50 protein-coding genes, 1 pseudogene and 1 riboswitch (1 of these 52 only partly in view) are annotated in these 57,525 nt (G+C 72.3%); of the genes and pseudogenes, 22 read left to right on the top strand and 29 right to left on the bottom strand.

The window, feature by feature from the left end; all coding sequences use genetic code 11:
- The 13 genes from AB0I06_RS27995 to AB0I06_RS27935 form a co-directional block, all read left to right on the top strand.
- On the top strand, positions 1-781 hold the 3' portion of the coding sequence (locus AB0I06_RS27995; protein ID WP_363121603.1) for a sugar ABC transporter permease. It extends 155 nt beyond the left edge of the window; the window shows 781 of its 936 coding nt (coding positions 156-936); its start codon lies beyond the left edge, outside the window; its stop codon occupies positions 779-781.
- A gap of 35 nt (positions 782-816) precedes the next feature.
- Positions 817-1,674, top strand: coding sequence for a carbohydrate ABC transporter permease (locus AB0I06_RS27990; RefSeq protein ID WP_363121657.1), 858 nt, complete (start codon positions 817-819; stop codon positions 1,672-1,674).
- Positions 1,671-2,957, top strand: coding sequence for a pectate lyase (locus tag AB0I06_RS27985; RefSeq protein ID WP_363121602.1), 1,287 nt, complete (start codon positions 1,671-1,673; stop codon positions 2,955-2,957). Before AB0I06_RS27990 ends, AB0I06_RS27985 begins: the two co-directional genes overlap by 4 nt.
- Positions 2,958-2,977: 20 nt before the next feature.
- Positions 2,978-4,141: a Gfo/Idh/MocA family oxidoreductase gene (locus AB0I06_RS27980; protein ID WP_363121601.1), complete on the top strand. Its 1,164-nt coding sequence runs from the start codon at positions 2,978-2,980 to the stop codon at positions 4,139-4,141.
- Positions 4,138-4,983, top strand: a complete 846-nt coding sequence (locus AB0I06_RS27975) for a PmoA family protein (protein WP_363121600.1) — start codon at positions 4,138-4,140, stop codon at positions 4,981-4,983. Before AB0I06_RS27980 ends, AB0I06_RS27975 begins: the two co-directional genes overlap by 4 nt.
- Positions 4,980-6,497 carry a family 43 glycosylhydrolase gene (locus AB0I06_RS27970; RefSeq protein ID WP_363121599.1) on the top strand — a complete coding sequence of 506 codons (1,518 nt, stop codon included), beginning with the start codon at positions 4,980-4,982 and terminating at the stop codon, positions 6,495-6,497. The genes AB0I06_RS27975 and AB0I06_RS27970 overlap by 4 nt, the downstream gene beginning before the upstream one ends.
- A 41-nt stretch (positions 6,498-6,538) precedes the next feature.
- Positions 6,539-8,524: a pectinesterase family protein gene (locus AB0I06_RS27965; protein ID WP_363121598.1), complete on the top strand. Its 1,986-nt coding sequence runs from the start codon at positions 6,539-6,541 to the stop codon at positions 8,522-8,524.
- Positions 8,525-8,573: 49 nt separating this feature from the next.
- Positions 8,574-9,920 (top strand): sugar ABC transporter substrate-binding protein, encoded by a 1,347-nt coding sequence (locus tag AB0I06_RS27960; RefSeq protein ID WP_363121597.1) that lies wholly within the window; start codon positions 8,574-8,576, stop codon positions 9,918-9,920.
- A 144-nt stretch (positions 9,921-10,064) separates the two neighbouring features.
- The gene (locus AB0I06_RS27955; RefSeq protein WP_363121596.1) at positions 10,065-10,862 is read left to right on the top strand and encodes a rhamnogalacturonan acetylesterase; all 798 of its coding nucleotides are present in this window, start codon (positions 10,065-10,067) and stop codon (positions 10,860-10,862) included.
- A 32-nt stretch (positions 10,863-10,894) separates the two neighbouring features.
- Positions 10,895-12,229 (top strand): polysaccharide lyase family 1 protein, encoded by a 1,335-nt coding sequence (locus AB0I06_RS27950; RefSeq protein WP_363121595.1) that lies wholly within the window; start codon positions 10,895-10,897, stop codon positions 12,227-12,229.
- A gap of 112 nt (positions 12,230-12,341) precedes the next feature.
- On the top strand, positions 12,342-13,460 hold the full coding sequence (locus tag AB0I06_RS27945) for a pectinesterase family protein (RefSeq protein ID WP_363121594.1): 1,119 nt from the start codon (positions 12,342-12,344) through the stop codon (positions 13,458-13,460).
- Positions 13,453-13,608, top strand: coding sequence for a hypothetical protein (locus AB0I06_RS27940; RefSeq protein ID WP_363121593.1), 156 nt, complete (start codon positions 13,453-13,455; stop codon positions 13,606-13,608). Before AB0I06_RS27945 ends, AB0I06_RS27940 begins: the two co-directional genes overlap by 8 nt.
- Entirely contained in the window at positions 13,595-14,752 is a 1,158-nt protein-coding gene (locus AB0I06_RS27935; protein WP_363121592.1) for a dienelactone hydrolase family protein, read from the top strand. The genes AB0I06_RS27940 and AB0I06_RS27935 overlap by 14 nt, the downstream gene beginning before the upstream one ends.
- A gap of 3 nt (positions 14,753-14,755) precedes the next feature.
- On the opposite strand, the gene AB0I06_RS27930 is transcribed toward AB0I06_RS27935, so the two are convergent.
- The gene (locus tag AB0I06_RS27930) at positions 14,756-16,972 is read right to left on the bottom strand and encodes a family 43 glycosylhydrolase (protein ID WP_363121591.1); all 2,217 of its coding nucleotides are present in this window, start codon (positions 16,970-16,972) and stop codon (positions 14,756-14,758) included.
- Positions 16,973-17,216: 244 nt separating this feature from the next.
- Here AB0I06_RS27930 and AB0I06_RS27925 point away from each other — a divergent pair, with 244 nt between their 5' ends.
- Positions 17,217-18,371, top strand: coding sequence for a right-handed parallel beta-helix repeat-containing protein (locus AB0I06_RS27925; RefSeq protein WP_363121590.1), 1,155 nt, complete (start codon positions 17,217-17,219; stop codon positions 18,369-18,371).
- 221 nt (positions 18,372-18,592) lie between these two features.
- Here the strand turns inward: AB0I06_RS27925 and AB0I06_RS27920 are convergent, their stop codons facing one another.
- From AB0I06_RS27920 to AB0I06_RS27910, 3 genes are all read right to left on the bottom strand, one after another.
- On the bottom strand, positions 18,593-19,426 hold the full coding sequence (locus AB0I06_RS27920) for a pectate lyase (RefSeq protein WP_363121589.1): 834 nt from the start codon (positions 19,424-19,426) through the stop codon (positions 18,593-18,595).
- A gap of 97 nt (positions 19,427-19,523) precedes the next feature.
- Entirely contained in the window at positions 19,524-20,366 is an 843-nt protein-coding gene (locus AB0I06_RS27915) for a hypothetical protein (protein ID WP_363121588.1), read from the bottom strand.
- Positions 20,363-20,962: a SigE family RNA polymerase sigma factor gene (locus AB0I06_RS27910; RefSeq protein ID WP_363121587.1), complete on the bottom strand. Its 600-nt coding sequence runs from the start codon at positions 20,960-20,962 to the stop codon at positions 20,363-20,365. The genes AB0I06_RS27915 and AB0I06_RS27910 overlap by 4 nt, the downstream gene beginning before the upstream one ends.
- Before the next feature lie 270 nt (positions 20,963-21,232).
- On the opposite strand from AB0I06_RS27910, the gene AB0I06_RS27905 reads away from it, so the two are divergent.
- Positions 21,233-22,690 (top strand): NCS2 family permease, encoded by a 1,458-nt coding sequence (locus AB0I06_RS27905; protein ID WP_363121586.1) that lies wholly within the window; start codon positions 21,233-21,235, stop codon positions 22,688-22,690.
- Positions 22,691-22,783: 93 nt separating this feature from the next.
- Here AB0I06_RS27905 and AB0I06_RS27900 read toward each other — a convergent pair whose 3' ends face one another.
- The 6 genes from AB0I06_RS27900 to AB0I06_RS27875 form a co-directional block, all read right to left on the bottom strand.
- Complete coding sequence (locus AB0I06_RS27900; protein WP_363121585.1) at positions 22,784-24,241, bottom strand: penicillin-binding transpeptidase domain-containing protein; 1,458 nt, start codon at positions 24,239-24,241, stop codon at positions 22,784-22,786.
- A 76-nt stretch (positions 24,242-24,317) separates the two neighbouring features.
- The gene (locus AB0I06_RS27895) at positions 24,318-24,980 is read right to left on the bottom strand and encodes a response regulator transcription factor (RefSeq protein ID WP_363121584.1); all 663 of its coding nucleotides are present in this window, start codon (positions 24,978-24,980) and stop codon (positions 24,318-24,320) included.
- The gene (locus AB0I06_RS27890; protein ID WP_363121583.1) at positions 24,977-26,230 is read right to left on the bottom strand and encodes a histidine kinase; all 1,254 of its coding nucleotides are present in this window, start codon (positions 26,228-26,230) and stop codon (positions 24,977-24,979) included. The genes AB0I06_RS27895 and AB0I06_RS27890 overlap by 4 nt, the downstream gene beginning before the upstream one ends.
- The gene (locus tag AB0I06_RS27885) at positions 26,227-27,213 is read right to left on the bottom strand and encodes a hypothetical protein (protein ID WP_363121582.1); all 987 of its coding nucleotides are present in this window, start codon (positions 27,211-27,213) and stop codon (positions 26,227-26,229) included. Before AB0I06_RS27885 ends, AB0I06_RS27890 begins: the two co-directional genes overlap by 4 nt.
- A gap of 88 nt (positions 27,214-27,301) precedes the next feature.
- The gene (locus AB0I06_RS27880; protein ID WP_363121581.1) at positions 27,302-27,775 is read right to left on the bottom strand and encodes a GNAT family N-acetyltransferase; all 474 of its coding nucleotides are present in this window, start codon (positions 27,773-27,775) and stop codon (positions 27,302-27,304) included.
- Between the two features lie 3 nt (positions 27,776-27,778).
- Positions 27,779-28,552, bottom strand: a complete 774-nt coding sequence (locus tag AB0I06_RS27875; protein WP_031109054.1) for an IclR family transcriptional regulator — start codon at positions 28,550-28,552, stop codon at positions 27,779-27,781.
- Positions 28,553-28,684: 132 nt separating this feature from the next.
- Here AB0I06_RS27875 and AB0I06_RS27870 point away from each other — a divergent pair, with 132 nt between their 5' ends.
- The 5 genes from AB0I06_RS27870 (at position 28,685) to AB0I06_RS27850 (ending at position 33,406) form a co-directional block, all read left to right on the top strand.
- Positions 28,685-30,214: an aldehyde dehydrogenase (NADP(+)) gene (locus tag AB0I06_RS27870; RefSeq protein ID WP_363121580.1), complete on the top strand. Its 1,530-nt coding sequence runs from the start codon at positions 28,685-28,687 to the stop codon at positions 30,212-30,214.
- Positions 30,215-30,312: 98 nt separating this feature from the next.
- A complete protein-coding gene (locus AB0I06_RS27865) occupies positions 30,313-30,921 on the top strand; it encodes a DUF1349 domain-containing protein (protein ID WP_363121579.1) in 609 nt (202 codons plus the stop codon).
- Positions 30,922-30,969: 48 nt separating this feature from the next.
- Positions 30,970-31,464 (top strand): GNAT family N-acetyltransferase, encoded by a 495-nt coding sequence (locus tag AB0I06_RS27860; protein ID WP_363121578.1) that lies wholly within the window; start codon positions 30,970-30,972, stop codon positions 31,462-31,464.
- A gap of 73 nt (positions 31,465-31,537) precedes the next feature.
- Entirely contained in the window at positions 31,538-32,257 is a 720-nt protein-coding gene (locus tag AB0I06_RS27855) for a DsbA family oxidoreductase (protein WP_363121577.1), read from the top strand.
- A gap of 96 nt (positions 32,258-32,353) precedes the next feature.
- Positions 32,354-33,406, top strand: coding sequence for an aminotransferase class V-fold PLP-dependent enzyme (locus AB0I06_RS27850; RefSeq protein WP_363121576.1), 1,053 nt, complete (start codon positions 32,354-32,356; stop codon positions 33,404-33,406).
- A 64-nt stretch (positions 33,407-33,470) separates the two neighbouring features.
- On the opposite strand, the gene thpD is transcribed toward AB0I06_RS27850, so the two are convergent.
- From thpD to AB0I06_RS27820, 6 genes are all read right to left on the bottom strand, one after another.
- On the bottom strand, positions 33,471-34,382 hold the full coding sequence (gene thpD, locus AB0I06_RS27845) for an ectoine hydroxylase (RefSeq protein WP_363121575.1): 912 nt from the start codon (positions 34,380-34,382) through the stop codon (positions 33,471-33,473).
- Between the two features lie 7 nt (positions 34,383-34,389).
- Entirely contained in the window at positions 34,390-34,788 is a 399-nt protein-coding gene (locus tag AB0I06_RS27840; RefSeq protein ID WP_363121574.1) for an ectoine synthase, read from the bottom strand.
- Positions 34,789-34,827: 39 nt separating this feature from the next.
- A complete protein-coding gene (gene ectB / locus AB0I06_RS27835; RefSeq protein WP_363121573.1) occupies positions 34,828-36,099 on the bottom strand; it encodes a diaminobutyrate--2-oxoglutarate transaminase in 1,272 nt (423 codons plus the stop codon).
- 55 nt (positions 36,100-36,154) lie between these two features.
- Positions 36,155-36,661 carry a diaminobutyrate acetyltransferase gene (ectA, locus tag AB0I06_RS27830; protein WP_363121572.1) on the bottom strand — a complete coding sequence of 169 codons (507 nt, stop codon included), beginning with the start codon at positions 36,659-36,661 and terminating at the stop codon, positions 36,155-36,157.
- 339 nt (positions 36,662-37,000) lie between these two features.
- Complete coding sequence (locus AB0I06_RS27825; RefSeq protein WP_363121571.1) at positions 37,001-37,537, bottom strand: DinB family protein; 537 nt, start codon at positions 37,535-37,537, stop codon at positions 37,001-37,003.
- 57 nt (positions 37,538-37,594) lie between these two features.
- The gene (locus tag AB0I06_RS27820) at positions 37,595-38,695 is read right to left on the bottom strand and encodes an aminotransferase class V-fold PLP-dependent enzyme (RefSeq protein ID WP_363121570.1); all 1,101 of its coding nucleotides are present in this window, start codon (positions 38,693-38,695) and stop codon (positions 37,595-37,597) included.
- A gap of 135 nt (positions 38,696-38,830) precedes the next feature.
- On the opposite strand from AB0I06_RS27820, the gene AB0I06_RS27815 reads away from it, so the two are divergent.
- Complete coding sequence (locus tag AB0I06_RS27815; protein ID WP_363121569.1) at positions 38,831-39,922, top strand: amidohydrolase family protein; 1,092 nt, start codon at positions 38,831-38,833, stop codon at positions 39,920-39,922.
- Between the two features lie 56 nt (positions 39,923-39,978).
- A pseudogene (locus AB0I06_RS27810) lies at positions 39,979-40,092 on the top strand (LAETG motif-containing sortase-dependent surface protein); the annotation flags it as partial.
- A gap of 7 nt (positions 40,093-40,099) precedes the next feature.
- On the opposite strand, the gene cobC reads toward AB0I06_RS27810, so the two are convergent.
- From cobC to AB0I06_RS27745, 13 genes are read right to left on the bottom strand one after another with little or no spacing between them, the layout of a single operon-like run.
- Entirely contained in the window at positions 40,100-41,155 is a 1,056-nt protein-coding gene (cobC, locus tag AB0I06_RS27805; protein WP_363121568.1) for an Rv2231c family pyridoxal phosphate-dependent protein CobC, read from the bottom strand.
- On the bottom strand, positions 41,145-42,074 hold the full coding sequence (locus AB0I06_RS27800) for a sirohydrochlorin chelatase (RefSeq protein ID WP_363121567.1): 930 nt from the start codon (positions 42,072-42,074) through the stop codon (positions 41,145-41,147). The genes cobC and AB0I06_RS27800 overlap by 11 nt, the downstream gene beginning before the upstream one ends.
- Positions 42,071-42,658, bottom strand: coding sequence for a precorrin-8X methylmutase (locus AB0I06_RS27795; RefSeq protein WP_363121566.1), 588 nt, complete (start codon positions 42,656-42,658; stop codon positions 42,071-42,073). Before AB0I06_RS27795 ends, AB0I06_RS27800 begins: the two co-directional genes overlap by 4 nt.
- Positions 42,655-44,346 (bottom strand): precorrin-3B C(17)-methyltransferase, encoded by a 1,692-nt coding sequence (gene cobJ / locus AB0I06_RS27790; protein WP_363121565.1) that lies wholly within the window; start codon positions 44,344-44,346, stop codon positions 42,655-42,657. The genes AB0I06_RS27795 and cobJ overlap by 4 nt, the downstream gene beginning before the upstream one ends.
- Positions 44,343-45,581: a precorrin-6y C5,15-methyltransferase (decarboxylating) subunit CbiE gene (gene cbiE / locus AB0I06_RS27785; protein WP_363121564.1), complete on the bottom strand. Its 1,239-nt coding sequence runs from the start codon at positions 45,579-45,581 to the stop codon at positions 44,343-44,345. The genes cobJ and cbiE overlap by 4 nt, the downstream gene beginning before the upstream one ends.
- Entirely contained in the window at positions 45,578-46,396 is an 819-nt protein-coding gene (cobM, locus tag AB0I06_RS27780) for a precorrin-4 C(11)-methyltransferase (protein ID WP_363121563.1), read from the bottom strand. Before cobM ends, cbiE begins: the two co-directional genes overlap by 4 nt.
- A gap of 29 nt (positions 46,397-46,425) precedes the next feature.
- Positions 46,426-47,157, bottom strand: a complete 732-nt coding sequence (gene cobI / locus AB0I06_RS27775) for a precorrin-2 C(20)-methyltransferase (protein ID WP_363121562.1) — start codon at positions 47,155-47,157, stop codon at positions 46,426-46,428.
- Complete coding sequence (locus AB0I06_RS27770) at positions 47,154-48,563, bottom strand: cobyrinate a,c-diamide synthase (protein WP_363121561.1); 1,410 nt, start codon at positions 48,561-48,563, stop codon at positions 47,154-47,156. Before AB0I06_RS27770 ends, cobI begins: the two co-directional genes overlap by 4 nt.
- A complete protein-coding gene (gene cobO / locus AB0I06_RS27765; RefSeq protein WP_363121560.1) occupies positions 48,560-49,159 on the bottom strand; it encodes a cob(I)yrinic acid a,c-diamide adenosyltransferase in 600 nt (199 codons plus the stop codon). Before cobO ends, AB0I06_RS27770 begins: the two co-directional genes overlap by 4 nt.
- On the bottom strand, positions 49,159-51,156 hold the full coding sequence (locus AB0I06_RS27760) for a putative cobaltochelatase (protein WP_363121559.1): 1,998 nt from the start codon (positions 51,154-51,156) through the stop codon (positions 49,159-49,161). Before AB0I06_RS27760 ends, cobO begins: the two co-directional genes overlap by 1 nt.
- Positions 51,153-54,809: a cobaltochelatase subunit CobN gene (gene cobN / locus AB0I06_RS27755; protein WP_363121558.1), complete on the bottom strand. Its 3,657-nt coding sequence runs from the start codon at positions 54,807-54,809 to the stop codon at positions 51,153-51,155. Before cobN ends, AB0I06_RS27760 begins: the two co-directional genes overlap by 4 nt.
- A complete protein-coding gene (locus tag AB0I06_RS27750) occupies positions 54,806-56,314 on the bottom strand; it encodes a cobyric acid synthase (RefSeq protein WP_363121557.1) in 1,509 nt (502 codons plus the stop codon). The genes cobN and AB0I06_RS27750 overlap by 4 nt, the downstream gene beginning before the upstream one ends.
- A 1-nt stretch (position 56,315) precedes the next feature.
- Positions 56,316-57,269 (bottom strand): cobalamin biosynthesis protein, encoded by a 954-nt coding sequence (locus tag AB0I06_RS27745; protein ID WP_363121556.1) that lies wholly within the window; start codon positions 57,267-57,269, stop codon positions 56,316-56,318.
- A 122-nt stretch (positions 57,270-57,391) separates the two neighbouring features.
- A riboswitch (cobalamin riboswitch) is annotated at positions 57,392-57,465 on the bottom strand.
- Positions 57,466-57,525: the final 60 nt, after the last annotated feature.

Here is a 57,525-nt window from a genome sequence, read left to right as displayed (position 1 = left end):
CAGCCTGCAGCACTACAACCCCACCAAGCCGTGGCGCAACGGCTACGCGGGCTTCGACAACTTCGTCCACGCCTTCACCGAGGACCCCGTCTTCTGGGACACGCTGGTCTTCAGCGCCAAGTGGGTCGTCGTCGAGGTCGGTCTCCAGCTGCTGTTCGGCCTCGCGCTCGCCCTGATCGTCAACCAGACCTTCGTGGGCCGGGGGCTGGGCCGCGCCCTGGTCTTCTCCCCGTGGGCCGTCTCCGGCGTGCTGACCTCCGCGATCTGGGTGCTGCTCTACAACTCCCAGACCGGCATCACCCGTTACCTCGCCGACATGGGCATCGGCTCCTACGGCACGAGCTGGCTGTCGGACACCTCGACGGTGTTCCCGGCGGCGATCGTGGCCGACCTGTGGCGCGGTGTGCCCTTCTTCGCGATCCTCATCCTCGCCGACCTCCAGTCCGTCTCCAAGGACCTCTACGAGGCAGCCGAGGTCGACGGCGCCAGCCGCCTCAAGCAGTTCTGGCACATCACGCTGCCCCACCTGAAGGACGCCATCATCCTGTCGACGCTGCTGCGCGCGGTGTGGGAGTTCAACAACGTCGACCTGCTCTACACCCTGACCGGCGGCGGACCCGCGGGCGAGACGACCACGCTGCCGCTGTACATCGCCAACACATCCGTCGACGCCCACAACTTCGGCTACGCGTCGGCCCTGACCACGGTGGCGTTCGTGATCCTGCTGTTCTGCTCGATGGTCTACCTGCGGCTGAGCAAGTTCGGAGGGGAGGGCAAGTGAGCGTCAAGGAAGCCACCAAGACCGCGCCCGTCCCGGTGCGCGACACCCCCGAACCGCCGCGCCCCGCCAAGGGCCACCGCACCTGGGACGAGGCACCCCGCTGGCAGATCTACCTGCCCCTGGGCATCTACCTGCTCTTCACCCTCGTCCCCTTCTACTGGATCCTGCTGTTCTCGCTGCGCCCGGCCGGCTCGACCTCGCTCGTGCCCTGGCCCATGACCTTCGACCACTTCGAGAAGGTCTGGACGGAGCGCAGCTTCGGCACCTACTTCACCAACAGCGTGCTCGTCGGCGTCGCCACCCTGATCATGACGACGCTCGTCGCGCTGGCCGGCGGTTACGCCCTCGCCCGGTTCGACTTCAAGGTCAAGCGGCTGTTCATGCTGGGCATGCTGTGTTCCCAGTTCGTGCCGGGCGCGCTGCTGCTGGTCCCGCTGTTCGAGATCTTCGCCGAGCTGAAGATGATCAACTCGCTCGGCAGCGTCATCCTCGCCGAGACGGTCTTCCAGCTGCCGCTGTCGATGATCCTCATCAGCAACTTCATCAAGAACGTGCCGCCTTCCCTGGAGGAGGCGGCCTGGGTCGACGGCTGCAACCGCCTGACGGCCTTTCGCATCGTCGTGCTGCCGCTGCTGCGGCCCGGTCTGATCGCTGTGGGTTCGTTCGCCTTCGTCCACTCCTGGAACCACTTCCTGTTCGCCCTGATGTTCCTCAACAACCCGGACAAGCAGACGATCCCCGTCGGCCTCAACTCCCTGATGAGCGCCGACAGCGTCGACCTGGGCGCGCTCGCCGCGGGCGGCATCATCGCGGCCGTCCCGGTCGTGATCGTGTTCGCCTTCATCCAGAAGTGGCTGATCACCGGGTTCAGCGCGGGGGCGGTGAAGGGATGAGGGGCAGACAACTGGCCGTCACCGCAGGGCTGCTGGGCGTGCTGTGCGTGCCCGCGCACGCCGAGGCCCGGGACATCGGCCGCGACACCCTTCCCGCACACGACGGCTGGGCCGCCGAGGGAGCGGGCACCACCGGAGGCGCGGCCGCAGACGCCGGCCACGTGTACACGGTCACCGACCGGGCCGAACTCGTCCGCGCCCTCGACGGCGGCAGCGACACCCCGAAGATCATCAAGATCGCCGGGACGATCGACGCCAACACCGACGACGACGGCGACCGGCTGGACTGCGCCGACTACGCCACCGGCGGCTACGGCCTGAAGAAGTACCTCGCCGCCTACGACCCCCGCACCTGGGGCTCCGCCAAACCCAGCGGCCCTCAGGAGGAGGCCCGTCAGGCCTCCGCCGCGCGGCAGGCCGAGCGGATCGTGCTGCCGGTCGGCTCGAACACCACCATCGTCGGCCTCGGCGACTCGGCCGTCCTGAAGGGCGCGAGCCTCCGGATCCAAGACGCGGACAACGTCATCGTCCGCAACCTCGACCTGCGCGACGCCTACGACTGCTTCCCCGTCTGGCAGCCGAACACGGGCGGCCTCGGCGACTGGAAGACCGCGTACGACAACATCTGGCTGACCGGCGCCACCCATGTGTGGGTGGACCACGTGACCCTGAGCGACAAGGGCCACCCGGACGCGAAGGAACCCACCCACTTCGCCCGCAACTACCTGCGCCACGACGGTCTGCTGGACATCACGAACGGCTCCGACCTGGTCACCGTCTCCTGGAGCCGGTTCACCGGCCACGACAAGGCGATGCTCATCGGCAGCGGCGACACCGCCACCGGCGACCGCGGCAAGCTCCGCGTCACCCTGCACCACAACGCCTTCGAATCCGTCGTCCAGCGCGCCCCGCGCGTCCGCTTCGGCCAGGTGCACGTCTACAACAACCGGTACGACATCCCCGGCGACGACTACCGCTACTCCCTCGGCGTCTCCACCGAGTCGAGGATGTACGCGCAGAACAACGCCTTCCACGCGCCCGGCCACGTGGAGGTCGCCGACCTGGTCAAGAGCTGGAACGGCAGCGCCCTGCACCAGAGCGGCACGCTCTTCAACGGCTTCCCCGTCGACCTGCTCGCGATCCACAACGCCTACAACTCGGGCAGCGAGCGCGATCTGACGGCCGACGTCGGCTGGACGCCCACCCTGCACGGGCCGATCGACAGCGCCCGGGAGGCCGACCGGGCGGTGGCCCGCGGCGCGGGGGCCGGGAGGATTCCGTGACCGGACGCATGATCGACGCCATGAACGCATCCCCGACCACGCCCCTGCCCGTCGTCCTCGCCGGCGCCCGCGGCCACGGCCGCTGGCACCTGGACAACATCCGCCGTCTCCAGAAGGACGGCCTCGTCAAGCTCGCCGGGATCTGCGAGCTGACACCGCTGACCGAGGAGGAACTGGGCGGCCTCGGCGCTCCCGAGCAGTCCGCCGACTTCGGCGCCCTGCTGGACGCCACCGGCGCCCGGGTCGCGGTGATCTGCACACCGATTCCCACCCACACCGACCTGGCGCTCACGGCGGCCGAACGCGGCGTGCACCTCCTGCTGGAGAAGCCGCCCGCCCCCTCCTACGCCGAGTTCCGCCGGATGGCCGACGGGGTCGCCGCGGCCGGTGTGGTCTGCCAGATCGGCTTCCAGTCACTGGGCTCGCACGCCCTGCCCGCCATCCGCGAACTGGTGCGGGAAGGTGCGATCGGACACCTGGTCGGACTCGGCGGCGCCGGTGCCTGGGTACGCGACGAGGACTACTTCCGCCGGGCGCCCTGGGCGGGCAGGCGGCGGCTGAACGGCGTCGACGTGATCGACGGGGCCCTGACCAACCCCCTCGCCCACGCCGTCGCCACCGCCCTCGCCCTGGGCGGCACGACCCGCGCCGAGGACGTCACCGGCATCGAGACCGAGCTGCTGCGCGCCAACGCCATCGAGTCCGACGACACCTCCTGCGTCCGTGTCACCACCGCGCAGGGCCACCCGGTCACCGTCGCCGCGACCCTGTGCGCCGAGCAGGCGGACGAGCCGTACGTGCTGGTGCACGGCAGCAGCGGCCGGATCACCTTCTGGTACAAGCAGGACCGCGTGCTGCTCCAGCGCGCGGGACACGGCCCGCAGGAATCCGAGCACGGCCGCACCGACCTGCTCGAGAACCTCGTCGACCACCTCACCACCGGGGCGGACCTGCTGGTCCCGCCGGACGAGACCGGCGCCTTCATGAAGGTCGTCGAGGCCGTCCGCACCGCTCCCGACCCGGCACCGCTGCCGGACACCGCCTGGCACCGCGTCCCCGGCGAGAACCGCCGGGTCGTGCCCGGCATCGACGGACTCGTCGCCGCGTCCGCCGACACCCTCTCCCTCTACTCCGAGCTCGGCGCCCCCTGGGCGCACCTGTCGAACGAGGTGAGCACCCGATGACCAGCAACGACACCGCGGTCCTGCGCGTCGCGGGCCGGCCGGTCGGCCGGTACGTCACCCGGCCCGAACTGCCGGCCCGGCTCTGTCCGCGCCCCTACCTGCACCCCGTCACCACCCTGGCCGGCACGGCCGTCACCGAGCTCGCCCCGGCCGACCACGCACACCACCTCGGCGTCGGTGTCGCCGTTCCCGACGTCGAGGGGTTCAACTTCTGGGGCGGACGCACCTACGTCCGCGACCAGGGCCCGACCGAGCTCGACAACCACGGCGCGCAGCGGCACGTCGCCTTCCAGCTGCGCGACCCCGACGGCTTCGTCGAGGAACTGCGCTGGATGGCCGCGGGCGGCGAGCTGCTGCGCGAGCGCCGCACGGTCGCCGCCACCGAACTCACCGACCAGGCCTGGGCCCTGGACCTGACCTTCTCCCTCACCAACGTCACCGGGGACCCGCTGTCGATCGGCAGCCCCGCGACCAACGGGCGCCCGGGCGCGGCCTACGGCGGGTTCTTCTGGCGGGCCCGCAAGGAGTCCGCCGCGCCGGAGGTCTTCACGGCCCGGGCCGACGGCGAGGAGAAGGTCCACGGCCGCCCCGCCGACTGGCTCGCGCTGCGGGGCGGCACCTGGACGCTGGTCTTCGCCGGCGCCACCGAACAGACCCGGCGCGACCCGTGGTTCGTGCGCACGCGGGAGTACCCGGGCGTCGGGTCCTCCCTGGCACACGACGAGCGGGTGCCGATCCCGCCGGGCGGGACCGTGGTGCGCCGGGTGGTCACCGTCGTCGCCGACGGCCGTCTCGACCGGGACGCCGCGGCGGCCCTCGTCCGCAAGGCGGTGAGCCCGTGACCCCCGAGTCCAGTGAGACCTACCGCAACCCGGTCCTCGACGCCGACTGGTCCGACCCGGACGTCGTCCGCGTCGGCGACGACTTCTACCTGACCGCCTCCAGCTTCGGCCGCGTCCCCGGCCTGCCGCTGCTGCACTCCCGGGACCTGGTCAACTGGACCCTGGTCGGACACGCCCTCGAACGCCTCGAACCGGCCGCCGAGTTCGACAGGCCCCGGCACGACTGCGGGGTGTGGGCTCCCTCGCTGCGGTATCACGACGAACGCTTCTGGATCTTCTGGGGCGATCCCGACCAGGGCGTCTTCCAGGTCAACGCCCCGCGGATCCGGGGTCCCTGGACCCGTCCGCACCTGCTGAAGGCGGGCCAGGGCCTGATCGACCCCTGCCCCCTGTGGGACGAGGAGACCGGGGAGGCCTACCTGGTCCACGCGTGGGCCAAGTCCCGCTCCGGCGTCAAGAACCGCCTCACCGGGCACCGGATGAGCCCAGACGGCACCGAGGTCCTCGACGAGGGCAAGGTGATCGTCGACGCCGACCGCATACCCGGCTGGTTCACCCTGGAGGGCCCCAAGCTCTACCGGCACGACGGCTGGTTCTGGATCTTCGCCCCGGCCGGGGGCGTGGAGACCGGCTGGCAGGGCGTCTTCCGCTCACGCGGCTTCTTCGGGCCGTACGAGGAGCGGATCGTCCTGGAGCAGAAGGACACCGACGTCAACGGGCCCCACCAGGGCGGCTGGGTGCGCACTCCGTCCGGCGAGGACTGGTTCCTGCACTTCCAGCAGCGCGGCCCCTACGGCCGGGTCGTGCACCTCCAGCCCATGAGCTGGGACCCGGACGACTGGCCGGTGCTCGGGGACGACGGCGCCCCCGTGGCCGTGCACCGGCGGCCGGACCTGCCGCCCCAGCCGCCCGCCGCGCCCGCCACCGACGACGACTTCCCCGGTGGACGGTACGGCCGCCAGTGGCAGTGGACGGCCAACCCGCGGCCCGGCTGGGCCACCCAGCACTCCGGTGACGGACTGCGGCTGACCTGCGTCCGCTCGGCCGACACGCACGACCTGCGCAAACTCCCGAACCTCCTCACCCAGCGGCTGCCCGGTGTCCCGTCCGCCGTCGAGGTGGAGCTGCGCCTGCACAGTGAGGAGCCGGGGGCGCGGGCCGGACTCGCCGTGCTCGGGGACGCGTTCGGCTGGATCGGCCTCCAGCGCGGGGCGGACGGCACGGTCCACCTCGTGCACCGGTTCGCCGAGGGGGTCGCCGAGCGGGAGCGTGACGCGGCGCACCCGCGCCCGGCGCCCGAGGGGCGGGTCAGGCTCCGCGTCGAGCTGGGCGCCGGGGCCCGCTGCCGCTTCTCCTACGACCTCGGCGACGGGCCGGGCCCCTCGGGTCCCGTGTTCGCCGCCACCCCCTGGCGCTGGGTCGGCGCCCTGCTCGGCCTGTTCGCCCTCGCGCCCGTCGGGTCGGGACACGCGGGTGCCGCCACGTTCACGCACTTCCGGATCACCGACCTGTAACCACCGCATCCGTACGCCCATCACGCCTGTTGGGAGCCGCAATGACGCACTTCCGTAGCAAGCGCTTACCCAGACCGGGTGCCGCCCTGGCCGCCGTGGCGGGCCTGGTCGCCGCCCTGGGACTGGGCGCGACCGGGGAGGCGGGGGCAGCCGAACCCGCCCGTGCCACAACCTCCGCGGCGGCGGCCGCCCGCTGGACGGACCAGGCCCACGGCTTCGCCTCGCTGGCCGGAGGCACCACGGGCGGTGCCGGCGGCAAGGTCGTCACGGTCACCGACCAGGCCTCGCTGGCGAAGTACGCGGCCGCCGAGGAGCCGTACGTCATCCGGGTGGCGGGGTCGGTCGCCGTCGAGCCCTTCGGCTCGGACATCGTCGTCGCCTCCGACAAGACGATCATCGGCGTCGGCGACACCGGCGAGATCGTCCACGGCGAACTGCACCTCGAACCCGGCACGCACAACGTCATCATCCGCAACCTGACGATCCGCGACTCCTACGTCGAAGGCGACTGGGACGGCAAGACCTCCGACTTCGACGCCATTCAGATGGACGCCGTCCACCACGTCTGGATCGACCACAACCGCTTCACCCACATGGGCGACGGCCTGCTCGACATCCGCAAGGACAGTCAGTACGTGACCGTCTCCTACAACCGGTTCAGCAACCACAACAAGGCGTTCGGCATCGGCTGGACGTCCAACGTCCAGACGCAGATCACCATCGACCACAACTGGTTCACCGGCACGAAGCAGCGCAATCCCTCGGCGGACAACTGCGCCTACGCACACCTCTACAACAACTACGTCTCGGCGCAGGTGGCCGACGGCGACCCCGTGTGGACGTACGGGAACTGGTCCCGGGGCCGCACCAAAATGGTCATCGAGAACGGTTACTACGACCGGGTCCAGCACCCCTACCAGGCCGACGCCACCGCCGAGCTGGTGGAGCGGGGATCGATCCTGAGGCGGACGAGCGGGCGGACCGACGAGTGGGGTGCCGCCTTCGACCCGCGGGACTTCTACGACTACCGGCTCGACCCCGCCCGGGCCGTGCCCGCCCTGGTGAAGAAGTACTCCGGTCCGCAGCGCCGGATCGGCGTGACCCTCGACGTCCCGGGCGCCTACCCGACCGTGCAGGCCGCCGTGGACGCCGTGCCCGACGGCAACGACGTGCCGGTGACGATCGCGGTCGCGCCGGGCACCTACCGGGAGAAGGTGTTCATCCCGGCGGCCAAGCCGAAGATCGTGCTCCAGGGGACCGGACGCGACCGCTCCGACACCGTCGTCGTCCACAACACCCCGGCCGAGTACGGCGGTTCCACGGGCAGCGCCACCGTGCGGATCGCCGCGAACGACGTCACCGCACGCAACCTCACCTTCAGCAACGACTTCGACGAGGCCGCGGTCGAGCTGAAGGGCGAGCAGGCCCTCGCCATGAAGACGACCGGCGACCGGATCGTCTTCGAGAACACCGCCTTCCTGGGAAACCAGGACACCCTGATGACCGACAGCCCCAAGCTGAACGTGATCAGCCGGGTGTACGTCCGCGACTCCTACATCGAGGGCGACGTCGACTTCGTCTACGGGCGGGCGACGACCGTGATCGAGCGGTCCGTGATCAAGGCACTGAGCCGCGGGTCGACGACCAACAACGGGTGGATCACCGCCGCTTCGACGTGGACGGGCAACCCCTACGGGTTCCTGATCACCCGCTCGAAGATCGTGAGCGACGCGCCGGAGGCGAGCTTCCACCTCGGCAGGCCCTGGCACCCGGGCGGCGAGCCGAACGCGGTGGGCCAGGTACTGATCCGCGACACCGAGCTGCCCGCCGCGATCAAGGCCACGCCGTGGACCGACATGAGTGGCTTCTCCTGGAAGGACGCGCGCTTCACGGAGTACCGCAACCACGGTCCGGGATCCGCTGTCACCCAGGACCGGCCGCAGATGAGCGACGAGGACGCGAAGACGCACACCGTCACCGCCTACCTCAAGGGCAGCGACAACTGGGCGCCCCACGCACGCCACTGACCCCCCACGACTTCATATCTCCGTCTGATCCAGAAGAGAGAACCGACCCATGAAGAGCAGCATCCGCAGAAGCAGGCGTGCGGCCACGGCCGTCGCCCTGGGCTCCGTCCTCGCCCTGACCGCGACCGCCTGTGGCGACGACGGCAGCGGCGCCGGGGGCGACAAGGGCGCCGAGGGCAGCGGCAAGGGCAAGATCGTCTTCTGGGACAACAACGGCGGTGTCCGCACGGACATCTGGAAGCAGATCATCGCCGACTTCGAGAAGGCGAACCCGTCCGTCAAGGTCGAGTACGTCGGTATCTCCGCCACCGAGTACCAGTCCAAGGTCGACACCGCGATCCAGGGCGGCGGCCTGCCGGACGTCGGCGGTGTCGGCGCGGCGATGGCCGCCGGGTTCGCCGCCCAGAACGCGCTGGACCCGCTGGACGGCCGGCTCGGCAAGTCCGCGCTCAAGGACAAGCTCAACAAGGGCATGGTCGAGTCGCTGAAGTCCGCCGGCGGCGGCGACGCGCTGTACTCGATCCCGACCTCCGCGAACAACGGCACCCTCTACTACCGCACCGACCTGTTCCAGAAGGCCGGCCTGGACGCGCCCACCACCTGGGACACGTTCTACGCCGCCGCCGAGAAGCTCACCGACGCCAAGAAGAACGAGTTCGGCTACACCATCCGCGGCGGCGCCGGCTCCATCGCACAGGCACTGGACGCGATGTACGGGCAGTCCGGCATCACGTCCTTCTGGGACGCCGGCGGCAAGAAGACCACGCTGAACAACCCGAAGAACGTCGAGGCACTGGAGAAGTACGCCGCCCTGTACAAGAAGTACACGCCGGCCGCCGACCTCAACAACGACTTCACCAAGATGGTCGCGCAGTGGGACTCCGGCACCATCGGGATGCTCAACCACAACCTGGGCTCCTACCAGGACCACGTGAAGGCGCTCGGCCCCGACAAGTTCCGCGGCATACCGCAGCCCACCGGCCCCCGCGGCAAGCGCGTGCAGGTCTCCAACCCGGTCGACGGCCTCGGCCTGTTCAAGAGCTCCAAGAACAAGGAGGCCGCCTGGAAGTTCATCGAGTTCGCCGCCTCGCACGAGTCCAACTCCAAGTGGAACGAGTCGGCCGGCGCCATCCCGTCCAACACCGACGCGGCCAAGGACGCCTGGATCTCCAAGGCCGAGCCGACCAAGCTCGCCGCCGAGGCCCTCAACGACGGCTCCACCACCATCGTCCAGCTCCCGTACTACCTGCCGGACTGGAACACCATCTCCAAGGCCGACAACGAGCCCGCTTTCCAGAAGGTCCTGCTCGGTGACATGAGCGCCAAGGAGTTCCTGGACAAGATGGCCGACCAGCTGAACGAGGCCCAGGCGGAGTGGGACCAGCAGAAGGGCTGAGCCGGCCGGTCAGGTCCGGGACGGCCTGTGGGCAGCAGGCCGTCCCGGACGGGCCGCACCCCGGCGGCACCCCGTCACCGCAGGCCGCGCACCTGCGGGACACACCCCCGCGCCCCTGAAAGCCCATGGACAGAAGGGTTTGTCGTGTCACTGAGCCGTAGACAAGTCACCGCGGCCGCTGCCGCCGCCGTTCCTCTCGCCTTCGCCACGACCGGTACCGCCCAGGCCACCGGCCGCCGCGCCCGGACCCTGTACATCGCCGGTGACTCCACCGCCGCCCAGAAGTACGCCGACGCGGCGCCCGAGACCGGGTGGGGGATGGCGCTCGCGTTCTTCCTCCACAAGGACCGGCCGGTCGCCAACCACGCCGTCAACGGCCGCAGTTCCAAGAGCTTCATCGACGAGGGACGACTCGGTGTCGTCCTGCGGCAGATCCAGCCGGGTGACGTCCTGCTCATCCAGTTCGGTCACAACGACGAGAAGACGGAGGACCCCACGCGGTACACCGAGCCCTGGTCGACCTACCAGGACTACCTGCGGCAGTACATCGACGGGGCCCGGGCACGCGGGGCGCGGCCCGTGCTCGCCACGTCCGTCGAGCGGCGCAAGTTCGACGCCGCGGGCAAGGCGTTGCCGACGCACCGCGACTACCCGGCGGCGATGCGGGCGCTCGCCAAGGAGGAGCAGGTGACGCTGCTCGACATCCAGGCGCTGTCGATCGCGCTGTGGCAGCGGCTGGGGGTCGAGGAGACGAAGAAGTACTTCAACTGGACCGCGACCGAGCAGGACAACACGCACTTCAACCCGCCCGGCGCGATCGCCGTCGCGCGGCTCGTCGCGCGGGAACTGCTGCGCACCCGGGTGCTCGCGCCGGGCGAGGTGCGCCGGCTGGACGACACCATTCCCGAGTCCTGGATCACCTGGCCGAAGGCCACCGCGTAGCACCCCCCGTCCTCGAAAAGGAGATCCGCATCATGAACGCATCTGGATGGCATGAGCATGCCATAGTGAAGAGAGCCGCCGCCCTCGCCGGCTGCACCGCGCTGGTGCTGTCCCTCACCGCGACCGCGACCGCCACCGCCGCCGGGGCCGACTCCCGTGATCCCGCCCGGCAGACACTCGGCGCCGGAGACGGCTGGGGGGCCCACGGCACCGGGACCACCGGCGGTGCCGCCGCCGACGCCGCACGCGTGTACACCGTGACCACCTGGGCCCAGTTCAAGGCCGCCCTCGCCGCGGAAGGCAGCGCGCCGAGGATCATCAAGGTGAAGGGGACCATCGACGCGGTCTCCGAAGGGTGCGACGCCTTCGCCGTTCCCGGCTACGACTTCGACGCCTACCTGAAGAAGTACGCGCCCGAGACGTGGGGGCTCGACAAGGACCTGAGCCAGGAGCCCGCCGACAGCCCCGAGGGACTGCGCCGCGCCTCCGCCGACAACCAGGACCGGGCCATCAAGGCCGCCGTGCCCGCCGACACCACCATCATCGGAGTCGGGAAGAACGCGGGCTTCAAGGGCGCCAGCCTCCAGATCAAGGGCGTCGACAACGTCATCGTCCGCAACCTCACCTTCGAGAGCCCCCTCGACTGCTTCCCGCAGTGGGACCCGACCGACACCTCCAACGGAGCCTGGAACTCCGAGTACGACACCGCCGTCGTCTACGGCTCCACCCACGTCTGGATGGACCACAACACCTTCACCGACGGCAGCCACCCCGACAGCGAGGCACCGACGTACTTCGGCGCGCTGTACCAGCAGCACGACGGTGAGCTGGACATCGTCCGGGGATCCGACTACGTCACCGCCTCGTGGAACGTGTTCGCCGACCACGACAAGACGCTCATGATCGGCAACAGCGACAGCGAGTCGACGGCCGCTGGCGACCGCGGCAAGCTCAAGGTGACGCTCCACCACAACCTGTTCCGGAAGGTGGTCGAGCGCGCCCCGCGTGTCCGCTTCGGGCAGGTCGACGCCTACAACAACCACTTCGTGGCCGGCCAGGACTACGTCTACAGCTTCGGCATCGGCAAGGAGTCCCGGCTCGTCGCCGAGCACAACGCCTTCACGCTGCCGAAGGGGATCAGCCCGGCGAAGATCCTCAAGAAGTGGATGGAGGCCCCGGTCACCGCCACCGACAACTACGTCAACGGCAAGAAGACCGACCTGATCGCCGTGCACAACGCGGAGATCCCCGAGGAGACCCTCCAGTCGGGCGCCGGCTGGACGCCCGCCCTGCGCACCAAGGTGGACCCGGGGAAGGCCGTCCCCGCGATCGTCGACCACCGCGCGGGCGCCGGCCGTATCTGCTGACGTCCCCGAGACCGGCCGGGACGGGCGCCCGCCACGAGGTGCGCCCGTCCCGGCCTCCCGACCGACCACCCCTGCCCGCCCGAGCCGCACCGTGAAGCGAAGGGACAGCCGCATGTCCGCGCACGTCCACCGTTCCCTCTCCCGCAGGGGATTCCTCGTCGCGAGTGCCGGGGCGGCCCCCGCTCTCGCCCTCGCGCCGGCCCCCGCTCGGGCCGCCGGGCGGCCCCGCCCGTTCGGCCGGTACGGTTCACCGGCCGCCCGTCTCGGCGCGAAGACGCTGTACGTCGATGCGCGCGGCCGGGGCGACCACACCTCCGTGCGTGCCGCCGTCGCGGCCGCCACCGGCAGCGGCTGGACGCTCGTCCTCGCCCCCGGCACCTACCGCGAGACGGTCGCCGTCGACCGCGACCGCACGCGGATGACGTGGATCGGGGCGAGCCGGGACCCCCGGGACGTCGTCGTCGTGTACGACAACGCGGCCGGGACCCCCAAGCCCGGCGGCGGCACCTACGGCACCACCGGCTCCGCCACCACCACCGTCCAGGCCGACGGCTTCACCGCCCGCTGGATCACGTTCGCCAACGACTGGCTGCGCGCCGACCATCCCGGGACCACCGGCACCCAGGCCGTCGCCCTCAAGGTCCAGGGCGACCGGTCCGCCTTCCACCACTGCCGGTTCCTCGGCCACCAGGACACCCTGTACGCCGACTCGACGGCCCTGGGCACCTTCGCCCGCCAGTACTTCGGCCACTGCTACGCCGAGGGCGACGTCGACTTCGTCTTCGGCCGGGCGACCGCCGTCTTCGACCGGTGCCACTTCCGCACGCTGTCCCGGACCGACCTGGCCGGCCCCCCGTACGGCTTCGTCTTCGCACCGTCGACCGCCGGTGCCAATCCGCTCGGCTACCTGGTGACCCGGAGCACCGTCAGCAGCGAGGCGCCCGACGGCTACTACAAGCTGGCCCGGCCCTGGGTGCCCAGCTCCGATCCCACCGCCCGCCCCATGCTCACCGTCCGCGACACCCGGCTCGGCCCGGGCATCGACGCGGTCGCACCCTACGCCAGCATGTCGGACGCGTACCCGTGGCAGGCCCAGCGCTTCGCGGAGTACCGGAACACCGGGCCGGGCGCGGCCGTCACGGTCCCCGCCAACCGGCCCCAACTCACCCCCGCCCAGGCCCGGTCGCACACCCGGCAGACCTACCTCGGCGACTGGCGGCCGTATGCGTAGGACCGCCGTGCTCCTCCTCGGCCTCGGTGACGACGTCGGCTGGCACCCCGCCGACCGGTACGCCTACCGTGCCCTGGCCTCCCCGGCGGCGGTCGAGCGGTACGTACTGCGGCACGCCGGAGCCGGGAGGCCGTATGGACGCCCATGAAGCCGTGCGACGACGGGCGTTCGTGGTCGGCGCGGGGACCGCGCTGCCGGCCGGGGGAGCGGCGGGCGGGGCGGAGGCGGCCGTGGTGGACGGACCACTGCCCGGCTTCCACCCCGCCCTGAAGGACGCCCTCACCTTCCCGCTCGCCTGGGGCCGGTCCCCGATCCGCGACGTCCGTGCCTGGCGGCGGGCCGCCCGGGCCACCGTCGAGGAGCACCTCCTCGTCGAACGGCAGGACGGGACGCCGTACGCGCCGCAGTTCACCGGCCGATCCCGTACGCGCGACTACACGCGCGAACTCGTGACCGTCTCCCTCACCCGCTACGAACGGGTCCGCGGCGCCCTGCTCACCCCGCACGGCCGCGGGCCCTTCCCCGCGGTGCTGCTCCTGCACGACCACGGCGCCCGGTTCGACATCGGCAAGGAGAAGCTCGTCCGGCCCTGGTACGACGAAACGCGGCTCGCGTCCGCCAGGTCCTGGGCGGACACGTACTTCAGCGGGCGGTTCGTCGGGGACGAGCTGGCCCGGCGCGGCCATGTGGTGCTGTGCCTGGACGCCCTGGGCTGGGGCGACCGGGGCCCGCTCGCCTACGACCAGCAGCAGGCCCTGGCGTCCAACCTCTTCCACCTGGGCTCCTCGCTCGCCGGGCTCATGACGAGGGAGGACCAGCGGGCCGCCGCCTTCCTGGCCGGACTGGACCGGGTGGACGCCCGGCGGGTCGCGGCCGTCGGCTTCTCCATGGGCGCCTACCGCGCCTGGCAGACCGCCGCCCTCAGCGACCACGTCGCGGCCGCCGCGAGCGTCTGCTGGATGACCGGGCTGAAGGAGATGATGGTGCCCGGGAACAACACGCTGCGCGGGCAGTCGGCGTACTGCATGCTCCACCCCGGGCTCGCCCGGCACCTCGACATCCCCGATGTGGCGAGCATCGCCGCACCCAAGCCGATGCTGTTCTTCCACGGCGGCCTCGACACGCTCTTCCCGGCCGAGGGCGTGCGGGTCGCGTACGACAGGCTGCGTGCCGTCTGGCGCGCGCACCACGCGGAGGAGCGGATCACGACGAAGACGTGGCCGGAGTTCGGCCACGTCTTCAACGACGCGATGCAGGACGAGGTCGTCAGCTGGCTCGACGACGTCCTGTGAGACTCACCGCCGCACCGGCTTGATGCCCTCCAGGGTCGGTACCACCGGCTTGATCGTTCCGTCGGCCGCGAACTCCATGCGGTCGATGGTCGTTTCGCGGTGCATGCCGTCACCGCCCGGCAGGCCGGGTCCGTTGAGGGCGAACCGGTGGTAGACCATGTACCAGTCGTCGGTGCCGGGGGCGTTGACCACCGAGTGGTGACCGGTGCCGAGGATGCCGTACTCGGGCCGCTTCTGAAGGATCGTCCCGCGCTTGGTCCACGGGCCGAGCGGGGACGGTCCCGTCGCGTAGGCCACGTGGTAGTTCTCGCTGCGGGTGTCGTCCTCCGACCACATGAAGTAGTACGTGCCCTTCCGCTTGATCACGAAGGAGCCCTCGCGGAAGTTCGCCGGGGTGATGTCCCGCACCTTCGAGGCGTCGTACGACACCATGTCGTCGTTGAGCGGCACCACGTACCCGCGGCCGTTGCCCCAGTACAGGTAGGCCTGGCCGTCGTCGTCCGTGAAGACCGCCGGGTCGATCATCTGGCCCGGCAGCGATCCGCCCTTGGCGACCAGGGGCTTGCCGAGCGCGTCCTTGAACGGGCCCGCGGGGGAGTCGGCGACCGCCACGCCGATCTGCTGCTCGGCGCAGAAGTAGAAGTAGTACCTGCCGTTCCGTTCGGCGATCGCGGGAGCCCAGGCGTTCTTGTCGGCCCAGGTCACGTCCGGCCCGAGGTCGAGGATGACACCGTGGCCCTTCCAGTGGACCAGGTCCTTCGAGGAGTACGCCGTGAACTTCGTGCCGCTCCAGCCCTGGAAGCCGTCCGTCGTCGGGTAGATCCAGTAACGGCCGTTCAGGTAGTGCACGTCGGGGTCGGCGTTCAGGCCCGGCAGGAGCGGGCTGCGGGTGCGGACCGCCTCGACCGTCCAGGCGCGCTTCGTGCCGTCGGCGGCCGTCACGGTGTACGTCTGCGGCGTGCGGAAGTCGCGGCGGGTGCCGGACTTCGGGCTCAGCGTGGCGCCCTCACCCACCCACAGCTTCGGGGCGAGGCCCCGCAGATCGGCGTCCGGCTTCATCGGCAGGACGACCTTCGAGGCGCTGTCCGTGACGATCGCGTAGCCCTTCTGGTGCTTCGCCGTCGCGTCCACGACCGAGGTGGGAGTCGACGGGTAGGCGGCCAGCAGGCGGTCGTACTCCTTCTGCGTCACCGGAAGCACCGTGCCGTGCCGGGGGCTCGCCGGGAGCTGGTAGTCCGTGGAGGGGGTCCACTTGCCGGAGGCGAGGTCGGTGGTCTCGAACGGGACGTAGCCCCGGCCGCCGTACTCGTCGATGAACAGGTACCACTTCTTCTCGGTGTTCGACTTGAACACCGTCGGGCCCTCACCGCGGTCCATCGCGCCCTTGCCGATGCAGTCGGCCACGAAGTCGTACTTCGTCGAGGTCAGGGAGGTGGACTTCTCCCCGGTGATGAACTTCGAGCAGGGGCTGGAGGAGCCGGGGTCGCGCTCGTCCTTGGTGTAGCGGTAGTACTCGTCCTTGTACTTCACCACCGTCGAGTCGATCACCGAATAACCCGGGTCGTTCCAGACCTTCGGCTCGCTGAAGGTGCGGAAGTCCTTCGTCGTGGCGTACAGCATCTTGTTGTACGTGTTGCCCTTGTGGTCCGGGTCGTCGTCGGCGTACAGCTTCGACGCCCAGAAGACGACGTACGCGTCGAGCTCGTCGTCCCAGTAGGCCTCCGGAGCCCAGGTGTTGCCGGCGCTGTCCGGGGAGACCTTCACCAGGCGCTGGTCGGTCCAGTGGACCAGGTCGGTGGACTCCCAGACCATGATCGACTTGCTGCCGTGCCGCTGCACCTGGTCCCAGCTGCCGCTGGAGTTCTTGTACATCCGCAGGTCGGTGGCGATCAGGTAGAACTTGTCGCCCTCGGGGGAGCGGATGACGAACGGGTCGCGCAGGCCCTTCTCGCCGGTCGTGGACGTCAGCACGGGCTTGCCGGCGTTCAGCTCCCGCCAGTGCAGCGGGTCGTTGCCGCGGCTGAGGGCATAGCGGATCTGCTCGCCGTCGGCGGTGCCCTCGCCGGTGAAGTAGGCGAAGAGATAGCCGGCGTACTTGCTGTGCTTCACGGGTGGGGCTCCGGGGTCTGCGGTGCTGGGCGGTGCCGTGAGGAGGGTCAGGAAAAGGCCGGTCAGGGCCAGAAGGGGAAGCAGGAGCGTGCGGGCGATGCGGGGGCGCATGACACTTCCTGTCGGAGTGTGGGGGATTCTGTTGGATGGCGGCCCTCGGAGTTTCACCGGAGGGACGCGAGGCGTCAACGGGTGCGCGTGAGGCCGGAGTCACCGAAACTTTCGGAACCCCGGGGTGCTCACACCCGGCGGCGGCAACCCTTCCCGGTGCGGCGGCGACTGGTGGACGGGAACGGGCCGGAGCGGGCCCCTTCGAACCGTTTCCGTCCCCGATCCCCCAGGAAAGGAACGCTCCGTGCTGCCGAGCACCGGACGCCGCCGCAGGACCCGCACGTTCTCCGTCGCCGCCGCCGTGGCCTGTGCCGCGGGGGCCGGCGGCGTGTATCTCGGGCTGTCGAGCGGCGGCGCGCAGGCCGCCTCGACGACGGTCACCGTCTCCACCACGGCCCAGCTCACCGAGGCCGTGAGGAACGCCGGCGCCGGTACGGTGATCGAGGTCCGCGGCGGCACCTACCGTCCGGCCGCCACCCTCGAGTCCACGGCGAACGGCACACGGTCCGCACCCATCACGCTGCGGGCACACGACGGTGAGAAGGTGCGGATCGACGGCTCCAGGCTGCCCGCCGGCTCCTGGCTGGCCGGGATACACGGCGACCACTGGATCGTGCGGGACCTCGCCTTCGTCAACTCCCCGGCCCAGGGTTTCGTCGCCACGTCCTCGGTGGGCGGGGTGTTCGAGAACCTGGTCACCGCGGACAACGGCGGCTCCGGCTTCACCCTGCGCGGCGACGGCACCACCGGCAACCTCGTGCGGAACCTGGACAGCCACGGCAACCACGACCCGGCCGGTCACGGCCGCAACGCCGACGGCATCACCGTCACGTTCGGCTCCGGGACCGGCAACCGGATCACCGGAGCCCGGCTCCACGGCAATTCCGGCGACGGCCTGGACCTGTGGCAGTTCTCCTCACCGGTCACCGTCGACCACTCCTGGGCCTTCGGCAACGGTGGGAACCGCCGGAGCGACGCGACCCTGCAGGGCGACGGCAACGGCTTCGCACTCGGCGGCGGTGGGGCGTCCGTCGCCCATGTCGTCACCCGCAACGCCGCCTGGGGCAACCGGCTGCACGGCTTCACCGGGAACGCCAACACAGGAGCCGTCGCCCTGCGCCGCAACACCGCCTACGGCAACGCCGGGAAGGGCTTCTCCTTCCCGGCCGGCCGGGCCCGTCTGGCCGGGAACCTCGCCGCCGGTGACAGGGACGGGGCCGTGACGCTCGGCTCCGTCGCGCTCTCCACCGGCAACTCCTGGGACAGGGGCGTCGCCACCCCGCCCTTCAGGTCGACGGACGCGGCCGGCGCGTACGCGGCGCGCCGGGCGGACGGGTCCCTGCCCGCGACGACGTTCCTGACGACCGGATCCACAACCCTCGGCACGACGATGGACTGAGGGCGCGCCGCGGGGAACCGCGGACACGGCGACGCCCCCGCCGGTGCGAAACGGCGGGGGCGTCCTGCCGACCGGTCGAGGGGGGCTCGACCGGTACCGACCGGCCGACCGGAGGGGGGCTCCGGAAGGCCGAGGCGCCGGGACGTCCGACTGGGGGGCCGGACACCCGGCATCCGGCCGGGCCCAAGGGGGGACGAGGGCCGGCCGGAGTCACTGGGGGCTTACTGGTAACTGATGTCCGACGCCTGGAACTTGCAGGTCTTGCCGTCCGGACCGGGCGGCGTCAGCTCCTTGGGCTCCTTGCCCGTGTTGTTGCCCTCGAAGCGGACACACGTCTTGATCTTCTTCTTGCTGTCGCCGTGGATGCGGATCTTCGACAGCGTCGCCGTGTCGCCGTAGTTGGCGTTCACACCGACGATCGAGTTCATCGGTGCCGTCACGTCGATGTCGCTGAGCACGATCGTGCGCTTGTACTGCGTCTTGCAGTTGCCGCAGGAGCGGACCAGCTTGCCGGCGTTCTGCACCTGGAAGCCCGACACGTTCAGCGTGCCGGCGCCGTTGAACTGGAGCACCTTGTCGTCGGCGTTCTTCGCGCCGCCCCCGATCACCTTGTACACCGCGGACGGGGACTTGCCCTTGAAGCTGGCCGCGTCCTCGCCGACGTCCGTCCACCACACGTTCTGGAGCGTGCAACTGCCCTTGCAGTGCACGCCGTCCGCGGCCGGGGTGCCGATGACGACGTTCTTGAGGACCGCGCCGTCGGCCAGCTCGAAGAGCGGGTCCTGGCCCTCGTCCTGGCTGCCGCCGCTGAGCGCGCCGGTGCCGTAGAACATCTTCATGCCGCCGTCGCGCACACCGGAGACCGGGATGGTCTTCGAGACGGGGGTCTTGCCCGTGTCCGCGGGCCAGGAGGACGCGGCGCCCGCCGTCGACAGCATCGACGTGGTGACGATCGCCGCACCGGTGATCCCGAACGCGGACACCCCGGCGATCATCGCCCGCCGCAGGGTGACCCCGCGGCGGTGGCGGACGCGCTGTTGCGCTGGTGCAGTCATGTACGGATTCCTCAGCTGGGGGGTGACTCTTGCGCCTGGTGGTCGTCACCGGTCAGGAAAGGGTTGCCGCCGGTTCGGAATTCTTTACGAGCCCCCGTCATTCGTCGTCCACGGCGGCGAAACCACCGCCCACCGACAGCTGCCGCGCACCGGCGGCGGCCGTCACCGCGTAGGTGTCCTCACCCGCGTCACGGCCGCCGCGCGCGTGAGCGAACTGACCCGCGAACACCCACTCGCCCGCCGGGACCGTACGGCCTTCCCTGAGGGTCCAGGTGTAGACGAGGAAGCCGTCCCGCTCGGCGACCGAGAGGGTGAAGTCCCCCTCGGGCAGGGAACGCCAGGCGCCGGCGTCGGAGACCCCGCCGGTCTGCGCGACCTTCAGCCGCACCGTCAGCGCGGTCAGTGGCTCACGGGTCTTGAGGGTGATGTTGCTCTGCGCCCAGAAGTCGTTGCTGTGCGGGTCGACCGACCCGTCCGACCACAGCGGACCGTCCTCGGCGCGGACGGCGGGCGACCGCTCGGGGGGCGGGGCGCTCGGCGTCCCGGACGGCGGCCGGCCGGTCTCGCGGCGCTCCTGCGGGGTGCTCGGCGCCGGCTCCTCGGGAGCCGGGGATACGGGCGCCCGGCTCGTCGCCTCCGGGGACGGCGTGGGCGTCGCGGAGGTCGCCACCTCCCGCTGCCGCGGGGCGGTCTCCTCCTTCACCGCGGACGCCACCGCGTAACCGCCCACCGCGAGGACTCCGGCGACCGCGGCCGTCGCACCGGCCACCCGCATCCAGCCGACCACCGGCGGACGCGTCGCCCGATGGCCGGAACCGGACGGAGCGGCCATGCCGCGCTCGATCCGGGCCAGCATGCGCTCCCGGTCGGGCTCATGCGTCCCGGCCGCCTCGTGCAGCCGGGTATGCAGCTCCTCGTGTACGTCGCGCCGCATGGTCATCGGTCCCTCCCTCCGCCCTCACCGGTGCGCACGCCCTCCACGGCGGGGGAGCAGCGGGGCGCCCCCACCGCCACCTGCATCCGCTGCGGCACGCCCCGTGTCCCCAGCAACCGCTGAAGTTCGGCCATCCCCTTCGAGGTCTGGCTCTTCACGGTACCCACCGACACCCCGAGCGCCAGCGCGGTGTCCTTCTCCGACAGGTCGAACGCGTGCCGCAGGACGACACACGCCCGCTTGCGGAACGGCAGCCTGCGCAACGCCTCCCGCACGTCGACCACGCCCGCGACGTCCGGGTTCTCGGTGTTCTCCTCGCGCTGCGACCAGAACAGGGCGATGCGCCGCCGCTCGCGCACCGCACTGCGGATGCGGCTCCGGGCCAGGTTGGCCACCACCCCGCGCGCGTACGCCACCGGATGGTCGGCGGCGCGCACCCGGTCCCAGCGGTGCCACAGCGCCAGCAACGCGTCCGCCGCCAGATCGTCGGCGGTGTCCGACTCTCCCGTCAGCAGATGGGCCAGACGCGACAGTTCGGCGTAGTGGCGCTCGAAGAAGGCGTGGAACTCCACGGAGGCGGCGTCGTCGACGACTGTGCCCACGGGCGACCTCTCCTCGCAGCGGCTGCGGGCGCTCCCGGCCGGGGCACCCTGTGGCTGTCATGCAGATGACATGTGATCATCCGGGGGAGACCCGGACGAGATCGGGAAGCGTAGCAGCGATCGTTGAACGGTTCGTACGGAGCTTCGAACGGTGTATGGCGGGCCGGACCTCGATTCCGTAACACGGAGAAAACCTGAACGGGGTTCAGGACGGGCACAATCCGGCCAGCATCCGCACACCGATCACCCAGGCACCGAGGAGCACGCGACATGTCCGAACCGCAGCAGGTCACCGACCGGCCACCCGTCAAGGAAGCCGGGGCGAACAGCGTGGACCGGTTCTTCCGGATCTCCGAGCGAGGTTCCACCTTCGGCCGGGAGATCCGCGGCGGCTTCGCCACCTTCTTCACGATGGCCTACATCCTTGTCCTGAATCCCATCATCCTGGGCAGCGCGAAGGACAAGTCCGGGCACCAGCTGGACGCCGTGCAACTCACCACCGCCACCGCCCTGGTGGCCGCGGTCATGACGATCATCATGGGCGTCGGCGGCAACCTGCCCCTGGCGCTGGCCGCCGGACTCGGCCTGAACGCCGTGGTCGCCTTCCAGATCGCCCCGCTGATGAGCTGGGACGACGCGATGGGCCTGATCGTCCTCGAAGGCCTGCTGATCTGCGTGCTGGTGGTGACCGGCCTGCGCGAGGCCGTCATGCACGCGATACCCCAGCCGCTCAAGCAGGCGATCAGCGTCGGCATCGGCCTGTTCATCGCCTTCATCGGCTTCGTCGACGCCGGGTTCGTCAGCCGCATCCCCGACGCCGCGAACACCACCGTGCCCGTTCAGCTGGGCGGCACCGGCACCCTGGCCGGCTGGCCGATGCTCGTCTTCTGCCTCGGCGTGCTGCTGACCATCGGACTGCTCGCCCGCAAGGTCAAGGGCGCCATCCTCATCAGCATCGTCACCATGACCGCGCTGGCGATCCTGATCAACTCGCTGGCGGACATCAAGTCCTGGGGCCTGACCACACCGTCCTGGCCGGACAAGCTCGTCGACGCCCCCGACTTCGGACTCATCGGCCACTTCGACCTGTTCGGCGCCTTCGGCGCTCCCGGTGTCGGCGTCGTCACCGTCGTCCTGCTGATCTTCACGCTGATCCTGTCCGACTTCTTCGACACCATGGGCACGGTCGTCGGCATCAGCGCCGAGGCGGGTCTGCTCGACGAGGACGGCAAGGTCCCGAACCTCGGCCGGGTGCTGCTCATCGACGGTGCCGCGGCGGTCGCCGGCGGCGCGGCCTCCGCCTCCTCCGCGACCTCCTACATCGAGTCGGCGGCCGGCGTCGGCGAGGGCTCGCGCACCGGCTTCTCCAACCTCGTCACCGGCGGCCTGTTCGGTCTGGCGCTGTTCCTGACCCCGCTGCTCACCATCGTCCCGCTCCAGGCCGCGGCCCCGGCCCTGGTCGCCGTCGGCTTCCTGATGATGACCCAGGTCAAGCACATCGACTGGGACCGCTACGACATCGCCATCCCGGCGTTCCTCACCATCGCCGTGATGCCGTTCACGTACTCCATCACCAACGGCATCGGCGCCGGTTTCCTCGCCTACGTCGTCATCAAGACCGTGCTCGGCAGGGCCAAGGAGGTCCACTGGCTGCTGTGGGGGACCTCGGCGCTGTTCCTGGTGTACTTCGCGATCGACCCCATCGAGCAGCTCCTGGGAGCGAAGTGACGCCGGGCGGGCGGTGACACGAGGACGGGCCGCACCCGGGGGGAAGGGGGCGGCCCGTCTCGTCTCTACAGACGGATTGTCGGCGGCCGAGGTTCAGTCCTTGAGCGCGGCTTGCATCATCGCCTTGGCGACCGGAGCCGCCAGGCCGTTGCCGCTGACCTCCGAGCGGGCCGCGTTCGACTGCTCGACGACGACCGCCACGGCGACCTCCTTGCCCGAGGAGTCGGACTTGCCGTACGAGGTGAACCAGGCGTACGGCACCTGGCTGTTGTTCTCGCCGTGCTGGGCCGTCCCCGTCTTGCCGCCCACGGTCGCACCAGGAACCTGGGCGTTCGTACCCGTGCCCTTGTTCACGACCGTCTGCATCGCCGACTGCAACTGCTCGGCGGTCGAGGAGCTGACGATCTCCTTCGTGCCCGCGTCGTCGTCGTAGTCCTGGAGCACATCACCGCCGCTGTCGGTGATCTGCGCGACCATGTGCGGCGAGACCAGCTTGCCGCCGTTGGCGATGGCCGCCGACACCATGGCCATCTGCAAAGGCGTGGCGGTGACGTCGAACTGGCCGATGCCCGTCAGCGCGGTCTCCGAGGGGTCCATGTCCGACGGGTACACGCTCGTGTAGGCCCGGACCGGCACGTCCTGCTTGTCGTCGTCGAAGCCGAACCTGTCGGCCATCGCCTTCACCTTGTCCTGGCCCAGGTCGACGGCCATCTTCCCGAAGACGTTGTTGCAGGAGTACTGGAGCGCCACCCGGATCGAGGCGTTCGCGCAGGGCGCGCTCGGGTTCTCGTTGTCCAGCACCTTGGACGTGCCCGGCAGCGGGTACGGGTTCGGGCTGTCGGTCTTCTGGTCCACCGACGAGTACAGCCCGTCCTCCAGCGCCGCCGCCGCCACGACCAGCTTGAACGTCGAGCCCGGGGGCAGCGGCTGGCGCAGCGCACGGTTGGTCAGGGGCTTGTCGGGGTCCGTGGTGAGCTTCTTCCAGGCCGGTCCCGCCGTGTTGGCGTCGGTCAGTGACGACGGGTCGTACGACGGCGTCGACACCACCGCGAGGATCTTCCCGGTCTTCGGGTCGATGGCGACGGCGCCGCCCTTCTTGTCGCCGAGCGCCTCGTAGGCCGCCTTCTGCACATCCGGGTCGATGGTCGTGACCACGTTGCCCGGCTCCGCGCGCTGGTTGGTGAGCGTGTCCATCACGGACTTCAGCCGGCTGTCCGTGCCGTTGAGCAGGTCGGTGTAGATGCCCTCCAGCTGGGTCGGGGCGTACGCCTGCGACGCGTATCCGGTCACCGCCGCGTACAGCGGGCCGTCCGTGTACGTCCGCTTGTACTTCAGGTCGCCCGTCTTCGTCGGCGCCGAGCCGGTGATCGACCGGCCGCCCACGATGATGTTCCCGAGCGGCGCCGAGTACGTCTCGATCGCGTTCCGCCGGTTGTCCTTGTCGTCTGCCAGCGCCCGGCCCTCGTAGAACTGCACCCAGGTCGCCCTGACCAGCAGAGCCAACACCAGGAGCAGCGCGAAGGCCGACGCGCGCCTGATCGTCTTGTTCATTCCGAACAGGAGGACGAGTCACACCGGGCGGAACGTTCCCGTCCGTCCTGGTTTCTCATCCGGCGGGGCCGGTTTCTCATCCGCCGTTCAGAAAACCCGCCTCGTACGCCGCGATCACCGCCTGCGTGCGGTCGCGGGTGCCGGTCTTCGCCAGCACCGCCGCGACGTGCGACTTCACCGTGGCCGGGCCGACCTCCATCCGGCGGGCGATCTCCGCGTTGGTCAGCCCCTGCGCCAGGTGCCCCAGCACCTCCCGCTCGCGTCCGGTGAGCTTCGCCGCCCAGGTGGGCGGTGCCGGGTGCGTACGGGCGTGCTCGCTCGCCAGGGCGCGCACGGCCGCCGGGAACAGCAGGCTGTCGGTGCGCGCGACGAGCCGGACCGCCTGCACGAGCGTGTCGGCGTCCGCCCGTTTCAGCAGGAACCCGGCGGCCCCGGCACGCAGCGCGTCGTAGACGTAGGAGTCGTTCTCGAAGGTCGTCACGACGACGATCCGGGGCGGCTCGTCCAGGGTGGCGAGGATCTGCTCGGTGGCGCGGATCCCGTCCGTTTCCGGCATCCGGACGTCCATGAGGACGACGTCCGGGCGCAGTGCCCGGACGACCGACACCGCCTCCGCGCCGGTGGCCGCCTCGCCCACCACCTCCAGGTCCGGCTCGGCGGAGAGGATGGCGCGCAGCGCGGTGCGCACCATGCGCTCGTCGTCGGCGAGGACGACACGGACGGTGTCCGGGCGGGTCATACGGGTCCTTTCATCGGCAGGCGTGCGTGCAGCCGCCAGGTGTGTGCCGTGGTCGGCCCGGCCGTCGCGGTGCCGCCCAGCAACCTGGCCCGGTCCGCGATACCGCGCAGCCCGTGGCCGCCGCCGGTGCGGGAGGGGGCCGGGCCGGTCACCGGGTTCTCCACGGTGATCTCCAGCTCCCCGCCCGTCAGCGCGACGCGCACCGCCACCGAGGCCTGCTCACCGGCGTGCTTGAGGGCGTTGCTCAGCCCCTCCTGCACGATGCGGTAGGCCTCGCGGGACAGCAGCGGGGGCAGCGTCCGCGGGTCGGTGTCCACGGTCGCGGTCACGTGCTGTCCACCCGCCCGGGTACGGCGCAGCAGCCCGTCGAGGTCCGCGGCGAGGGTGGGCGCAGGGGCCGTCCCGGGGGCGTCTCCGTCGCGCAACACGCCCAGGACCGCGTCGAGTTCGCCGACCGTACGGCGGGTCGTGTCCTCGATCGCGGCGAGGGCCTCGCGGACGAAGGCCGGGTCGGAGTCGAGGACCCGGCGGGCCGCGCTCGCCTGGAGGGTGACCGCGCTCAGGGCGTGGCCCACACTGTCGTGCAGTTCCCGCGCCAGCCGGTTGCGCACCGCGAGGTCGGCGGCGCGGGCCTCCGCGGCGGCGAGCCGCTCCCGGGGCGTGGGGCCGAGCAGCGGGACGGCCCAGCGGGCCAGCAGCGCGCCGCAGCCCGCCGCGCAGCCGGCGAGGGCGGCCAGCGAGGCCACGCCCGCGGCCGGGGCGAGCGCCAAGGCCCAGCCGTGGTCGAGGACTTCGGGCAGGTCGAGCAGGTCGCGGTCGAGTCCGGCGAGCACCGGCAGCACGATCAGGGCGGTGGCGAACGGCGGCAGCGCCAGCGACATCCCCGCGATGATCCCGCCGAACCCGAGGTGCAGCGTGAACCAGGCCGCCGTACGGCCCTTCTCGCCCCGCGTCGCGGCGGGTCCGAAGGCGAGCCGGTCCGGGTCCACCCCGCACAGCCAGCGCACGGCGGCGGACTCCAGCGGCCGGGTGAGCGGGAACAGCGAGGTGACGGCCGCGAGCGGCAGACCCACGCCGAACGAGGCGAGTTGAAGGGGAAACGAGCCGAAGACGTCCGCGGAGCCCACGGCCGGGCTGATGACCACCGAGCCCACCAGGACGTACGGCATGGCCAGCGCACCGCCGAGGATCAGGTGGATCCAGCGAAGGCGCGCCCGCCGGCCGAACAGCGACCGGGCGGCCGCCTTCACACCGCCCGCCGTGAGGCCCCGGCCGAGCGCTCCGCGAAGTGGTAGGCGCCGGCGGCGGCGACGAGGAGGCCCACGAGCATCTGGCCAGCGTAGGCGAGGTTCATCAGCGGCGTGGGGCGGTCGGCGAGGTCCGCCACGCCCCCGGCGGAGGCCAGCGACAGCCATCCGCCCCAGCAGGCCACGGCACTCGAGCCCACCCAGGCGAGACCGAGCGGCACCGACACGGGCAGCGCCCGGCCGCGCCGGAAGGCCGTCAGCACGGAGCCGGCGACCGCCGCGAGGAGGAACACGACGTACAGCAGCGCCTCCAGGACGCGGAAGTCACCGCCCTGGCCCTCCCTGAGCCCAAGCGAGACACCGCAGGCCCAGAGGGCGTGGAGCGTGATCGGCGGCAGGGCGAGCAGGGCGGCGGCCACGGCGAGGGCGCGGTGGGCCGGACCGAGGACACCGACGGGCAGGTCCCCCACCCGCCCGTGCCACAGATGCCCCCAGCGGTCCCGCGCGTAGAGCACGAACAGGCCACCGAGGGCGAGGCCTTGCGCGATGAAACCCGTGTAGACGACGGCGAACACCCACGCGTCCAGGAAGGCCTCCCGGCCCGCGGACGGGGAGCCGCCCGCACCGAACGCCCGCGCCACCAGCTGCGCCGGGAACCCGGCCATGATCGGCGCCAGCAGCCCGGTGGCGACCCAGACGGGGAACGCGAGCAGCCAGGCGGCCACCCGCAGCCCCCAGGGCCGGGTCAGCACCAGTGCCAGCACGATCACCGCGCTGTCCAGCAGCATCGACAGCCCGTTGACGACCGCCATGGTCACCCGGTCGTCCAGCAGCGGGCTCCCGTCGGGAATCCCGAGGTGACTCCCCGCCGTCCAGGCGGCCTTGAGCGCGAGGTAGGGCACGCAGGAGACGACGGCGAGGGCGCCGAGGATCCGCCGGGGGCGGCCGGTCCGGACGGCGGGGGCGGGAGCGATCGGCTGCGTCATGCGACCAGGCTCCCGTGGGAAGGACGGCCGGCGCCTCCTGCCCGGTGACGATCCGCCTCCGCCGGACGGGGGAGAGCCCCGACGCGGGTCAGCCCTCCAGGATCAGCACCGTCTCGTCGATCTCGGCACCCCGGGCCGGGGCGTACCCCCGGGCCGTCGCCACCGCACGGAACCCGCACTTCTCCAGCACGCGCAGCGACCCGGCGTTGTCGGACGCCGCCCGCGCGTACAGCGGCCGCTCGGGCACCTCGGCGAGCAGCGCCCGCAGCGCCTGGGTGGCGATGTCCTTGCCCCAGTAGGCGCGGTCGATCCAGTAGGTCACCTCGCGCTCGCCCGGCACCCCGTACACGCCCGCGCTGCCGACCACGTCCCCGTCGGCCAGGACCGTACGGACGACGACGTCGGGCGAGGAGCGCATCCGGGACCAGCGGGTGTCGAAGGCGGCCCGGTCGGCGGGATCCTCCGGGGTGAAGGCCGCCATGCTCAGGGACTCGGGGTCGTTCATCTGCCGGAAGAAGACCGGCAGATCGCTGTCGTGGACCTGGCGCAGCTCGACGTTCATGGCTCAGAGCCTACGGGTGGCCAGTGTCAGCCGGTCCCTCGCGTCGAAGAGCGCGTCCTTCACCAGCTGTTCGTGCGCCGGGGTCAGCCGCGCCACCGGAACCGAGCAGCTGATCGCGTCCCGCGCCGGGGTGCGGTAGGGGATCGCCACGCCGAAGCAGCGCAGCCCCAGCGTGTTCTCCTCGCGGTCCACGGCGAAGCCCTGCTCCCGCACCTGGCGCAGCTCCTCGATGAGCTTCTCCCGGTCGGTGATCGTGTGCTCGGTCAGCGCGGGCAGCGTCTCCGGGAGCATCTTGCGGACCTGTTCGTCCGAGTAGGTGCTGAGCAGCGCCTTGCCGAGGGAGGTGGAGTGCGCGGGCAGCCGGCGGCCGACCCGGGTGAAGGGGCGCAGGTAGTGCTGGGACTGGCGGGTGGCGAGGTAGACGACGTTGGTGCCGTCGAGGCGGGCGAGGTGGATCGTCTCGGTCGTGTCGTCCGAGAGCCGGTCCAGCGTCGGGCGGGCCGCCGCGACGACCTCGTCGCCGTCGATGTACGAGGTGCCGACCAGCAGGGCGCGCACCCCGATGCCGTACCGCGTGCCCGTCGCGTCCGTCTCCACCCAGCCCAGTTCGACCAGGGTGCGCAGCAGCATGTAGAGGCTCGACTTGGGGTACCCGACGGCCTCCTGGACCGCCGCGAGGGAGTGCATGCCGGGGCGTCCGGCGAAGTATTCGAGCAGTTCAACCGTTCGCACCGCGGACTTGACCTGCGCCCCGCCGCCCGTCTCGCCAGCCGACATCGCCCTTGACCCCTTCGTTGGACGGGAAATAGTCTCCACAGCATATTCATCATGGGAGACAGCGTTCAGTATATCGAACGCCCCTGGTGGATGACCCAGTACTGCGGCAATACATGTGTGGAGGGACCCGCGGTGGCAGCAGCACCAGTCTGGAGTGTCGACCCCCGAACCGGGAAGCAGCGTGAACAGGTTGCGGTGGAGGCCACAGCCCAGGAGGTGGACACCGCCGTCCGCGCCGCGCACGAGGCACGCGGGGCCCTCGCCGACCGCACGGTCCGCGCGGCCTTCCTGCGCACCGCCGCCGAGGAGCTTCAGGCGGCCAAGGACAGTCTCGTGGAGACCGCCGACGCCGAGACCGCGCTCGGCCCGGTCCGGCTGACCGGCGAGCTCGCCCGCACCTGCTACCAGCTGCGGGCCTTCGCGGACATCGTCGACGAGGGCGCCTTCCTCGACGTCGTCATCAACCACCCCGACGACACCGCGACCCCGCCCATCCCGGACCTGCGCCGCTACAAGGTGCCGCTGGGGGTCGTCGCCGTCTACTCGGCGTCGAACTTCCCCTTCGCCTTCTCGGTCGCGGGCGGCGACACCGCGAGCGCCCTCGCGGCCGGCTGCCCGGTCGTCGTCAAGTCCCACCCGGACCACCCGGCCCTGTCCGAGTACGTCGCCAAGGTGCTGCGCCGCGCCGCCGCCCGGCACGACATCCCCGACGGTGTCGTGGGCCTGGTCCACGGCTTCGAGGCGGGCGTGGAGCTGATCAAGCACCCGCTGGTCGCGGCGGCCGGCTTCACCGGTTCCGTACGCGGTGGCCGGGCGCTCTTCGACGCCGCCGCGGCCCGCCCGGTCCCGATCCCCTTCCACGGCGAGCTGGGCTCCCTCAACCCGGTCGTCGTCACCGAGGCCGCGGCCGCCGAGCGGGCCGAGGCGATCGGCGCCGGTCTCGCCGGTTCGATGACGCTGGGCGTCGGCCAGTTCTGCGTGAAGCCGGGCCTCGTCCTCGCGCCGTCCGGCGCCGCCGGTGACGCCCTGCTGAAGTCCCTGACCGACGCCGTCAGCGACACCGACGCCGGGGTCCTGCTCGACCACCGCATGCGCGACAACTTCGTCGCGGGCGTCGCCGAGCGGGCCGGGCTGCCGGACGTCGAGTCCCCGGTCACCCCGGGCGCGGGCGGCGAGCACACCGTCAGCGCGGGATTCCTCACGGTCCCGGCGAGCCGGCTGGCCGCCGAGGGCGAGCACGACCTGCTGCTGGAGGAGTGCTTCGGGCCGGTCACCGTGGTGGCCCGCTACGAGGACGAGACCGAGGTGAAGGCGGTGCTGTCGCGACTGCCGGGCAACCTCACGGCGACGGTGCAGCTGTCCGAGGAGGAGGCCGCCGGGCAGGGCCGCGGCGCCGAGATCCTCGCGGAACTCACGCCGCTGGCCGGGCGCGTGCTGGTGAACGGCTGGCCGACGGGTGTCGCCGTCGCACCGGCCCAGCACCACGGTGGTCCGTACCCGGCGACGACGTCGACCTCCACGTCGGTGGGCGGCACGGCGATCGAGCGGTGGATGCGGCCTGTTGCCTACCAGAACGCCCCCGAGGCGCTGCTGCCGCAGGAGCTGCGGGACGAGAATCCCCTGGGGCTGCCGCGGCGGTTCAACGGACGTCTGGAGCGTTAGCGCCGTAGGGGTGCGGTGGATTGCGGGCTGCCGGTTCGTGGTGGTTGATCGCGCAGTTCCCCGCGCCCCTTGAGGCCGGAACTGGAAGACTTGGCCGAATGGATCTGGAACTTCCCGAACTTCCCTTCGGCTTGCGCACATATGGGCCCGAAGCCCATTGGTCCTATGAGGACGGCGTGCTCACCGGGTGGGCCGGGGCGCGGCAGGACCGGTTCGTGCCGCCCACCGGTGAGGGGCTGGACCCCGCCTCCGACGCGCCCCGGCTGCTCGGGGCGCCCGAAGGGGACTTCCAGCTGATCGCCAAGGTCACCGTCGGGTTCGGCGCGGCCTTCGACGCCGGGGTGCTCTACGTCCACGTGGGGGAGCGGGCCTGGGCCAAGCTCTGCCTGGAGTACTCCCCGGACGTCCCCACCGTCTGCACGGTGGTGACCCGGGGCCACTCCGATGACGCCAACTCCTTCACGGTGGACGGCAGTTCCGCATGGCTCCGGGTCAGCCGCACCGGCCGCGCCTTCGCCTTCCACGCCTCACGCGACGGACGGCGCTGGACCTTCGTCCGCCTCTTCACCCTCGGCGACGAGAAGGAGACGGGAGCGGCGCTGGTGGGCTTCATGGCCCAGTCCCCGATGGGCGAGGGCTGTGTGGTGACGTACGACCACATCGAGTTCAGGCCCTCCTGGCCGGACGATCTGCGCGACGGCAGCTGAGGCCGCGCCGGGGGAACCGCGTCCCGGCGCCCGCGCGTCGCCGTTTCCATGACCGGCAACCGAGCGACCCCGGACCGTGTGATCCGTACCGTCCTGCCCGCCGAGGTGGCGGACGTCGTCGCGCTGCACGCGCGGGCCCGGGCGACGTACTACCCCGGCGGGCTCCCGCAGGACGGCACCGACTGGACCGCCGCCTGGCGCGGCGCCCTCACCCGGCCGGACGGCCGGGTGCTGTGCGCCGTGGAGGCGGCCCGCATCGTCGGCCTGGCCTCCTTCCGCGTCCCCGAGGGCGCACCGGCGGACACGGTGAAGCTGTTCCAGTTCCACGTCGACCCCGGTCACTGGCGTCGCGGCGTCGGCGCCGCGCTGCACGCGGCCTGCGTCGAGGAGTGGCGGGCCGACGGCCGTCGGGATGCCCTTCTCGAAGTGCACGTGGACAACCTGCGGGCCCAGGGGTTCTACCGGCGGCTGGGATGGCTCCCGGAACCGGCCGGGCCGGGGGACCACCACCTGCGGATGCGCCTCGCCCTGCCCGGGGAATGAACCACGCTGCTTGAACGTTCATCCATCCGGCGGAGGGAGTCTCCGTACCGTACGACCTGGAGAGAGCCGAGACATGCGCGTCGAGATCTGGAGCGACATCGCCTGCCCCTGGTGCTACGTGGGCAAAGCCCGCTTCGAGAAGGCGCTGCGGGACTTTCCGTACCGCGACGAGGTCGAGGTGGTGCACCGCTCCTTCGAGCTGGACCCCGGCCGCGCCAAGGACGACATCCAGCCCGTGATCACGATGCTCACCAAGAAGTACGGGATGAGCCCCGCGCAGGCCGAGGCCGGGGAGGACAACCTGGGTGCCCAGGCCGCCGCCGAGGGCCTCGACTACCGCACCCGGGGCCGCGACCACGGCAGCACCTTCGACATGCACCGTCTGCTGCACTTCGCCAAGGAGCACGGCCGCCAGGAGCAGCTCCTCGACCTGCTCTACCGGGCCAACTTCGCCGAGGAGCGCACCGTCTTCAACGACGACGAGCGGCTCGTGGAGCTCGCCACCGCCGCCGGGCTGGACGCCGAAGCCGTGCGCGCGGTGCTCGCCGACCCGGGCGCGTACGCCGACGAGGTCCGCGCCGACGAGCGCGAGGCCGCGCAGCTCGGCGCGAACGGTGTGCCCTTCTTCGTCCTCGACCGCAGGTACGGCGTCTCCGGCGCCCAGCCCGCCGAGGTCTTCGCCCAGGCCCTGGCCCAGGCGTACGGCGAGCCCGCGCCGCTGAAGGCCGTCGGGAGCGGCGACGCCGACGCGGACGCCTGCGGCCCGGACGGCTGTGCCGTGCCCCAGCTCTGAAACGCCCAGCTCGGAGCGCATGCATAAGCGCTCCTTGGCGGCATTGCGCAGAAATCGGCAATGGACGGGGAGATCCCGGGGACGCAGAGTGGTCCCATGGAGACCTTCGAGAACCTCGTCCGTGCCGAGTTCACCCCGAAGCAGACCTACCTCAACACCGCCAGCAACGGGCTCCTGCCCGCGCGCACCGTGGAAGCCGTGCAGCAGGCGGTGCGGATGCGCGCCGAGGGCACGCCCCTGGGTCCCCTGTACGAAGACGTGGAGGCCGCCCGCGCGTCCTTCGCCCGGCTGGCCGGCGTCCCGGCCGAGCGGGTCGCGACCGGGGCCTCGGTCGCCGAGTACGGCGGGCTGATCGCCGCGTCGCTGCCCGCCGGGGCCGAAGTCCTCACGGCCGAGGGTGACTTCTCCTCGCTGGTGAACCCCTTCCACGCGCGCGGCGACCTCAAGGTGCGTGCCGTGCCGCTGGAGCGGCTCGCCGAGTCCGTGCGCCCCGGAACCGCGCTCGTCGCGGTCAGCGCCGCCCAGTCCGCCGACGGCCGCCTCGCCGACCTGCCCGCCGTGCGGGAGGCGGCCCGGGCACACGGCGCCCGCACCTATGTCGACGCCTCCCAGTCGGCCGGCTGGCTGCCGATGGAGGCCGACGCCGACGACTTCCTCGCCGCCGTCGGCTTCAAGTGGCTCCTGGGCCCGCACGGCGCCTCGTTCTTCGTCGCCCCGCGGGACTTCGGCGGGCTCACACCGCTGCTCGCCGGCTGGGTCGCCGGGGAACACCCCTGGGACAGCTGCTACGGCCCGGTCGAGGAACTCGCGCGCTCCGCACGGCGGTTCGACGTCAGCCCGGCCCTGTTCACCTACGCCGGTCTGCGCGCCTCACTTGAACTGCTGGAAGAGATCGGCGTCGACACCGTCCACGCCCACGACGTCGGCCTCGCGGACCGCTTCCGCGCCGGGCTCGCCGGGCTGGGACACCGGCCGGTGCCCGCGCCGGGCTCGGCGATCGTTTCGGTGCCGGGGCTCGGCCACCGGCAGGGCGAACTGAGCCGGGCGGGCATCGAGGTCTCCGACCGGGCCGGGAACCTGCGGGCCGCGTTCCACCTGTACAACACGCCCGCCGACGTGGACCGGCTGCTGGAGGTCCTCGCGGCATGACAAAAACCGGGCGGGGCCTCCCGTCCCACACGAGGAGGCCCCGCCCGGCAGCTCTGTCACGCGGTCACTTCACCGGTGTGAAGTCCCGCGCGCCGATGAACTCCGGCCGCCGCACCGGCGCCGCGAACGGTTCCACCGCCGTGTTCTCCACGCTGTTGAACACGATGAACACGTTGCTGCGCGGGAACGGCGTGATGTTGTCGCCGGAGCCGTGCATGCAGTTGCAGTCGAACCAGGTCGCCGAACCGGCCTTGCCCGTGAACAGCTTGATGCCGTGCTCGGCGGCGAACCGGGTCAGCGCCTCGTCCGAGGGCGTGCCCGCGTCCTGCATCTGCAGCGACTTCTTGTAGTTGTCCTTCGGCGTTTCGCCCGCGCACCCGAGGAACGTCTTGTGCGACCCCGGCATGATCATGAGCCCGCCGTTGGTGTCGTAGTTCTCGGTCAGGGCGATCGAGACCGACACCGTGCGCATCCGCGGCAGACCGTCCTCGGCGTGCCACGTCTCGAAGTCCGAGTGCCAGTAGAAGCCACTGGCGCCGAACCCCGGCTTGACGTTGATCCGCGACTGGTGGACGTACACGTCCGAGCCGAGGATCTGCCGTGCCCGTCCGACGACCCGCTCGTCGCGGACCAGCCGGGCGAACACCTCGCTGATCTTGTGCACCTCGAAGACCGAGCGGATCTCCTTGGACTTCGGCTCCACGATGGACCGCTCGTCCGCGCGGATGTCCGGGTCGTTCACCAGGCGGTTCAGCTCGTCGCGGTAGACGGCGACCTCGTCCGCGCCGATGAGCTCGTCGATGGCGAGGAAGCCGTCACGCTCGAAGGACAGCAGGTCGGCCGGCGCGACCGGGCCCGGGGCGTCGGGGGCGCCCCAGACGACCGGGTCCTGACGCGGCGTGAGCACCTCGGTGGCGCCACGACTGGGGTAGAGGTCGGTGATGCCGGTGGTGGTGGTCTCGGTGATGGCGGTCATGGAAACGTCACACCTCCTCGGTGAGCAGCGGGTAGACGCCGTTCTCGTCGTGGTCCTCCCGTCCGGTCACGGGCGGGTTGAACACGCAGAGGCAGCGGAAGTCCTGCTTGACCCGCAGCGTGTGCCTCTCGTGCCCGTCCAGGAGGTACATGGTGCCGGGCGTGATGGTGTGCGTCTGCCCGGTCTCGTGGTCGGTCAGCTCGGCCTCGCCCTCCACGCAGACGACGGCCTCGATGTGGTTCGCGTACCACATCGACGTCTCCGTACCCGCGTACAGGATCGTCTCGTGCAGGGAGAAGCCGACCTTCTCCTTGGCGAGGACGATGCGCTTGCTCTCCCACGTACCGGACGCGGCCTTCACGTGCCGGTCGGTGCCTTCGATCTCCTTGAACGAACGGACAATCACGGTGCTGCGATGCCTCCTAGATGGGTGATGCTCGGTTGGTCAGGCGGTCTCTCGGACGGCGCGGGCCAGCATGCTCAGGCCCTCGTCCAGCTCCTCCGGCGTGATGGTGAGGGCCGGGAGCAGCTTCACGACCTCGCTCTCCGGGCCGGACGTCTCGATGAGCAGTCCCAGCTCGAAGGCGCGCTTGGCGACCTTGCCCGCGCGGGCCTTGTCGTGGAACTCCATGCCCCACACCAGACCGCGGCCGCGGTACTCCTTCACGTCGGCCAGGTTCTCCTCGGTGATGGAGATCAGCGCCTGCTCGACCTGCTCGCCGCGCTTGCGGGTCTGCTTCTCCATCGCGGAACCGTCGGTCCAGTACGTCTCCAGGGCGGCGGTGGCCGTGACGAACGCGGGGTTGTTGCCGCGGAAGGTGCCGTTGTGCTCGCCGGGCTCCCAGACGTCGAGCTCGGGCTTGAACAGGCACAGCGACATGGGCAGGCCGTAGCCGCTGATCGACTTGGAGACGGTGACGATGTCCGGCGTGATGCCCGCCTCCTCGAAGGAGAAGAACGCGCCGGTGCGGCCGCAGCCCATCTGGATGTCGTCGACGATCAGCAGCATGTCCTGCCGCTCGCACAGCTCCGACAGGGCGCGCAGCCACTCGGGCCGGGCCACGTTGATGCCGCCCTCGCCCTGCACGGTCTCGACGATCACGGCGGCGGGCTTGTTCAGGCCCGAGCCCTGGTCCTCCAGGAGCCGCTCGAACCACAGGAAGTCCGGGACCTGGCCGTCGAAGTAGTTGTCGAACGGCATCGGGGTGCCGTGCACCAGCGGGATGCCGGCGCCGGCGCGCTTGAAGGCGTTGCCGGTGACGGCCAGCGAGCCCAGCGACATGCCGTGGAAGGCGTTGGTGAACGACACGATCGACTCGCGCCCCTTCACCTTGCGCGCCAGCTTCAGCGCGGCCTCGACGGCGTTGGTGCCGGTGGGGCCGGGGAACATGACCTTGTACGGCAGGTCGCGCGGGCGCAGCAGCAGGTTCTGGAAGGCCTCGAGGAACGTGCGCTTGGCGGTGGTCGACATGTCGAGCCCGTGCGTGACGCCGTCCCGCTCCAGGTAGTCGATCAGCGCGCGTTTCAGGACCGGGTTGTTGTGCCCGTAGTTCAGTGACCCCGCTCCGGCGAAGAAGTCGAGGTACTCATGGCCGTCCTCGTCGTACATGCGGCTGCCCACCGCACGGTCGAAGACGGTGGGCCAGCCGCGGCAGTAGCTGCGTACCTCGGACTCGACGGTCTCGAAGACGCTCAGGTCGGGCTGGGTGATGGTCACGACGAATCGCTCCTCGGTGCGTGGGGGAAGTCTGCGGGGTGGGGGCGGGAAGAAGTCAGTGGGGCAGGGGGCCGATGCGGTACAGCACCTCTGCGTCGTGCGGCCCGTCGGGGAACAGGCCGGTGTCGAACAGCACCTCGCGCTCCAGCCGCGCGTCGTGACGTTCGGCGAACGACGTGAACAGGCGCTCCGAGGCGGTGTTGCCGGGAGTGATGGTGGTCTCCACCGTGGTCACCCCCCGCTCGGTCACGGTCCGCGCGACCAGACCGTCGAGCAGCGCGGCGGCCAGTCCGCGCCCGCGGTGGGCCTCGTCCACCGCCACCTGCCACACCAGCAGGGTGTGCGGGTTGTCCGGCCGCACGTACCCGGTGATGAAACCCATCGGCTCGCCGTGCTCGTCACGGGCCACGGCCGAGGTGGCGGCGAAGTCGCGGCACCACAGCAGATAGCTGTAGGACGAGTTCACGTCGAGAACCTTGGAGTCCTTCGCCATCCGCCAGAGTGCGGCTCCGTCAGCCACCGTGGGGCGGTCGATTTGCAGGTCTGCTTGTACGGCGGTCATGCAAATTGAACTTACCCAGCGAAATTCAAAATTGCATCGCCGATCGGGGTTACGTATGGACCCTGTCTGTGTTATCGCGCGAGCGCGAGGCCCCGCGCCCCCGAGTGAGGAGATGCCCGATTTTGCCCGGGAATTACCGGGCAAAATGGTCAGAGTGTGTAACGCGTCACAGGTGTGTCAGTCCTGTGGAAGCGACCAGAATTCCCCCGCCGAGTGTCCTCAGAATCTGCGCGTTTAGGAACGAGAAAAGCGGGCAGAAGAATACGGGAAGCTATTCTTGAAAGAATTCTTAATTGTGTGCCAGCTTACACGCGGGATGTCTCGGATAACACGTGGAATTCAAGCCCCGGTCACTCCGTCGATGCGTTCCCGCAGGAGATCGGCGTGACCGTTGTGCCGCGCGTACTCCTCGATCATGTGGATGAGCACCCAGCGCAGACTCACCTCCATGCCGGGCACCGGCCCCTCGGCGACCCGCCCGATGTGGTCCAGCGGCAGCGCGGCGCACAGCTCCCGCCCGCGCGCGATCTCCCGCCGCCAGATCCCGAGCGCCTCGTCGAGCCCCCGCGCCGGATCCAGCGCGTAGCCGGTCCCGTCCTCGAACAGGGGCGGCACGGCGAGACCGCCGGCCACCCGCTGGAACCAGTTCCGCTCGACCTCGGCGAGGTGCTGCACCAGCCCGAGCAGCGTCAGCGACGAGGGCTCGGCCGCCGCCGTGCGTACCTGGGCGTCGTCCAGCCCGGCGCACTTCAGCGCCAGCGTGGCCCGGTGGAAGTCCAGCCAGCTCTCCAGCATGGCCCGCTCGTCACCGGTGAGGCGGGGCACGGGGCGGCCGTCGGGGAGGGCCGGGCCGTCGGTGGAAGTGTCGGTGGTCATGCGGGGAGCATGGCACGGGGCACCGACAACGGTGCCCCGGCAGCGCTCGGGCGAGGACTACCGCCACGCCCCCTCGGCGGCCCGCAGCGCGGCCTCCACGTCCACCGGCAGCCCCTGCTCGGACAGCGCCGCCCCCAGGGCCGCCAGGCTCGCGCGCACGGCCCCCGGTGTCGCGTCCGCGCCGTAGTGGTTGACCCGGATCATCTCCTTGGCCAGCGCGCCCCCGCCCGCGGCCAGCGGCACCGCAGGATCGGCCGCCAGCGCCCGCCGCACCAGCTCCGACGCCACCAGCCCGGACGGCGCCCGCAGCGTCGTGGCGACGGGCGCCGCGTCCCGGGCCTCGTACACGTACGGCTCCAGCCCGCCGCCGAGCGCGGTCGCACCGGCCCGGGTCGCCGCCGCGGCGGACGCGTGCCGGGCCATCACGGCCTCCAGGCCCGCCGCCTCGATCCGCTCCACGCATGCCTCGAGCGCCAGCATCTCCAGCTGCGCCGGCGCGTGCAGCAGCGCCGTGCGGCCGCCGTCGATCCACCGCTCCTTCCAGTCGAGCAGCGACAGGTACGAGCGGCGCGGCGCGTTCGGGTTGGCCGCCATCCGCGCCCACGCCCGCTCGCTCACCGACACCGCCGACACCCCGGCCGGACCGCCCATCGCCTTCTGCGCGCCGATCACGCACAGGTCCACGCCCCACGCGTCCGGCAGCACCGGCTCGGCGCCGATCGACGCCACGGCGTCCAGGTAGAACAGCGCCCCGTGCGCCCGCACGACCTCGCCGATCCGTGCGACCGGGTTGGTGTTGCCGGTCGCCGCCTCCGCGTGCACCAGCGACACGAAGTCGATCTCCGGATGCTCGGCGAAGGCCTGCCGGACCTCCTCGGCCGTCACCGCCGTGTGGAAGGGCACCGCCAGGTCGATCACCGTGGCCCCGCAGTCCCGCAGCCAGTCGCCGAAGGTCTGCCCGTAGGGCCCCGTGATGACGTTCAGCGCCGTCGTGCCCGGCCCGGCCGCGGAGCGGATCGCGCCTTCCAGCGGCAGCAGTGCCTCGCCCTGCATGATCACGACGTCCTGCCGGGTGTCCATCAGCCGCGCGACACGGTCCTCGATCGCGGCGAAGCGGTCCGCGCCGAGCGGGGCCAGGTCCAGAAACGGATGCGTCACGGCAAAGCTCTCTTCACTCACAGCAGGGTTCGATCGCAACGAGGGTAACGGGCGGCCCCCGCGCCCCCGCGCGCCGAGTCCCGCGGCCACCGGCCCCCGTCGAGGCATGGCTGCGGGCTCACTAAGGTGCGGTGCATGAGCGATCGCGCGGTGCTGCACGTGAAGGGTCGGGTGCTCGTCGGGCCCGAGGACGTCCGGGACGAGCTGTGGGTGGTCGACGGCCGCGTCTCCTACGACCGTCCCGCCGGTGCCCGCGACGTGCGCACCGCCGTGGGCTGGGTCCTGCCCGGCCTCGTCGACGCGCACTGCCACGTGGGACTCGACCGGCACGGACCGGTCCCCGAGGACGTCGCCGAGAAGCAGGCCCTGGCCGACCGGGAAGCGGGCACGCTGCTGATCCGTGACGCCGGGTCCCCCTCCGACACCCGCTGGATCGACGGCCGCGAGGACCTGCCGAAGATCATCCGCGCCGGGCGGCACATCGCCCGCACGCGCCGCTACATCCGCAACTACGCCTGGGAGATCGAGCCGGAGGATTTGGTCGCCTACGTCGCCCAGGAGGCCCGGCGCGGTGACGGCTGGGTCAAGCTGGTCGGCGACTGGATCGACCGCGACCTCGGCGACCTGTCGGCGTGCTGGCCCCGCGAGGCGGTCGAGGCGGCGATCGCAGAGGCCCACCGCCTGGGCGCCCGTGTGACCGCGCACTGCTTCGCCGAGGACTCCCTGCGGGACCTCGTCGAGGCGGGCATCGACTGCATCGAGCACGCCACGGGCCTGACCGAGGACCTCGTCCCGCTGTTCGCCGAGCGGGGTGTCGCCATCGTGCCGACCCTGGTCAACATCGCGACGTTCCCGCAGCTCGCGGACGGCGGCGAGAGCAGGTTCCCCCGCTGGTCGGCTCATATGCGCCGGCTCCACGAACGCCGTTACGACACCGTCCGGAACGCCTACGACGCCGGGATCCCGGTCTTCGTCGGCACCGACGCCGGCGGCGGCCTCGCCCACGGTCTGGCCGCGGCGGAGGTCGCCGAACTGGTCACCGCCGGCATCCCTCCCGTCGAGGCCCTCGCCGCGGGCACCTGGACGGCCCGCCGCTGGCTCGGCCGCCCCGGCCTGGACGAGGGCGCACCCGCCGACCTCGTCGTCTACGACGAGGACCCGCGCGCGGACGTCCGGGTGCTGGCGTCACCGCGCCGGGTGGTGCTGAACGGGCGCGTGGTCGGGTAGCCGACCGGGTGACGGCGGAGAACGCCTGTGCCGGGACATTCGACGCAGAACCGGAGGAGGACCTGGCCGAAACGGGCGGCGGCTCGACCGCGCCGTACCTCGTGGCCGGCGCGATCGCCCTCCTGACGGCGGGCGGGGGAGCGGTGGCCCTGGCCCGCCGCCGGGGCTGACCGGGGCTCAGAGCCGCAGCGCCTGCTCCAGTGCCCTGAGGAAGCCGTCGGTCGTCCTGCGGTCGCGTACCGCCAGGCGGAGCCACTCCTCGTCCAGGCCGGGGAACGTGTCCCCGCGCCGCACGGCGTAGCCGAGGTCGCGCAGGTGCCGGCGGACGGTGGCCGCCCGGGGCAGGCGGAGCAGGACGAACGGGCCCTCGGCGGGACCGGCCACCCGCAGCCCGGCCGGGGCGAAGCGGGCGAGGCCGGCGAGCAGATGGGCCCGGTCCGCGGCGACGCGGTGGGCCGCGTGGGCCGCCTCCGCCACCGCCCGGGGCCCCACACACGCCTCGGCCGCGGCCAGCGCCGGGGTCGACACCGGCCACAGCGGCTGCGCGCGCTCCAGCTCCTCGACGGTCTCCGGCGCCGCCAGCACATAGCCGATCCGCAGCCCGGCCAGACCCCACGTCTTGGTCAGACTGCGCAGCACCACCAGGCCCGGCACGTCGACACGGCCCGCCACGGCCTCGCGCTCACCCGGCACGGCGTCCATGAACGCCTCGTCCACCACCAGCGTCCGCCCGGGCCGGGCCAGGGAGGCGATCGCGCCCGCCGGGTGCAGCACCGACGTGGGGTTCGTCGGGTTGCCGACGACCACCAGATCCGCGTCCTCGGGGACGGCCGCCGGGTCCAGCCGGAAACCGTCCTCCTCCCGCAGCAGCACCCGCCCGACCGTGTGCCCCGCGTCCCGCAGTGCCGCCTCCGGCTCCGTGAACTGGGGGTGGACCACGACCGGCCGACGCACCTTCAGCGCCCGGGCCAGCAGCACGAACGCCTCCGCCGCGCCCGCCGTCAGCAGCACCCGCTCCACCGGCAGCCCGTGCCGCGCGGCCACCGCCGCCCGCGCGGCACGCCCGTCCGGGTAGGCCGCGAGCCCGCCGAGCGACGCGGCGATGTGCTCCCGCAGCCAGAGCGGTGGCGTGTCCGCGCGGACGTTCACGGCCAGGTCGACGAGCGAGCCGCCGTCGCCGCGGACCTCCGCGTCCCCGTGGTGGCGCAGATCGTGCCCGTCGTCAGTGCGCATGCGAGTGCGCGCCGTGGTGGTGCCCGTGACCGTGCCCGTGGTGGTGGTCGTCGTCGTCCGGGTGGAAGTGCGGCTGCTGCGGCATGCCCACCTTGTCCTCGAAACCGGGCAGCGCGATCCGGTAGACGCAGGAGTCGCAGTTCATCCGCAGGTCACCCTTGACGGCCTCCTCGTACCGCTCCCACACCAGGTCCAGCAGCTCCGGCTCCGGCCCGATGACGTCGGCGGAGAGCACCTCGACCTCCGGGTGGGCGGCCGCCCAGTCCTCCGTCTGGTGCCGCACCCGGTCCGGCAGGATGCCCGTGAACAGGAAGTAGGGCAGGACCACGATCCGGCGGGCGCCCAGCCGCGCACAGCGGTCCAGGCCGCTCGGCACGTCCGGCGCCGCCAGCGACACGAACGCCGTCTCGACCCCCGCGTACCCGCGCCCCTCCCACAGCAGCCGTGCGGCCTTGTGCACCTCGGCGTTGGCGTCCGGGTCCGTGGACCCGCGCCCCACCAGCAGCACCGTCACGTCGGCCCGGTCCCCGGGCGTGCGGCCCGCCGCCCCCAGCGCCTCGTCCAGGCGCCGCTCCAGCACGTTCAGCAGCGCCGGGTGCGGCCCGAGCGGACGGCCGTAGGTGTACGAGATGCCCGGGTGCCGCTCCTTCTCGCGGGCCAGGGCCGCCGGGATGTCGCCCTTGGCGTGCCCGGCGGACACCAGCATCAGCGGGACGGCGGCGAACCGGCGCACGCCCTGCTCGACCAGCTCGGTGACGGCCTCGCCCAGCGGCGGCGGGGACAGTTCGATGAAACCGCCGGCGACGGGCAGCTCGGGGTGCCGGGCTCCCAGCCGCCGTACGAAGTCGCGGAACGCCTCGGCTCCGGCGTCGTCCCGGGTGCCGTGGCCGGCGATGAGCAGAGCGGGCGGGGTGGTCACAGTTTCTCCTCGGCGGAAGTGGGGTGGTACAGCAGGGCGTTGAGCGCGGCGGCGGCGACCGCCGACCCGCCCTTCTCGGACACGTTGCTCACGGCGGGCAGCCCGCTCTCGCGCAGCGCGGCCTTCGATTCGACGGCTCCGACGAAGCCGACCGGCAGGCCGATGACGAGCGCGGGGTCGGCGTCGAGCGTCAGCAGCTCCTCCAGCGCGGTCGGCGCGTTGCCGATCACCCAGAGGGCGCCGGGGCCGACCTGCTCGTGGGCGAGCCGGATCGCGTGCGCGGACCGGGTCAGTCCCGGCCCGGGCTCGGCGTCCTTCAGACGGCAGACGGTCTCCCGCCGGGTGATGCCGGCGCCGACCATCTCCACGTCCACGACCACGGGCGCCCCCGCGTGCAGCGCCGCGTGCGCCTTCTCCAGGGCGGCCTCGTCCATGACGAGGTCGGTGGCGTAGTCGAGGTCGGCGGCGGAGTGGATGACCCGCTCCACCACCGCCCGGGTCAGCGGCGGGAAGTGCGAGGTGTCCAGCCGGGCACGCAGCCGCCGGTAGGACTCCACCTCGATCGGATGCACGACACGGTTCACTCGGCGCCCTCCTGTGCCGACTGCCAGCGGTAGCCGCGCGGGGTCACCATGCGCCCGGCGATGTCCCGGGTCGCGGTGTTGCCCACGGTCACGACCGTCATCATGTCGACCGTCGCCGGGTCGAGGGCGCCCAGCGTGGTGAGCCGGCTGGACTCGTCCGGGCGCGAGGCGTTGCGCACCACACCGACCGGCGTGAGCGGCGTCCGGTGCTCGGCGAGGATGCCCAGCGCCTTGGGGAGCTGCCAGTCGCGGCCCCGTGAACGCGGGTTGTAGAAGGTGACCACGAGGTCGGCCTCGGCCGCCGCGCGCACCCGCCGCTCGATGACCTCCCACGGCGTGTGCAGGTCCGACAGGCTGATCGACACGTGGTCGTGGCCCAGCGGCGCGCCCAGGATGGCACCGGCCGCGAGCGCCGCCGTCACACCGGGCACCCCGACCACGTCGATGTCGTCGGAGGCCTCGGCCAGCGCGGGGGAGGCCATGGCGTAGACGCCCGCGTCCCCGCTGCCGATCAGCGCGACGGCCTGCCCCTTGCGGGCCTCCTCGACCGCCGTGCGCGCCCGTTCCTCCTCGGCGCCGAGCCCCGACTCCAGGATCAGGGTGCCCGGCCGCAGCAGGTCGCGGATCTGGTCGACGTACTGGTCGAGGCCCACGAGCACGCGGGCGCGCCGCAGCTCGGCCTTCGCGCGGGGCGTCAGCAGGTCCCGGGCGCCCGGCCCGAGCCCGACCACCGCGAGCCGCCCGCGCCCCGGCCGCCGTACGACGGCACAGGTCGCCATCGCCGGGCTCGCGGCCGACTTCCGCTTGGGGACGAGGAGTTCACCCCCGCCGACGAGCGCGGCGGCCTCCGCCACGGACGGGGTCCCGACGGCGGCGAGCGGCGCGTCGGAGGGGTTGGGCACCTCCACCCCGGCCAGCTCCCCGGCGGAGTACGTCACCAGCGGCACCCCGAGCCGCCGCGCGGCCTCGACGATGCCGGGCTCCCCGGCCTTGGCGTCGACCGTGGCCAGCCCGGCGACGGACGCCACCGACAGCCCGGCCTCCCGCAGCGCGTCCTCGACCAGTCCGAGAACCTCCTCGACCGGCGCGCCCTTCGACGCCCCGACCCCGACGACCAGCGTCGGCGGACGCAGCACCACCTCGCGCCCGGCCGGCTCCACGAGCCGGTCGGTGAGCCGGATCGTGTACGACCCCTCGTCCGCCACCGGCAGCGGCGGCAGCGGCCAGGCCACCTCGGCCCGCAGCGCCACCGCCTCACCGTCCAGCAGCGCCCGGGACACCGCGGCGACGTCGCCCTCCACGGGCAGGCCGAGGGTGTCCAGGCCCGGCAGGTCCACGGCGTCGGTGGCCGTCGTCACGACCGGCTCGGCACCCAGCACCTCGCCCACCTCGCGGGCCAGTTCGTTGGCGCCGCCCGCGTGCCCGCCCAGCAGGGACACGGCGAACCGCCCGCCCTCGTCGACGCACACCACGCCCGGGTCCTCGGTCTTGCCGGACAGCAGCGGTGCCACCAGCCGCACCACCGCCCCCGTCGCCAGGAAGCACACGAGCTGCTCGCACTGCGCGAACGCGGTCCGTACGGCGTCCCCGACGGGACCCTCGTACACACGCGTGCGGTCCGGCCACGCCGCGGCCAGCCGGTCCCGCGCAGCCGCTCCCGCCGCGGTGGCGGAAATGAGGCCGATCACTGAGCGACTCCTTCTTCGACAGCTGCCGGGGGCCGGACGCCCCACAGCAGGAAAACGGGGTTGGTCGCCGCCAGCCGGGACACGTCCCCGGGCAGCGGCGCGAGCCGCGACGACTGCAACAGCACGCCGTCGCAGCGGAAACCGGCACCGGTCAGGGCCTCGCGCGCGGCCGGCACCCGGTCCAGCGCGGCCATCGCGACGACGACCGTACGCCGGGCACGCCGCGCACACGCGGCGACGATGGCGGGCAGTTCGCTCCCGCCGCCCCCCACGAACACGGCGTCGGGCGTCTCGGCGAGCTCCGCCAGCGCGTCCGGTGCCGCGCCCCGCACCACCCGGACGTCCACACCGTGCGCGGCGGCGTTGGCGTGCACCCGCTCCACGCCGTCCGCGGTCTTCTCCACGGCCGTCACGGCCGCACCGAGCCGGGCGCACTCCACGGCCACGGAGCCCGAGCCCGCGCCCACGTCCCACACCAGGTCGCCCGGGCGCGGCCCCAGCCGGGCCAGGGCCAGTGCCCGCACCTCGAACTTGGTGATCATCGAGTCCCGGTGGGCGAACTCCGCCTCCTCCAGGGCCCAGCTGGCGGGCCGCTGCCCCAGGCCGGCGACGGTCCGCACGGGTCCGGGGGCCCGCGTCTGGTCCAGGCACAGCACCACGTTCACCGCGGTGCCCCAGTCCCGGCCGGCGGCCTCGGCGGGCGTCACCCGCTCCACGCGCTCCGCCCGCGACCCGAGACCGGACGCGACGACCAGCACCCGCGGCGCATCCCGCAGCGCGGCGCCCAGCTCCGCCGGGCCCGCGCCCGGTCCCGTCAGCACGGCCGTCTTCGGCTGCGCCCGGCACACGTTGACGGCCGTCCGCAGCTCCCGCCCATGGGCGCTGACCACCACGGCGTCGTCCCAGGGCAGCCCGATCCGCGCGAACGCGGCGGCCACGGAGGACACCCCGGGCCGCACGTCCAGCCGCTCCGGCCCGAACCGCTCGGCCAGCACCCGCACGATCCCGAAGAACCCGGGGTCGCCGGAGGCCAGCACCACCACGGGACGGTCCTTCGCGACGTACTCGCCGATCGTGTCGAGGGCCGGCGCGAGAGGCCCGAGCACGACCCGCTCGGCCGCCCCGGGCAGCGGTACGGCATCGAGGTGCCGCCGCCCGCCCACCACCAGCTCGGCACCGTCGAGGACATCGCCGGACGGCGCCGCCCCCGTCCCTGTGCCGACCACCGTGATCACGTACTCGCCCCCCGCTCGCGCAGCGCCCGGCGGGCCTGCGGGTCGGCCTTGCGGTAGCCGTGGAAGTGCCCCGGGTGGTACAGGTGCGAGCGCGTGCCGTGCGCGTCGAGCGCCGGGCCGACCAGGAACAGGGTGTGCTTCCAGAGCTTGTGCTCCTTGACCGTCTCCTCCAATGTGCCGATCGTGCACTTCACGATCAGCTCCTCCGGCCAGGTCGCCTGGTACGCCACCACGACCGGGGTCGTCGTCGGGTAGCCGCCCTCCAGCAGCTCCCGCACCAGCTGGCCGCTGCGGGCGGCGGAGAGGAACACCGCCATGGTGGTGCCGTGTTTGGCGAACTCGCGGACCTCCTCGCCGGGCGGCATGGGCGTCTTGCCGCCGCCGAGCCGGGTCAGCACGACCGACTGGGCGACCTCCGGGATGGTCAACTCGCGCTGGGCGAGCGCCGCGACGGCCGAGAAGGAGGACACCCCGGGCACGATCTCGGTCGTGATGCCGATCTCGGCACAGCGGTCGACCTGCTCCTGCGTGCCGCCCCACAGGGCCGGGTCGCCGGAGTGGATGCGGGCGACCTTCAGCCCCTCGGCGCGGGCCCGCTTGTACACCGCGACGACGTCCTCCAGGGACATGGTCGCCGAATCCAGGATCTCCGCGTCCTCGCGGGCGTGTTCGAGGACCTCCTCCTGGACCAGGCTGGCCGCCCAGATCACGACGTCGGCCTCGGCGATGGCGCGCGCGGCGCGGAACGTCAGCAGGTCGGCGGCACCGGGGCCGGCGCCGACGAAGGTCACTTTGCCGGTGGGGGCGTCGGCCATGGGTCGGGTCCTCTCGTGGTTCACGGGTGTCACAACTTGCCGCCGCGTCCGCCGTCGCGCGGCGCCGGCGCGATGAGCGTCGACAGGTACGGCAGGGGAGCGCCGTCCAGCTCGGCCGCCGGGTGGATGGACTCCTCCGGCAGCCCGAGCGCCGAGCCCCACACGGCGTCGCCGAGCCGCCCGGTCTCCCGCAGCGCCTCGGCCACCTCGGGCGCCTGCCGCCCGAACTTGTAGGCGACCACGGTCCCGGGCCCGGCCAGGGCGTCCTTCAGCACGGCGGCCCCGGCCGTGACGGGCACGAGCGTCAGCGGCTCGGTGCCCTCGGTCAGTACGGCGCCCGACCGGGCGGCGAGGTCCTGCATGGCGGTGATCCCGGGCACGGTCGCCACGGCCACGCCCGGCACCAGCTCGACGATGGTCTGCGCGAGGTACGTGAACGTCGAGTACACGTTGGGGTCCCCGATGGTCGCGAAGGCCACGACGGCATGACGGCGCAGCAACTCGGCGACCCGGTCCCCGGCCGCGTCCCACGCCGCCTCGCGCCGCCCCCGGTCGCTGCGCTCGTTCAGCGCGAACACGACCCGGACGACCTTCTCCTCGGGCACGTAGTGCAGCACCGTCGCCTCGGCGCGGCCGCGCTCCCCGCTGTCCATCACGGGGACCACCACCACATCGGCCTCCCGCAGGGCGTTCACGCCCTTGACGGTGACCAGCTCCGGGTCCCCGGGCCCCACCCCGACTCCGATCAGCCTGCTGCTCATGACGTCCGGCACCTCTCGACGAACCGACGGGCGACACCGGGCTCGGACGCCCAGTGCGTGTGCAGATAGCTCGCGTGCACACCGCGCTGTACGAAACCTTCGACCCGCGGCCGGGGGGCGCGGACCCCCCAGGCGGGCGCCGTCCCCGAGCCGGGCTCCACGACGGTCCGGTGGAACTCGTGCCCCCGCATCCGGGTCCCGGCCGCCGCGAGGACACTGTCGCCCACGGCCACGGCGTCCCGGTAGCCCAGAGTGAGCCGCTCGGTCATCCGCGCCCCGGCGTCCAGCACCCCGCACATCGGCAGCCCGTCCAGCTCCCGGCACAGGTACAGCAGCCCGGCGCACTCGGCGGCGACGGGAGCGCCCCTTTCCGCGAGCGCGGCGACGGCCCCCCGCAGGGGTTCGTTGGCGGACAGCTCCGAGGCGTACACCTCGGGGAACCCGCCCCCGATCACCAACCCGGCGGTCCCCTCGGGCAGTTCCTCGTCCCGCAGCGGATCGAAGGCCACGACCTCGGCACCGGCGGCGGTGAGCAGCTCGGTGTGTTCGGCGTAGGAGAAGGTGAAGGCTGGCCCGCCGGCGACGGCGACGACGGGCGCTTGCTTCTCACCCGCCGGGCCTGCGGGGGCCTCTCGTCTCTCATCCGACCGCGTCGGGTGGTGGGCGGGCGAGGCGGGGGTCCAGGGGGCGGAGCCCCCTGGTACGGCTCCGGCAGCACGCGCCAGAGCTTCCAGGGCCCCCAGGTCACACCCGTCCAGCACCTGTGCCGCCATCGCCGCAACCGCCTCCACCGCGGCGGCGTGCCGCTCGGCGACCGGCACCAGCCCCAGATGCCGCGACGGCGTGTCCACCTGCGGGGCCCGCCGCAACACCCCCAGCACCGGAACCCCCGCCTGCTCCAACGCCTCCCGCAGCAACTCCTCGTGCCGGTCCGAGGCGACCTTGTTCAGGATCACGCCCCCGACCCGCACCTCCGGGTCCCAGGAGGCGAACCCGTGCACCAGCGCGGCCACCGACCGGGACTGCGACGACGCGTCCACGACCAGCACCACCGGCGCCCCGAGCAGCTTCGCGACATGGGCCGTGGACGCGAGCTCACCCTCGCCCGCGGCCCCGTCGTACAGCCCCATCACGCCCTCGACGACGGCGATGTCACACCCCTGTGCCCCGTGCAGGAACAGCGGCCCGACCAGCTCGGGCCCGCACAGGTACGCGTCGAGGTTCCGTCCCACCCGCCCGGTCGCGAGCGCGTGGTACCCGGGGTCGATGTAGTCCGGCCCGACCTTGTGCGGGGACACGGTGAGCCCCCGCGCGGCGAACGCGGCCATCAGCCCCGTGGCGACGGTGGTCTTGCCGCTGCCCGAGGAGGGCGCGGCGATGACCAGCCGAGGGACGGAAACACTCACCACTCGATGCCCCTCTGGCCCTTCTGGCCCACGTCCATCGGATGCTTGACCTTGGACATGTCGGTCACGAGGTCGGCGAAGTCCACGAGCTTCTCCGGCGCGTTCCGCCCGGTGATGACGACGTGCTGCGTCCCGGGCCGGTCGCGCAGCACCGAGATCACCTCGTCGGTGTCCACCCAGCCCCAGTGCATCGGGTACGCGAACTCGTCGAGCACGTACAGCTTGTACGTCTCGGCCGCCAGGTCCCGTTTGACCTGCTCCCAGCCCTCCCGGGCCTTCTCCTCGTTGTCCATCTGCTGATCGCGCTGCACCCACGACCAGCCCTCGCCCATCTTGTGCCAGTCGACGGAGCCGCCCTCGCCGGAGGCGCCCAGCACCCGCAGCGCGTTCTCCTCGCCGACCTTCCACTTCGCCGACTTGACGAACTGGAACACCCCGATCGGCCACCCCTGGTTCCAGGCCCGCAGCGCGAGCCCGAAGGCGGCGGTGGACTTGCCCTTGCCGACGCCCGTGTGCACGACCACCAGCGGCCGGTTCCGGCGCTGTCGGGTCGTCAGTCCGTCGTCCGGCACCACACTCGGCTGTCCCTGCGGCATTACGCGGCCCTCCTCTGCACGTCCTTCACGAGCCCGGCGATGCTGTCCGCCCGCAGCTCGTCCAATGTCACGGCCGTACCGCCCAGATCACCGGCGAGCTGCCCGGCGAGCCCCAGCCGCACCGGCCCCGACTCACAGTCCACGACCACCGACGCGACCCCGTCGGCCGCGAACAGCCGTGCCGCCCGCCCGGCCAGGGCGACCGGCTCCGGACCACCGGTGGCCCGCCCGTCCGTCACGACCACGACCAGCGGCCGCCGCGCGGGATCGCGCAGCCGCTCCACGCGCAACACGTCGTGCGCGCGCAGCAGCCCGGCGGCCAGCGGGGTGCGCCCGCCGGTCGGCAGGGTCTCCAGCCGGGCCGCCGCCGCGTCCACCGACGAGGTCGGCGGCAGCGCCACGTCCGCGCCCGTGCCGCGGAAGGTCACCAGGCCCACCTTGTCGCGCCGCTGGTAGGCGTCCAACAGCAGCGACAGCACGGCGCCCTTCACGGCGCTCATCCGCTGCCGGGCCGCCATCGAACCGGAGGCGTCCACGACGAACAGCACGAGATTGCCCTCGCGCCCCTCGCGGGTGGCCTGCCGCAGATCGTCCCGGCGCACGACCAGGCCCGGCCCGGACCGTCCGCGCGCCCGCTGGTGTGGCGCCGCGGCCTGCACGGTCGCCGCCAGGTGCAGCTTGGTGAGCGCGCCCCGGGGCCGTCGGGCCCCGGTCGTGCGCCCCTGCTCGGTCCGCGCCCGCGAACGCCGCCCGGCGGCACCCTCGCCGACCCCGGGCACGCTCAGCACCTTCGTCCGGAACGGCTCGGAGGCCCGTACGGCCGACTGCTCGCCGGCCCCCGACGGCTGCGGCTGCCCGTCCTCCCCGGCCTCGGGCCGGGCCGCCGTCTCGCCGTCGCCCTGGGGCGCGTCGTCGGGTTCCGGCCGTCCGCCGCCCCCGCCGGGCCCGTCAGGACCGGGGTCCGGGTCCGGGTCGTCGTCGTCCGAGCCGCCGAACTCCTCCAGCGTCTCGTCCAGCTTGTCCTCGTCGAGCCCCGGCGCGTCGAAGGGGTTGCGCCGCCGCCGGTGCGGCAGCGCGAGCAGCGCCGCCTGCCGGACGTCCTCGGCGAGCACCTCCGTGCGCCCGGCCCAGGCCGCCAGCGCCGTGGCGGTCCGCGCCATCACGATGTCCGCGCGCATGCCGTCCACCTCGAAGGCCGCGCAGGTCGCCGCGATCTGCCGCAGCGCCCCGTCGCCCAGCCGCACGGACGGCAGCAGCTCCCGCGCGGCGACGATCCGCGCCCGTACGGCGGCCTCCTCCTCGGCCCACCGCGCGGCGAAGCCGGCCGGGTCGTCGTCGTAGGCCAGCCGTCGCCGCACGACCTCCACCCGCTGGTCCGGCTCCCGCGAGGCCGCGACCTCGACGGTCAGCCCGAACCGGTCGAGCAACTGCGGCCGCAGTTCGCCCTCCTCGGGGTTCATGGTGCCGACGAGCAGGAAGCGGGCGGCGTGCCGCACGGAGACGCCCTCGCGCTCCACGTACGAGGCGCCCATCGCGGCCGCGTCCAGCAGCAGGTCGACCAGGTGGTCGTGGAGGAGGTTGACCTCGTCCACGTAGAGGATGCCGCGGTGTGCGTCGGCCAGCAGGCCCGGCTCGAAGGCCTTCACGCCCTCCGACAGGGCCCGCTCGATGTCCAGCGCGCCGACGAGGCGGTCCTCGGAGGCGCCGACGGGCAGTTCGACCATGCGGGCGGGCCGCTCGGCGCCGGTGCCGGGCTCGTGCGGCCCGTCCGGGCACGCCGGGTCGGGGGAGGCGGGGTCGCAGGAGAAGCGGCAGCCGGGGACGACCGCCACCTCCGGCAGCAGCGCCGACAGGGCGCGCACCGCCGTCGACTTGGCCGTGCCCTTCTCACCGCGCACCAGCACACCGCCGACCGCCGGTGACACCGCGTTCAGCAGCAGCGCGAGGCGCAGGTCGTCCTGGCCCACGACGGCCGTGAACGGAAAGGGGGTGCTCACTTCTCGTCGCCCTCCAGGTCGCCTTCGAGTTCCAGGTAGGTGGCCCGCAGCCGTTCCAGCGTCTCGGCGTCCGGCTCGGCCCACAGTCCGCGCTCGGCTGCCTCCAGCAGTCGCTCGGTGATGCCGCGCAGCGCCCAGGGGTTGGACTTCTTCATGAAGTCCCGGTTCTCCGGGTCGAAGACGTACTCGGCGCTGAGCTTCTCGTACATCCAGTCGTCGACGACCCCGGCCGTGGCGTCGTACCCGAACAGGTAGTCCACGGTCGCCGCCATCTCGAAGGCGCCCTTGTAGCCGTGCCGCCGCATGGCCGCCATCCAGCGCGGGTTGACCACGCGGGCCCGGAAGACGCGGTGCGTCTCCTCGCCGAGCGTGCGGGTCTTCACCTGGTCCGGGGTGGCCGAGTCACCGACGTACGCCTCGGGGCTGGCGCCCGTCAGGTGCCGCACCATGGCGACCATGCCGCCGTGGTACTGGAAGTAGTCGTCGGCGTCGACGAGGTCGTGCTCACGGGTGTCGACGTTCTTCGCGGCGACGGCGATCCGCTTGAACGCCGTCTCCATGTCCCCGCGCGCGGCCCGCCCGTCGAGCCCCCGGCCGTAGGCGTAGCCGCCCCACACCGCGTACACCTCGGCGAGGTCCGCGTCCGAGCGCCAGTTGCGGGCGTCGATCAGCGGCAGCAGACCGGCTCCGTACGCCCCCGGCTTCGAGCCGAAGATACGGGCGGTGGCGCGGCGCCGGTCGCCGTGCTCGGCGGTGTCCTCGTCGGCGTGCGCCCGGACGTAGTTGGACTCCGCCGGCTCGTCCAGGTCGGCGACCGTGCGCACCGCGTCGTCGATCAGGCCCACCACGTGCGGGAAGGCGTCCCGGAAGAAGCCCGAGATACGGACGGTGACGTCGATGCGCGGCCGGCCGAGCTCCGCGAGGGGAATCACCTCGAACCCGGTCACGCGCCGCGAGGCGTCGTCCCACACCGGCCGGCAGCCCAGCAGCGCCAGGATCTCGGCGATGTCGTCGCCCTGGGTGCGCATGGCGGAGGTGCCCCACACCGTCAGGCCGACGGACGTGGGGTAGGCGCCGGTGTCCTGGAGATACCGCTGCACCAGCGAGTCCGCCAGCGACTGCCCGACCTCCCAGCTCAGCCGGGACGGAATGGCCTTGGGGTCGACGGAGTAGAAGTTGCGGCCCGTCGGCAGCACGTTGACCAGTCCGCGGGTCGGCGAACCGGAGGGACCGGCCGGGACGTAACCGCCGTCCAGGGCCCGCAGGATGTGCCCGATCTCGTCGGTGGTCCTCTCCAGCCGCGGCACGACCTCGGCGCAGGCGAACTCCAGCACGGCGACGGCGTCGGGCAGTTCGGTGCCGAGGACCTCCCGGATCAGCGGCGCGCTCTCGGCGACCGCCCAGCCGCGCTCCTCCATGCCCTCCGCGAGCCGCCGGCACAGCTGCTCCAGCAGGTCGATCGCGTCGGCGGCGCTGCGGCAGGGGCCGTCCACCAGGTCGGTCAGTTCGACGGGCACCTTCACCGGGGCGCCCGGCTCGGCCAGCAGCTCCTTCTCCACCAGCCCGAAGTGCTGGGCCAGGGACGCCCGCAGGCCCGGCAGCGCGTTCGCCTGCCCGCCCCACACCTGCGAGGCGCGCAGCACGGCCAGGACGAGGTTGACGCGCGGCTCGCCGACCGGTCCGCCACCCAGGATGTGCAGTCCGTCGCGGATCTGCACGTCCTTGATCTCGCACAGATAACCGTCGATGTGCATGACGAACTCGTCGAACGCCTCGTCGTCCGGCTGCTCGTCGACGTGCAGGTCGTGGTGGAGCTCGGCGGCCTTGACCAGCGTCCAGATCTGGGCACGCACGGTCGGGGCCTTCGCCGGGTCCAGGTCCGAGACGAGCGCGTACTCGTCGAGGAGCTGCTCCAGCTTGGCCAGGTCGCCGTAGGTGTCGGCGCGGGCCATCGGCGGCACCAGGTGGTCGACGACCGTGGCGTGGCCGCGCCGCTTGGCCTGGGTGCCCTCGCCCGGGTCGTTGACGATGAACGGGTAGACCAGGGGCAGGTCCCCGAGGACGGCGTCCGGCGCGCAGCCGCCGCTCAGCCCCAGCCCCTTGCCCGGCAGCCACTCCATCGTGCCGTGCTTGCCCATGTGCACGATCGCGTCGGCGCCGAAACTGTTCTCCAGCCACCGGTAGGCCGCCATGTAGTGGTGGGACGGCGGCATGTCCGGGTCGTGGTAGATCGCGATCGGGTTCTCGCCGAAACCGCGCGGCGGCTGGATCATCACGACGACGTTCCCGAACTGGAGCGAGGCCAGCACGATGTCGTCGCCGTCGACGTAGAGGCTGCCGGGCGGCTCGCCCCACGCCTCGGTCATGGCGTCCCTCAGCTCCGGGTCGAGTGTCTCGAACCAGGCCCGGTAGTCGGCCAGCGGCACCCGCGCGGGGGCGGCGGCCAGCTGCTCCTCCGTCAGCCACTCCACGTCGTGCCCGCCGGCGTTGATGAGCCGGTGGATCAGCTCGTCGCCGTTGTCGGGGTGCCCCTCGACGACGTACCCGGCGTCCCGCAGCGCGTCCAGCACCCGCACCGCCGAGGCCGGGGTGTCGAGCCCGACCGCGTTGCCGACCCGGGAGTGCTTGGTCGGGTACGCGGTGAAGACCAGCGCGAGCTTCTTCTCGGCGTTCTCCTTGTGCCGCAACTGCGCGTGCCGCACGGCGATCCCGGCGACCCGCGCGGCCCGCTCCGGGTCGGCGACGTACACGGGCACGTCGTCGGGGCCCTGTTCCTTGAAGGAGAACGGCACGGTGATCAGCCGCCCGTCGAACTCCGGGATCGCCACCTGCATCGCGGCGTCCATGGGGGAGAGGGCGGCGTCCGAGTCCGCCCAGGCCTGCCGCGAGGACGTGAGGCAGAGGCCCTGAAGCACCGGGATGTTCAGCTCGGCGAGGGCGCCGATGTCCCAGGCCTCCTCGTCGCCGCCCGCCGAGGCCTGCGAGGCGTGGGTGCCGCCGGCGGCGAGCACGGTGGCGACCAGGGCGTCCGCCCGGCCGAGGATCTCGTACAGGCCCGCGTCCGCCCCGCGCAGCGAACCGCAGTACATCGGCAGCGCGTTGGCGCCCCGCGCCTCGATCGCGTCGCACAGGGTGTCGACGAAGGCGGTGTTGCCGCTCAGGTGGTGGGCCCGGTAGAAGAGCACGCCGACGGTCGGCCGGCCCTCGGTGTGCGCACGCTCGCCGTGGACGCCGTACTCCGGCATCTTGCGCGGCTCGACGAACCCCTCGCCGGTCAGCAGCACCGTGTCGGACAGGAACCGGGCCAGTTCGGTGAGGTTGTCCGGCCCGCCCTCCACGAGGTACTTCAGCGCCTCGGCCACGACACCGGCCGGGACGGACGACTCGGCCATCAGCTCCGCGTCCGGCACGGCCTCGCCGCCCAGCAGGACGGTGGGGACGCCGGAGGCCTTCAGCGCGGCGAGCCCGTCCTCCCAGGCCCGCTTGCCGCCGAGCAGCCGGACGACGGCGACGGACGCCCCGTCCAGCAGGGCCGGGAGCTCCTCCCGCACGTCCACGCGGGTGGGGTTGCCGATCCGGTAGTCGGCCCCGGTGGCGGCCCGGGCCGCCAACAGGTCCGTGTCGGCGGTCGACAACAACAACACAGTGCTCATGCGGGCGCTCCCGGTGGAATGAAGGGCAGTCCTTGCGGCGCGCCGGACTCGATGAGCCGCCACAGCGCGTCCGTGTCCGCGTGCTGTTCGATCAGGTCGCCGAGCCGGTCGAGCTGTTCCTCGCGCAGCGCGGCGAACGAGGTGTCCGGCGCGGGCACGAAGCGGCGGCCCGCGGCGGCCGCCACCTCGCGCAGAAAGGCCCGCCGGAAGCCGTCCGACTCCAGTGAGCCGTGCCAGTGCGTGCCCCAGGTCTGGCCGACCCGGCAGCCGTCGAGGAAGGGCGTTCCTCCCGTGACGTCGGCGACGCCGTGGTGGATCTCGTAGCCCTCGACGGGTTCGCCGAGGGCCTCGCCGGACGGCCGGGTGAGGGTCTTCTCGCGGGCGAACCGCACCCGCACGGGCAGGACGCCGAGGCCGTCGACGTGGCCCCGGCGGCTCTCGACGTCGTCCTCGATGTGTGCGCCGAGGATCTGGAAGCCGCCGCAGATGCCGAGCACGGGCCGCTGCTCGGCGGCCCTGCGGACCAGGGCGTCGGCGAGGCCGCGCTCGCGCAGCCACTCCAGCGCCCGGACCGTTCCCCGGGTGCCGGGCACGATGACGAGGTCGGCGTCGGCCAGCTCCTCCGGCCGGTCCACGAACCGCACCACCACACCCGGTTCGGCGGCCAGCGCGTCCACGTCGGTGAAGTTGGACATCAGCGGCACGGCGCACACCGCGACCCGCAGCACGTCCTCGCCGACGGGCGGGGCGACGACGGACTCCCGGACGGCTCCGCGCATCGACACCCGCAGCCCGTCCTCCTCGTCGATCCCGAGCCCGTGCCGGTAGGGCAGCACGCCGTACGTGCGCCGCCCCGTGAGGCCCTGGAGCATCTCAAGACCCGGCTCCAGCAGGGAGACGTCCCCGCGGAACTTGTTGACGAGGAATCCGGCGACACAGGCCTGGTCCTCGGGCGACAGCAGCGCCACCGTCCCGAAGAACGAGGCGAACACCCCGCCCCGGTCGATGTCGCCGACGACGAGCACGGGCAGCCCGGCGTTCCGGGCGATCCCCATGTTCACGATGTCCGTCCGCCGCAGGTTGATCTCGGCGGGAGAGCCGGCCCCCTCACAGATCACCGCGTCATACGTGCCCCGCAACTGCTCCAGACAGTCCAGCACCGTCCCGAGCAGCCTCTGCTGCCGGCCGCCGTGGTACCCGCGCGCACTCATCTCCCCGACCGGCTTGCCCAGCAGCACGACCTGACTGCTCTGCTCGCCACCGGGCTTGAGCAGCACGGGGTTCATCAGCGCGGTGGGCTCGACACGGCAGGCCTGCGCCTGCATGGCCTGCGCCCGCCCGATCTCGGCCCCCTCCTTCGTCACGAAGGAGTTCAGGGACATGTTCTGCGCCTTGAAGGGCGCGACCTTGACGCCCTGTCGCACCAGCCACCGGCAGATACCGGCGGTCACGACGCTTTTGCCCGCGTCGGAGGTGGTACCGGCGACGAGAAGTCCACCGCTCATGTCATGTCCCCCTCTTCGGCGACCGCGCACGCGTCAGCAACCGCGCGCCCGCGCACACTCCGAGCGCGAGCCAGGTGACGCGCTTCGACAGCCGCACGGCCCGTTCGACGTCGCGCGTGCCGACGGCACGCCCTTCGGTGTTCAGCACGGGCCGGTGCTCCACCCGCCCGCCGTACGACAGCGTCCCGCCCAGCCGCACTCCGAGCGCCCCCGCGAAGGAGGCCTCCACGGGACCGGCGTTGGGGCTCGGATGCTTCGCCGCGTCGGCCCGCCAGGCCCGCACGGCCCCCCGCGGATCCGGCCCGGACACGGTCGCGAGGACCGCGGTCAGCCGTGCTCCCGGCCACCCCGCGAGGTCGTCGAGCCGCGCGGACGCCCATCCGTAGCGCCGGTACCGGGCCGACTTGTGCCCGACCATGGCGTCCAGGGTGTTGACGGCCCGGAACCCGAGCAGCCCCGGCACCCCGCCGACGGCGCCCCACACCAGGGCCCCCACCACGGCGTCGGAGGTGTTCTCGGCGACGGACTCGACCACGGCCCGGGCGATCCCGTCGGCGTCGAGGGACTGCGGGTCCCGTCCGCACAGATGCGGCAGCCGGGCCCGGGCCGCCTCGACGTCCCCGGCCTCCAGGGCACGCCCGATGGTCCGCGCCTCCCGGGCGAGCGACGTCCCCCCGACGACGGCCCAGGTGGCGGCGCCGGTCAGCGCGACGGAGGCGACGGTGGACGTCCGCACCGCACGCGCGGCGACGGACCCGAGGGCGACGGCCCCTCCGGCACACACGGCGGTGTGCAGCGCGCCCCACCCGCGGTGGTCCCGCCACAACACCCGTTCCACGGCGCCCGCGGCCCGTCCGAACGCGGCGACCGGATGCCCCCGGCGAGGATCGCCGAGCAGCAGGTCACCGATCAGACCGGCGGCGGCGCCGTACGCGAAGACGCGACCGGCACCCATGGGCTCAGCCGGCCAGGAAAGCGGGCAGGGGTGGGGTGGTGAACCTCGATCGGCAGCCGCGCATGGCGATATGTGTCCTCACTCAGGGTGTCCACGCCCTGGTTCGACGAGACCGGCGGTGAGAGTTCCTGGCTCCCGGGGATCACTACCCCGGTGACAGTGGCGGGACCGCGCCGGACTCGCACCGGCTTCCTCTCCTGCCGCCGTAATGGCCCCGGCAGTCCACCACGGCCGGGAAGCGCCGTCAACTTGCCGC

Source organism: Streptomyces sp. NPDC050674 (genome assembly GCF_040654575.1).
In the GTDB taxonomy this organism is placed as follows: domain Bacteria; phylum Actinomycetota; class Actinomycetes; order Streptomycetales; family Streptomycetaceae; genus Streptomyces.
Note: the sequence above shows the minus strand (reverse complement) of the source record. Positions and strands in the feature narration are given on the sequence as shown.

Excerpts from the sequence above, each read along its gene's own strand:
- AB0I06_RS27985 (WP_363121602.1), top strand. The coding sequence starts at position 1,671 with ATGAGGGGCAGACAACTGGCCGTCACCGCAGGGCTGCTGGGCGTGCTG.
- AB0I06_RS27980 (WP_363121601.1), top strand. The coding sequence starts at position 2,978 with ATGAACGCATCCCCGACCACGCCCCTGCCCGTCGTCCTCGCCGGCGCC.
- AB0I06_RS27975 (WP_363121600.1), top strand. The coding sequence starts at position 4,138 with ATGACCAGCAACGACACCGCGGTCCTGCGCGTCGCGGGCCGGCCGGTC.
- AB0I06_RS27965 (WP_363121598.1), top strand. The coding sequence starts at position 6,539 with ATGACGCACTTCCGTAGCAAGCGCTTACCCAGACCGGGTGCCGCCCTG.
- AB0I06_RS27960 (WP_363121597.1), top strand. The coding sequence starts at position 8,574 with ATGAAGAGCAGCATCCGCAGAAGCAGGCGTGCGGCCACGGCCGTCGCC.
- AB0I06_RS27950 (WP_363121595.1), top strand. The coding sequence starts at position 10,895 with ATGAACGCATCTGGATGGCATGAGCATGCCATAGTGAAGAGAGCCGCC.
- AB0I06_RS27945 (WP_363121594.1), top strand. The coding sequence starts at position 12,342 with ATGTCCGCGCACGTCCACCGTTCCCTCTCCCGCAGGGGATTCCTCGTC.
- AB0I06_RS27940 (WP_363121593.1), top strand. The coding sequence starts at position 13,453 with ATGCGTAGGACCGCCGTGCTCCTCCTCGGCCTCGGTGACGACGTCGGC.
- AB0I06_RS27935 (WP_363121592.1), top strand. The coding sequence starts at position 13,595 with ATGGACGCCCATGAAGCCGTGCGACGACGGGCGTTCGTGGTCGGCGCG.
- AB0I06_RS27930 (WP_363121591.1), bottom strand. The coding sequence starts at position 16,972 with ATGCGCCCCCGCATCGCCCGCACGCTCCTGCTTCCCCTTCTGGCCCTG.
- AB0I06_RS27920 (WP_363121589.1), bottom strand. The coding sequence starts at position 19,426 with ATGACTGCACCAGCGCAACAGCGCGTCCGCCACCGCCGCGGGGTCACC.
- AB0I06_RS27915 (WP_363121588.1), bottom strand. The coding sequence starts at position 20,366 with ATGACCATGCGGCGCGACGTACACGAGGAGCTGCATACCCGGCTGCAC.
- AB0I06_RS27905 (WP_363121586.1), top strand. The coding sequence starts at position 21,233 with ATGTCCGAACCGCAGCAGGTCACCGACCGGCCACCCGTCAAGGAAGCC.
- AB0I06_RS27900 (WP_363121585.1), bottom strand. The coding sequence starts at position 24,241 with ATGAACAAGACGATCAGGCGCGCGTCGGCCTTCGCGCTGCTCCTGGTG.
- AB0I06_RS27895 (WP_363121584.1), bottom strand. The coding sequence starts at position 24,980 with ATGACCCGCCCGGACACCGTCCGTGTCGTCCTCGCCGACGACGAGCGC.
- AB0I06_RS27885 (WP_363121582.1), bottom strand. The coding sequence starts at position 27,213 with ATGACGCAGCCGATCGCTCCCGCCCCCGCCGTCCGGACCGGCCGCCCC.
- AB0I06_RS27880 (WP_363121581.1), bottom strand. The coding sequence starts at position 27,775 with ATGAACGTCGAGCTGCGCCAGGTCCACGACAGCGATCTGCCGGTCTTC.
- AB0I06_RS27875 (WP_031109054.1), bottom strand. The coding sequence starts at position 28,552 with ATGTCGGCTGGCGAGACGGGCGGCGGGGCGCAGGTCAAGTCCGCGGTG.
- AB0I06_RS27865 (WP_363121579.1), top strand. The coding sequence starts at position 30,313 with ATGGATCTGGAACTTCCCGAACTTCCCTTCGGCTTGCGCACATATGGG.
- AB0I06_RS27860 (WP_363121578.1), top strand. The coding sequence starts at position 30,970 with ATGACCGGCAACCGAGCGACCCCGGACCGTGTGATCCGTACCGTCCTG.
- AB0I06_RS27855 (WP_363121577.1), top strand. The coding sequence starts at position 31,538 with ATGCGCGTCGAGATCTGGAGCGACATCGCCTGCCCCTGGTGCTACGTG.
- AB0I06_RS27850 (WP_363121576.1), top strand. The coding sequence starts at position 32,354 with ATGGAGACCTTCGAGAACCTCGTCCGTGCCGAGTTCACCCCGAAGCAG.
- thpD (WP_363121575.1), bottom strand. The coding sequence starts at position 34,382 with ATGACCGCCATCACCGAGACCACCACCACCGGCATCACCGACCTCTAC.
- ectA (WP_363121572.1), bottom strand. The coding sequence starts at position 36,661 with ATGACCGCCGTACAAGCAGACCTGCAAATCGACCGCCCCACGGTGGCT.
- AB0I06_RS27825 (WP_363121571.1), bottom strand. The coding sequence starts at position 37,537 with ATGACCACCGACACTTCCACCGACGGCCCGGCCCTCCCCGACGGCCGC.
- AB0I06_RS27815 (WP_363121569.1), top strand. The coding sequence starts at position 38,831 with ATGAGCGATCGCGCGGTGCTGCACGTGAAGGGTCGGGTGCTCGTCGGG.
- cobC (WP_363121568.1), bottom strand. The coding sequence starts at position 41,155 with ATGCGCACTGACGACGGGCACGATCTGCGCCACCACGGGGACGCGGAG.
- cobM (WP_363121563.1), bottom strand. The coding sequence starts at position 46,396 with ATGGCCGACGCCCCCACCGGCAAAGTGACCTTCGTCGGCGCCGGCCCC.
- cobI (WP_363121562.1), bottom strand. The coding sequence starts at position 47,157 with ATGAGCAGCAGGCTGATCGGAGTCGGGGTGGGGCCCGGGGACCCGGAG.
- cobO (WP_363121560.1), bottom strand. The coding sequence starts at position 49,159 with ATGCCGCAGGGACAGCCGAGTGTGGTGCCGGACGACGGACTGACGACC.
- cobN (WP_363121558.1), bottom strand. The coding sequence starts at position 54,809 with ATGAGCACTGTGTTGTTGTTGTCGACCGCCGACACGGACCTGTTGGCG.
- AB0I06_RS27750 (WP_363121557.1), bottom strand. The coding sequence starts at position 56,314 with ATGAGCGGTGGACTTCTCGTCGCCGGTACCACCTCCGACGCGGGCAAA.
- AB0I06_RS27745 (WP_363121556.1), bottom strand. The coding sequence starts at position 57,269 with ATGGGTGCCGGTCGCGTCTTCGCGTACGGCGCCGCCGCCGGTCTGATC.